Source organism: Indioceanicola profundi, from assembly GCF_003568845.1.
Taxonomy (GTDB): Bacteria; Pseudomonadota; Alphaproteobacteria; order Azospirillales; family Azospirillaceae; genus Indioceanicola; species Indioceanicola profundi.
On sequence record NZ_CP030127.1, the window covers coordinates 1,067,501 to 1,125,171 of the forward strand.

35 protein-coding genes, 2 tRNA genes, 2 rRNA genes and 2 pseudogenes (2 of these 41 running past the window's edge) are annotated in these 57,671 nt (G+C 65.0%); 14 read left to right on the plus strand and 27 right to left on the minus strand.

Going from position 1 to position 57,671, the window contains the following annotated elements; translation table 11 throughout:
* The 7 genes from DOL89_RS20835 to DOL89_RS20865 all read right to left on the minus strand — a co-directional run.
* A 23S ribosomal RNA gene (locus DOL89_RS20835) occupies positions 1-483 on the minus strand (it extends 2,266 nt beyond the left edge of the window).
* Between the two features lie 268 nt (positions 484-751).
* Positions 752-827 (minus strand) — tRNA-Ala (locus DOL89_RS20840).
* Between the two features lie 5 nt (positions 828-832).
* A tRNA-Ile gene (locus tag DOL89_RS20845) sits at positions 833-909 on the minus strand.
* 190 nt (positions 910-1,099) lie between these two features.
* A 16S ribosomal RNA gene (locus DOL89_RS20850) occupies positions 1,100-2,584 on the minus strand.
* The 16S and 23S rRNA genes sit together here with 2 tRNA genes alongside, the layout of an rRNA operon.
* Positions 2,585-3,393: 809 nt before the next feature.
* On the minus strand, positions 3,394-4,461 hold the full coding sequence (locus DOL89_RS20855; protein ID WP_119681249.1) for a multicopper oxidase domain-containing protein: 1,068 nt from the start codon (positions 4,459-4,461) through the stop codon (positions 3,394-3,396).
* Positions 4,462-4,483: 22 nt separating this feature from the next.
* The gene (locus tag DOL89_RS20860) at positions 4,484-5,638 is read right to left on the minus strand and encodes a cupredoxin domain-containing protein (RefSeq protein WP_119681250.1); all 1,155 of its coding nucleotides are present in this window, start codon (positions 5,636-5,638) and stop codon (positions 4,484-4,486) included.
* A 96-nt stretch (positions 5,639-5,734) separates the two neighbouring features.
* Positions 5,735-6,736 carry a hypothetical protein gene (locus DOL89_RS20865; protein WP_119681251.1) on the minus strand — a complete coding sequence of 334 codons (1,002 nt, stop codon included), beginning with the start codon at positions 6,734-6,736 and terminating at the stop codon, positions 5,735-5,737.
* A gap of 788 nt (positions 6,737-7,524) precedes the next feature.
* Here DOL89_RS20865 and DOL89_RS20870 point away from each other — a divergent pair.
* Complete coding sequence (locus tag DOL89_RS20870) at positions 7,525-10,782, plus strand: family 16 glycosylhydrolase (RefSeq protein ID WP_162937744.1); 3,258 nt, start codon at positions 7,525-7,527, stop codon at positions 10,780-10,782.
* Between the two features lie 55 nt (positions 10,783-10,837).
* Here the strand turns inward: DOL89_RS20870 and DOL89_RS20875 are convergent, their stop codons facing one another.
* From DOL89_RS20875 to DOL89_RS25115, 3 genes are read right to left on the minus strand one after another with little or no spacing between them, the layout of a single operon-like run.
* On the minus strand, positions 10,838-11,752 hold the full coding sequence (locus DOL89_RS20875) for a YsnF/AvaK domain-containing protein (protein ID WP_119681253.1): 915 nt from the start codon (positions 11,750-11,752) through the stop codon (positions 10,838-10,840).
* Between the two features lie 4 nt (positions 11,753-11,756).
* Positions 11,757-12,155 carry a YsnF/AvaK domain-containing protein gene (locus DOL89_RS20880; protein ID WP_119681254.1) on the minus strand — a complete coding sequence of 133 codons (399 nt, stop codon included), beginning with the start codon at positions 12,153-12,155 and terminating at the stop codon, positions 11,757-11,759.
* 13 nt (positions 12,156-12,168) lie between these two features.
* Entirely contained in the window at positions 12,169-12,336 is a 168-nt protein-coding gene (locus DOL89_RS25115) for a hypothetical protein (RefSeq protein ID WP_162937745.1), read from the minus strand.
* A 224-nt stretch (positions 12,337-12,560) separates the two neighbouring features.
* On the opposite strand from DOL89_RS25115, the gene DOL89_RS20885 reads away from it, so the two are divergent.
* The 4 genes from DOL89_RS20885 to DOL89_RS20900 all read left to right on the plus strand — a co-directional run bounded on the left by DOL89_RS20885 (position 12,561) and on the right by DOL89_RS20900 (position 15,613).
* On the plus strand, positions 12,561-13,340 hold the full coding sequence (locus tag DOL89_RS20885) for a tellurite resistance TerB family protein (protein ID WP_119681255.1): 780 nt from the start codon (positions 12,561-12,563) through the stop codon (positions 13,338-13,340).
* Positions 13,341-13,474: 134 nt separating this feature from the next.
* On the plus strand, positions 13,475-14,242 hold the full coding sequence (locus tag DOL89_RS20890; RefSeq protein WP_119681394.1) for a sulfite exporter TauE/SafE family protein: 768 nt from the start codon (positions 13,475-13,477) through the stop codon (positions 14,240-14,242).
* A gap of 59 nt (positions 14,243-14,301) precedes the next feature.
* Entirely contained in the window at positions 14,302-14,769 is a 468-nt protein-coding gene (locus DOL89_RS20895; protein ID WP_162937746.1) for an RNA polymerase sigma factor region1.1 domain-containing protein, read from the plus strand.
* Positions 14,770-14,860: 91 nt separating this feature from the next.
* Positions 14,861-15,613, plus strand: a complete 753-nt coding sequence (locus DOL89_RS20900; RefSeq protein ID WP_119681257.1) for a DUF3750 domain-containing protein — start codon at positions 14,861-14,863, stop codon at positions 15,611-15,613.
* A 161-nt stretch (positions 15,614-15,774) separates the two neighbouring features.
* Here DOL89_RS20900 and DOL89_RS25120 read toward each other — a convergent pair whose 3' ends face one another.
* Positions 15,775-16,815 carry a hypothetical protein gene (locus tag DOL89_RS25120; RefSeq protein WP_162937747.1) on the minus strand — a complete coding sequence of 347 codons (1,041 nt, stop codon included), beginning with the start codon at positions 16,813-16,815 and terminating at the stop codon, positions 15,775-15,777.
* Between the two features lie 67 nt (positions 16,816-16,882).
* Positions 16,883-17,212 (minus strand): hypothetical protein, encoded by a 330-nt coding sequence (locus DOL89_RS20910; RefSeq protein ID WP_119681259.1) that lies wholly within the window; start codon positions 17,210-17,212, stop codon positions 16,883-16,885.
* Between the two features lie 437 nt (positions 17,213-17,649).
* Between DOL89_RS20910 and DOL89_RS20915 the strand changes: the two genes are divergently transcribed.
* Entirely contained in the window at positions 17,650-18,570 is a 921-nt protein-coding gene (locus DOL89_RS20915) for a pirin family protein (protein ID WP_119681260.1), read from the plus strand.
* A 252-nt stretch (positions 18,571-18,822) separates the two neighbouring features.
* On the plus strand, positions 18,823-19,830 hold the full coding sequence (gene tehA / locus DOL89_RS20920) for a dicarboxylate transporter/tellurite-resistance protein TehA (RefSeq protein WP_225890003.1): 1,008 nt from the start codon (positions 18,823-18,825) through the stop codon (positions 19,828-19,830).
* Positions 19,831-19,914: 84 nt separating this feature from the next.
* Here tehA and DOL89_RS20925 read toward each other — a convergent pair whose 3' ends face one another.
* Together DOL89_RS20925 and DOL89_RS20930 are read right to left on the minus strand one after the other, a co-directional pair.
* On the minus strand, positions 19,915-20,697 hold the full coding sequence (locus DOL89_RS20925; protein ID WP_119681261.1) for a cysteine hydrolase: 783 nt from the start codon (positions 20,695-20,697) through the stop codon (positions 19,915-19,917).
* Between the two features lie 160 nt (positions 20,698-20,857).
* Positions 20,858-21,640, minus strand: a complete 783-nt coding sequence (locus DOL89_RS20930; RefSeq protein WP_162937748.1) for a sigma-70 family RNA polymerase sigma factor — start codon at positions 21,638-21,640, stop codon at positions 20,858-20,860.
* Positions 21,641-22,345: 705 nt separating this feature from the next.
* Here DOL89_RS20930 and DOL89_RS20935 point away from each other — a divergent pair.
* The 3 genes from DOL89_RS20935 to DOL89_RS20945 all read left to right on the plus strand — a co-directional run bounded on the left by DOL89_RS20935 (position 22,346) and on the right by DOL89_RS20945 (position 25,973).
* Positions 22,346-23,107 carry an SDR family oxidoreductase gene (locus DOL89_RS20935; RefSeq protein ID WP_119681263.1) on the plus strand — a complete coding sequence of 254 codons (762 nt, stop codon included), beginning with the start codon at positions 22,346-22,348 and terminating at the stop codon, positions 23,105-23,107.
* 165 nt (positions 23,108-23,272) lie between these two features.
* Complete coding sequence (locus tag DOL89_RS20940; protein WP_119681264.1) at positions 23,273-23,719, plus strand: (2Fe-2S)-binding protein; 447 nt, start codon at positions 23,273-23,275, stop codon at positions 23,717-23,719.
* Positions 23,720-23,729: 10 nt separating this feature from the next.
* Complete coding sequence (locus DOL89_RS20945) at positions 23,730-25,973, plus strand: xanthine dehydrogenase family protein molybdopterin-binding subunit (protein ID WP_119681265.1); 2,244 nt, start codon at positions 23,730-23,732, stop codon at positions 25,971-25,973.
* A gap of 63 nt (positions 25,974-26,036) precedes the next feature.
* Here DOL89_RS20945 and DOL89_RS20950 read toward each other — a convergent pair whose 3' ends face one another.
* The gene (locus DOL89_RS20950) at positions 26,037-26,621 is read right to left on the minus strand and encodes a TetR/AcrR family transcriptional regulator (protein WP_119681266.1); all 585 of its coding nucleotides are present in this window, start codon (positions 26,619-26,621) and stop codon (positions 26,037-26,039) included.
* Between the two features lie 153 nt (positions 26,622-26,774).
* Here DOL89_RS20950 and DOL89_RS20955 point away from each other — a divergent pair.
* Both DOL89_RS20955 and DOL89_RS20960 read left to right on the plus strand, forming a co-directional pair.
* A pseudogene (locus DOL89_RS20955) lies at positions 26,775-27,065 on the plus strand (thiolase family protein); the annotation flags it as partial.
* A gap of 26 nt (positions 27,066-27,091) precedes the next feature.
* On the plus strand, positions 27,092-28,390 hold the full coding sequence (locus tag DOL89_RS20960; RefSeq protein WP_119681268.1) for an MFS transporter: 1,299 nt from the start codon (positions 27,092-27,094) through the stop codon (positions 28,388-28,390).
* Positions 28,391-28,417: 27 nt separating this feature from the next.
* On the opposite strand, the gene DOL89_RS20965 is transcribed toward DOL89_RS20960, so the two are convergent.
* The gene (locus DOL89_RS20965) at positions 28,418-29,362 is read right to left on the minus strand and encodes a GlxA family transcriptional regulator (RefSeq protein ID WP_119681269.1); all 945 of its coding nucleotides are present in this window, start codon (positions 29,360-29,362) and stop codon (positions 28,418-28,420) included.
* 441 nt (positions 29,363-29,803) lie between these two features.
* Between DOL89_RS20965 and DOL89_RS20970 the strand changes: the two genes are divergently transcribed.
* A complete protein-coding gene (locus DOL89_RS20970; protein ID WP_119681270.1) occupies positions 29,804-31,384 on the plus strand; it encodes a sensor histidine kinase in 1,581 nt (526 codons plus the stop codon).
* Between the two features lie 30 nt (positions 31,385-31,414).
* Here DOL89_RS20970 and DOL89_RS20975 read toward each other — a convergent pair whose 3' ends face one another.
* From DOL89_RS20975 to DOL89_RS21010, 8 genes and pseudogenes are all read right to left on the minus strand, one after another.
* On the minus strand, positions 31,415-32,272 hold the full coding sequence (locus DOL89_RS20975; protein ID WP_119681271.1) for a hypothetical protein: 858 nt from the start codon (positions 32,270-32,272) through the stop codon (positions 31,415-31,417).
* A 285-nt stretch (positions 32,273-32,557) separates the two neighbouring features.
* Complete coding sequence (locus DOL89_RS20980) at positions 32,558-32,881, minus strand: immunity 53 family protein (protein WP_119681272.1); 324 nt, start codon at positions 32,879-32,881, stop codon at positions 32,558-32,560.
* A 156-nt stretch (positions 32,882-33,037) separates the two neighbouring features.
* A pseudogene (locus DOL89_RS20985) lies at positions 33,038-33,175 on the minus strand (IS5/IS1182 family transposase); the annotation flags it as partial.
* On the minus strand, positions 33,176-35,338 hold the full coding sequence (locus DOL89_RS20990) for an HlyD family efflux transporter periplasmic adaptor subunit (RefSeq protein ID WP_119681273.1): 2,163 nt from the start codon (positions 35,336-35,338) through the stop codon (positions 33,176-33,178). It abuts the pseudogene before it with no gap.
* A complete protein-coding gene (locus DOL89_RS20995; protein ID WP_162937749.1) occupies positions 35,323-36,651 on the minus strand; it encodes an efflux RND transporter periplasmic adaptor subunit in 1,329 nt (442 codons plus the stop codon). Before DOL89_RS20995 ends, DOL89_RS20990 begins: the two co-directional genes overlap by 16 nt.
* Before the next feature lie 28 nt (positions 36,652-36,679).
* Positions 36,680-37,486 (minus strand): efflux RND transporter periplasmic adaptor subunit, encoded by an 807-nt coding sequence (locus DOL89_RS21000; RefSeq protein ID WP_162937750.1) that lies wholly within the window; start codon positions 37,484-37,486, stop codon positions 36,680-36,682.
* Positions 37,487-37,544: 58 nt separating this feature from the next.
* Positions 37,545-39,143: a TolC family protein gene (locus DOL89_RS21005; protein ID WP_119681276.1), complete on the minus strand. Its 1,599-nt coding sequence runs from the start codon at positions 39,141-39,143 to the stop codon at positions 37,545-37,547.
* 59 nt (positions 39,144-39,202) lie between these two features.
* On the minus strand, positions 39,203-46,969 hold the full coding sequence (locus DOL89_RS21010) for a putative Ig domain-containing protein (protein WP_119681277.1): 7,767 nt from the start codon (positions 46,967-46,969) through the stop codon (positions 39,203-39,205).
* A 63-nt stretch (positions 46,970-47,032) separates the two neighbouring features.
* Between DOL89_RS21010 and DOL89_RS21015 the strand changes: the two genes are divergently transcribed.
* Positions 47,033-47,974 carry an IS1595 family transposase gene (locus DOL89_RS21015; protein ID WP_119679207.1) on the plus strand — a complete coding sequence of 314 codons (942 nt, stop codon included), beginning with the start codon at positions 47,033-47,035 and terminating at the stop codon, positions 47,972-47,974.
* A gap of 1 nt (position 47,975) precedes the next feature.
* Here DOL89_RS21015 and DOL89_RS21020 read toward each other — a convergent pair whose 3' ends face one another.
* From DOL89_RS21020 to DOL89_RS21025, 3 genes are all read right to left on the minus strand, one after another.
* Positions 47,976-48,386, minus strand: a complete 411-nt coding sequence (locus DOL89_RS21020; RefSeq protein WP_119679206.1) for a hypothetical protein — start codon at positions 48,384-48,386, stop codon at positions 47,976-47,978.
* Positions 48,387-48,481: 95 nt separating this feature from the next.
* Positions 48,482-48,751, minus strand: coding sequence for a hypothetical protein (locus DOL89_RS25125; RefSeq protein WP_162937465.1), 270 nt, complete (start codon positions 48,749-48,751; stop codon positions 48,482-48,484).
* 51 nt (positions 48,752-48,802) lie between these two features.
* On the minus strand, positions 48,803-57,671 hold the 3' portion of the coding sequence (locus tag DOL89_RS21025; RefSeq protein WP_162937751.1) for a cadherin-like domain-containing protein. It continues 4,634 nt past the right edge of the window; only the last 8,869 of its 13,503 coding nucleotides appear in the window; its start codon lies off the right edge, out of view — the gene reads right to left on this strand; the stop codon is at positions 48,803-48,805.

Sequence of the window (57,671 nt, forward strand, 5' to 3'; positions counted from 1 at the left end):
ACTCCCCTCGTCGGGGTGCTTTTCACCTTTCCCTCACGGTACTGGTTCACTATCGGTCACTGAGGAGTACTTAGGCTTGGAGGGTGGTCCCCCCATGTTCAGACAGGATGTCTCGTGTCCCGCCCTACTCAAGGATCTTCTCCGGTTTACCCGTACGGGGCTATCACCCGCTCTGGCCCGACTTTCCAGACGGTTCCGGTTATGTAGAGAAGACCACTGGCCTGGTCCGCGTTCGCTCGCCACTACTAGCGGAGTCTCGGTTGATGTCCTTTCCTCCGGGTACTTAGATGTTTCAGTTCCCCGGGTTCGCCTCCCAAACCTATGGATTCAGCTTGGGATACCGCTTGCGCGGTGGGTTGCCCCATTCGGAAATCCACGGATCATAGCCTGCTCGCGGCTCCCCATGGCTTATCGCAGCGTGCAACGTCCTTCATCGCCTCTCAGTGCCAAGGCATCCACCAGATGCCCTTATTACGCTTGATCCTCTCATGATGCCCCACGCGCAGGGGAAACCCCACACGCAAGCGCACCTGAAAGTGCAGTTCCCTGGAGATCCAAACCGGCCTTCCCAGGCCAGCGGACCTCCCTCGGTCACACTTGCATTTACCTTCTTCACAATGTCCCAAGAACCGGAGGCCGGTGCCTCCAATGCCCAGGGCCGGCGCCATGCGCCATGCCCACGGGCAATCTGCTGTCTTCTCATCGGATCACAAGGGGGCCGGGCTCTCCCCGCCCCTCGACACCAAGAACCTGGTGGAGGCGGACGGGATCGAACCGACGACCTCATGCTTGCAAAGCACGCGCTCTCCCAACTGAGCTACGCCCCCGGGTATGGTGGGCCAGGCAAGATTTGAACTTGCGACCTCACGCTTATCAAGCGCGCGCTCTAACCAGCTGAGCTACTAGCCCGAAGCTTCCGAGCCCCTGGGTCGGAGGCTTCGGCCCCGGACCCCGATCCGGGGCCCAGAGCCACAAGCCCGACTGCCGGGGGCAGGTTGCTCATGATCCGTTGAGAAGGGATGCGCCGGCGGCGGCCCCTTACCTGGAAACCCAGGGCCTGAACATCTCAGGCGGGGCGGCGGATGAGCCGGTTCCTTAGAAAGGAGGTGATCCAGCCGCAGGTTCCCCTACGGCTACCTTGTTACGACTTCACCCCAGTCGCTGACCGTACCGTGGTCGGCTGCCTCCCTTACGGGTTAGCGCACCGGCTTCGGGTAAAGCCAACTCCCATGGTGTGACGGGCGGTGTGTACAAGGCCCGGGAACGTATTCACCGCGGCGTGCTGATCCGCGATTACTAGCGATTCCAACTTCATGCACCCGAGTTGCAGAGTGCAATCCGAACTGAGATGGCTTTTGGAGATTCGCTTCCCTTCGCAGGGTCGCTGCCCACTGTCACCACCATTGTAGCACGTGTGTAGCCCAGCCCGTAAGGGCCATGAGGACTTGACGTCATCCCCGCCTTCCTCCGCCTTGTCAGCGGCAGTTTCGCCAGAGTGCCCAACCAAATGATGGCAACTGACGATGAGGGTTGCGCTCGTTGCGGGACTTAACCCAACATCTCACGACACGAGCTGACGACAGCCATGCAGCACCTGTGTCCCGGCCTCCGAAGAGGAAAGCGCATCTCTGCGCCGGTCCAGGCATGTCAAGGGCTGGTAAGGTTCTGCGCGTTGCTTCGAATTAAACCACATGCTCCACCGCTTGTGCGGGCCCCCGTCAATTCCTTTGAGTTTCAACCTTGCGGCCGTACTCCCCAGGCGGTCGGCTTAATGCGTTAGCTGCGACACCGAAGCTCTAAGAGCCCCAACGTCTAGCCGACATCGTTTACGGCGTGGACTACCAGGGTATCTAATCCTGTTTGCTCCCCACGCTTTCGCGCCTCAGCGTCAGTATCCGTCCAGTGGGCCGCCTTCGCCACCGGTGTTCTTCCCAATATCTACGAATTTCACCTCTACACTGGGAATTCCACCCACCTCTCCGGAACTCAAGCACTCCAGTCTCAAATGCTGTTCCCAGGTTGAGCCCGGGGCTTTCACATCTGACTTGAAGCGCCGCCTACGCGCCCTTTACGCCCAGTAATTCCGAACAACGCTAGCCCCCTTCGTATTACCGCGGCTGCTGGCACGAAGTTAGCCGGGGCTTCTTCTCACGCTACCGTCATCATCGTCGCGTGCGAAAGAGCTTTACAACCCGAAGGCCTTCATCACTCACGCGGCATGGCTGGATCAGGGTTGCCCCCATTGTCCAATATTCCCCACTGCTGCCTCCCGTAGGAGTCTGGGCCGTGTCTCAGTCCCAGTGTGGCTGATCATCCTCTCAGACCAGCTACTGATCGTCGCCTTGGTGGGCCATTACCCCACCAACAAGCTAATCAGACGCGGGCCGCTCCCTTGGCGATAAATCTTTCCCCCACAGGGCTCATCCGGTATTAGCGTCCGTTTCCAGACGTTATCCCAGACCAAAGGGCACGTTCCCACGCGTTACTCACCCGTGCGCCACTAAGGCCGAAGCCTTCGTTCGACTTGCATGTGTTAGGCCTGCCGCCAGCGTTCGTTCTGAGCCAGGATCAAACTCTCAGGTTTGAAGCGGATATCAGCCAAAGCCGACATCCTCATCGACGGAGCACCTCAACCGGTGCAAATCCTACCCGAATTGTCTCCTGAAGCACCCGCCCCGATGTCTCCATCAGAACAGGTCAGAGCATTCTTGGCGTGATGCACAAGCTATAAGGCACTCCAAACACCAGCTCCCGCCGGCACCCAGAGACCGCCGCCTGCGCATCCCTTCTCAAAACCATATGCAGTTGTTCAAGACCCGCTGCGGCCCGAAAGCCGCCAACACCCCGCGCCGCCCGCCTCGCGGCTGGCCGGCAAACCTCGTCAGAGGCTGGGGCGAAACCTGTATCTGGCCCCCGTCCGAGCCTTGGTCAAGACCGCGTCGCCGCCGTCCCGTCCCGCTCGCCGGGGCCGCGGTATCTACTCCCGTCCGGGCCGCGGTGCAAGGCCTTTTTCCAAGGCCCGCTCCGCTTTCCCTCTCCGGGCCGGCCGCGCCGTCCATAAGGACGGGACCGTCTTCGACACCACGCCGCCGCCAGACCCAACCCGCAGCACCGCCTCTCGGCAGCGCCGCCCGGTCCGTCCCGCGGCGGAGCGGCTATGTAGGGGGTTACACCGCACCGGTCAATGGGTTTTTTCTGCACAAGGCGGAAATTAGCCTCAGGCCAGGCCTGATGCCAGCTGGACTCCGCCCGCCAAGCTGCCGCACGTGGAGAGGCGGCCCCTCCCCCACGGCAACAGGCGTTTCCCTCAGATCGAACACAGCCACTTAGTTCTCTAATTCGAGTGAATATCGAAGAAGGCGGCTGTCTGGAAATCGAGACTGCCGTTGTCCGTTACCTCGCCACATTGACCTTGGTGAGAACCTGTCCTCCGCTGTGCGGCTGGTTGGTCACCCAGTGCAGGAAATCCGCCCGCACCGTATAGGAGGTGCTCGGCGTCAGGTCGGCGCCGCGGACGATGATTCCGCGCCGTTGCGCCGTGGTGAGAATGATGGACTCCCCGGCCTCGATAACCTTCGGCTGGGAATAGTCGCCCTGCGCTGGATTCCATCGCAGTGGGCGTCCGTCTGCTTCCGCGATGTAGCACCGGAACGGAAAAGTCACCTTCAGCGTGCTGTAGGATGCATTCAACACTCGCAGCAGCACATTCTTGTTCCGGGCGACATGGATGGACGTAACGGCGTTGGTCATGGTCTGGTTATGCGGCACGCCGCTGCACAGGAAGTATTTCGGCTCGAACCGGTCCAGCCCCACATCCTCGCCGCAGATGCCGGCCGAGTGGTCGAGAGTGTGCCAGCGCGGATCGACATCGTCATAAACCCAGATCGCCTCGGCCGCATAGGCCAGGTCGCGCGGCTCCAGCGGAAACAGGTTATCCGCTCCACGATGGGCATAGAGCCTGCCGGGACCGTTGGGCGGATCGACGATCAGCATGCCGTACATGCCCATCTCGAAGTGCAGCACCGTGTTCTTGTGGCAGTGATAGAAGTAGGTGCCGGCCTGCGAGGCATACCATTGGTAGGTATAATCGCTTTTGACCTCGAAGGAGGTGTGGCCGACCCCGTCATTCATCGGCGTCGGCTCGATCCCGTGCCAGTGGATCGTGTGGGTGTTCTTCGCCGGCTTCAGCTCGCAATGAACCACGCTGCCCTGGTTCACCCGGATGATCTTGGATGGCCAGATCCGGTCGCCGCCGCTTTCGTTGGGGTCCTTGAACCCCCAGAACGGAAGCACTTTTCCGTCCGCCATCGTGACGCTGAAATCAGCGACCTGCCGGTGGAACCTCACGGTCGGCGTCAGCCTGTCGGGCGTGGAGGGGCTGGCCTCGTAAACGCGGCAGCCGAACTCGTCGAATGCGCCCGGATCCACCGGAGGGCGCGCAACAATGATCTCATCGGACATGATGCTTCTCCTCTTCTGGATGTCAGGCGCTCTCGATGACCCAGTCGCAGACGAGCCCCATGGGATAGGAGCCGCCGCCGGAGGTCTGGGAGATCTCGTTGTGGCAGTGCATCGGATAGGCGAGCGGGAACCGCTCCTGCGTCATCGGCCATTTCGCAGCCGGAATATCCGGCGGCTTGCGGAAGGGAAGCAGGTAGTCGCCGATGCTGCCCGGCGGCATGGTCCAGGTGTCGATCTCCATCACATTGGAGAGCGGAACGGAGGGCCCCTCCTTGGCATAGTTGGAAGCGACTTCGAAAACATGGTTGCCGTGGATGTGGGGGGAGTGCCAGGCAAGGCCGGCATTGGCGCAGCGAAGCAGCAACGGGTCGCCGATCACCCCGGTCGGCACGCAGTCGGGGTCGTGCACGGCATCGTAGCCGCTGTGGCCGTTCATGGTGAAATAGCGGGGCCGGAAGTCGTTCATGAAGTCCGAGGCGGAGAAATCCTCGCCCGCCCGTGCCCGGGCGCACCAGCGCTCATCCACCTGGTTGAAGACCCAGACCTTCTCGCGGGCCGCCCCGTGCCGCCAGCGCTTGCCGGGGAACGGGTTCTGCGCCAGCCGGCCGAACAGCGCGTCCACCGCGCTCCCGGGCGGCGCGTCCGCGGCCGCGTAGGGCATGGGCTTGCCGTTGCTGGTGGCGTTCTCCGCCCCGTCGACCACGATGATGCCGTGCAGGCCGAGAACCCGGTTCACCGGCGTCTTCTCCGGGTCCACATACATGAAGGTCCCGGATCGCGAGGCCGTCAGGGTGACCTCGCCCCGCTCCCCCGGCGGGATTAGCCCCATGGACGGACCCATGCCCAGGATCTGGAAATCATGGGCGCGGCTGCTGTTGTTGAGCACCCGGAAACGGACATTCAGGCCGGGTTTGATCCGGATCACCGGGCCCGGCACGGTCGGCTGCTCATCCTTCAGGGAAAAGGCGTACATGAACACCTGTTTCCCGTCGATCAACTCCAGCAGAACATCGTGAATCTCAAGGACAACTGTCCGGTCGTGGTCCGGTTCTTCACCGATCTCGTCATCGCTCGCCAGCGCGCCGGCGCCGAGCGAAGTCATCATTGCGCCACTGAAAAGACCCGTCTTGACGAAGGTGCGCCTCCTGACCGGGGTGGCGAGAATGGCTTGTTTCATCGACGTCTCCTTCTCCATGCCCGCGCGAGCGGAATCAGGGGAGAAGGGGCAGTTACAGGCCGCCCCTTCCACGGTTGGGCAGGGTGATGCCGCCCGTCAGCGCACATCCACGCTGGTGATCTTGGAATTGAAGCCGCCGTTGAGCTGCGCCCTGAGCTGTGTCGGGCAGCCGGTCGTCGGATTGCCTCTCCGGTCCCGGGGCGGCGCAATGCGGACGTCGAAATCGTAGAGACCGAACTGACCGACATCGGCCACGGACGTGATGGTGCCGTAATCCACGGCCGGAACGGCGGGCAGGCCCAGTTCAGCGTTCGCCGCCCGGCCCGGGGCGAAAATCCTGATGGTTTGGCCATTGGCCATATAGGTGCCGCCGCGCACCTCCAGCTCGATCTCATTGGCGGCGCGGACACGGCATTGCGCGCGCAGGATGCTCACCTGGGGATTGGCGGCGTTGGCGATCTCGCCGCCGGTCACCTCCATCAGGAAGGCATAGAAGGTGCCGTCCTTGTAATAGCCCTCTGCGGAGACGGCCGAGCCCAGCGGGATCGTTCCCGGCCTGATACGGAACCCGTAATCATTCATCAGCGGCAATCCGGGCAGCCGCTCATCGTAATAGGCTAGACCCGCGGGAATGGAAGGGCCTTCGGATACCGACGGCAGCAGGACGACTTTAGTGCCCTCGACCCTGAATTCGCCCCGCCCCGGCCGGTTTTGGGTAAGCGTCCCGAGCAGGACATTCTCCTGAACTTCAACCCAGACATCGTCGGCGATCACGGTGCCGTTGACGTGCTGTCCGATAATGACAGCGGAGCCATTCTCGAACCCGCCGAAACCTTTATTCCCGTTGATGTCCTCATCAGACGTCAGCAGGTTCAGCATGCCAGTGAGGTCGGCCGTGGGCGTCGTGATCGGCGTCGTCCTCTCAATGATGACCGTCGTGCCCACCACTTTCATGGTGGCCCGGATGCAAGCGCCGGCCTGCTCCTCGGCGCAAGCGAGATGCTCGACCGGCCCTTCAAGCTCCACCTCCTGGGCAAGCGCCGCCCCGGACAAGGTCAGGAGCACCGCCAGCAGGGGTGATGACCTGGAAATAAGCATGTCACGTCTCCTTCTTTCCCGTTTTGAGAATTCGCCCCTGTTGTCCTGGGCTGAATGAATCGTTCTCTCCGGCTACGACGCTTTCCAAAGCATAGCGCTCACTTCTGTAAGTAACCGCCATGTTAACTTCATGAAATGCACAGCCGAGCAGGCCATTCGAGGATCGTTCCTGGCCGTCCCGACCTAGAGCAGACGATCCCGCCTGCGATTATTTCTGCAATCCGGTGGTGTTAATCCATTTTGCCAGGGAATGCGGGTTGGGCTGTGATCATGAGCAACCCATGATGCATGTGGCGGTCAGGGGATGCTCGCGGCGGCAATGCCTTTCCCGGCCTGACGACCCTGAAGACCTTTGCGCGAAAACCGCCAGGGGTTGCGCCCGGTCAGAAGGCCTGTCGCCTTACTGCGGGGGCACATAACAGCAGAATCCGTGCTGATAGCGATCCCACCGTGAGCTGCATGTGCGTCACGATCAGCGGAACGAGCGCCGGATTCCGTCGCACCTGCACAATCCTTGCGCGCGCACCAACCCACTTGCCGGTGATCAAAGTCGGACAGGCGGAATTTAGGAAGCCGACAGGACCCTTTCCCGCCCCACCCTGCCTCTATATCACCCTCCTACTTACCCCATTTTTGCCCTTGATCCTTTTTGGTCACAGCCGATGCCCCAGGTTTGAACGCTGCGTTAAAGAGCGAAGCCGATTCTGTAATCCTTTCGATATGAGTAGGTGCCGACCAGCCACAACCACCCGGTGTGGGGTCTACACCACCGATACAGGATGGGCACGATGAGCGACCGGATCGACATGTCGAACTACACGTTGGTTTTTGGTGAAGAGTTCGACAGCTTGCGCCTGCTCGGCCAAAGCGATGGCTTCTGGAAGACTTCCGGATATTGGGATGAGCGGACGCTCTCGGGGAATGCCGAGCAGCAGTTCTATGTTGATCCGAGTTATAAGAACCTTGGCCTGAACCCGTTCAGTGTCGAGGATGGTGTCCTGACGATCCGGGCTGAAGAGGCGTCGAGCGAGATAAAGCCGCAGATCGGGAATATGAACTACACGTCGGGCATGATCACGTCCGAGCGGTCCTTTTCCATGCAGTACGGCTATTTTGAAATCCGAGCCCAGATGCCGGAGGGCAAAGGCCTTTGGCCCGCCTTCTGGCTGCTGACCGTGGATGGGGAATGGCCGCCGGAACTGGATGTGGTGGAGGTTCTCGGCCACGAACCGGACAAGCTCTACGGCACCTCCCACTATATCGGCGCCGATGGCAAGAAGGTCGAAGATTATGCTGTGCGAAGCAAGGGCCTGTTCGACAGCTCGGACGGGTTCCACACCTATGGCATGGATTGGCAAGAAGACAAGGTCGTCTGGTACTACGACGGCATCAAAGTCGGCGAGACAGCCAATCACATCTTCGATCAGGCCGTCTATATGATCGCCAATCTGGCCGTCGGCGGTTACTGGCCCGGAAGTCCCGATGCCTCGACCCAGTTCCCGGCCGAGATGAAGATCGACTATATCCGCGCTTACCAGAGGGCCGTTGACCATGCCGTGGTCGGCGTGCCCGACGACTGGGCCCCGATGGGCCTTGAGGCGTTCACCCCGCTGACCCGCGACGGCGCGAAAACCACCTGGTCGTGGAAATACAATCTGACGAGTACCGATACCAATGTCGCCTTGTCCGGCGACTGGGCGCGCTACGTCAACGGCAATGACAGCAACAACTTCCTTATCGGTTCTGATGCGCCTTACAACGAGATCCTGGGCGGCAAGGGCAATGACACATTGCTTGGCGGCAAGGGCACGGATGTCTTCATCATCCGCGACGGCGACGGCAACGATACCATCCTGGACCTGTCCAACAGTGTCGGGAACACCGACAAGATCCAACTGGAAGGCTTCCACTTCACCCATTTCGACGATGTGAAGCCCTGGCTGAGCCAGGTCGGATCGGACGTGATCCTGCGGCTGGACATCGACCAAGCCTTGCTGCTGAAGAACACGACCATCGACAAGCTCAGCCCGGAGATGTTCATCTTCGCCAAGTCGGTGGCGGCTCCGGCCAATGCCCCGATCATCTCCCAGCCGGCCCCCGCCCCTCAACCGGCACCCGATCCCGTGCCCGAGCCGGAAGCGCTGCCGGAGCCGGAGCCGTTACCCGAAGAGCCAGCCCCCGCGCCTGCCCCCGCCCCGTCGCCGTCCCAGCCACAGCCGGGAAGCGGTTCGACCCTGGCCCACATCGGCGTCGGCACGATTGAAGCGGAAAAGCTGACTTTGAGCGGAGGCTACAAGGCCGAGGCGAACAAGGAAGCGTCCAGCGGGGCACAGATCAAGGTCGTCGGCAGCGGTGACGCGTCCGGCACCTTCACTGGCGAGGCCGGCACCTACAAGATGACCCTCCGCTATATGGACGAGTTCGACGGCGTCTCCACCTGGACGGTCAAGGTCAATGGGCAGGCCGTGAATTCGTGGACTGGGACCGCCACCAGCAGCGATATGTTCCTGACCCGCAGCTTCGACATCGCGCTGAACACTGGAGATGTCATCACCATCTCCGGCGCCCAAGGCGGGTGGGAACATTCCCGGGTCGACTGGCTGAAGGTCGAGAAGGCCGCCGTTGCCACGCCTGCTCCGGCTCCGGCTCCGGCTCCAGCCCCCGCTCCGGTTCCTGCCCCGACCACGCCGCAGCCCGACACAGGCCCGACCATTGCGAAGATCGGAGTCGGCACGACGGAAGCCGAGAAGCTGACCTTGAGCGGCGGCTACAAGGCGGAAGCGAACAAGGAGGCATCCAGCGGCGCCCAGATCAAGGTGGTCGGAACCGGAGAAGCGTCCGGCTGCTTCAGCGGCGAAGCCGGCAAGTACAAGATGACGGTGCGCTATGTGGACGAGTTCGACGGCGTCGCTACCTGGACGGTGAAGGTCAACGGCACTGCCGTCACCTCCTGGACCGGCACCGGCGCGGGAACAGCCGATGTCTTCGCAGACCGCAGTTTCGAGCTGGACCTCAAGGCCGGCGACAAGATCACCATCGTCGGCGCGCAGGGGGATTGGGAGCATGCCCGGGTCGACTGGCTGAAGGTCGAGAAGGTGGCTGCCCCTGCTCCTGCTCCTGCTCCTGCTCCTGTCCCTGCGCCGACGCCGGTTGGTCCGGGCATCGGCATCGGCATTACCGAGGCCGAGAAGCTGAGCCTGAGCGGCGGCTACAAGGTGGAGACGGAGAGCAAGGCTTCTGGAGGGTCACAGATCAAGGTCGTCGGCAGCGGCGAGGCTTCAGGCAGCTTCACCGGCGAGGCTGGCAAGTACAAGATGAGCATCGGCTATGTCGACGAGTTCGACGGCGTTTCCAGCTTCGCGGTGAAGGTCAACGGACAGGTCGTCAACTCCTGGACCGGAAGCAGCGCCGACGGCGTCGACCGCACCGAAATCCGCAGCTTTGAGCTGGATCTGAAGCCCGGCGACAAGATCACCATTGCCGGCGCCCAGGGCGAGTGGGAGCATGCCCGGGTCGACTGGCTGAAGCTGGAAAAGCAGATCGTGATCGATGGCCCGACCATCGGCGTCGGCCTCACCCAGGCGGACACTCTCAGCCTCAAGGGATACGTGAAGGAGCAGCACAGCGCCGCCGACGATGGAACGCTGATCATGGTCCGGGGCAGCGGAACGGCTCTGGGCACCTTCAACGGCACGGACGGCCATTACAATTTGGATGTCGGCTATCTGAACGAGAACGACGGGGCGGCGAACTGGCAGGTGCTGGTCAATGGCCAATCGGTAGGGTCATGGAAGGGGATCGGCGGCAATGGCGGCATCGAGACCCGTAGCTTCGAGCTGGATCTGAAGTTCGGGGACAAGATCACGCTCGCCGGCACCCAGGATGTCGGGGAATATGCGCGCATCGACTGGCTGAAGCTTACGGGCGCTCCGACGATGGCCGTCACGGAGGCATCCCCCCTCGTCCAGGACCCGTATGCCTCTACCCACCAGCTCCACCTTATAGGCGTTTCCTCCGCCGGTCCGATGGAAATGGTCAGCTACTGACGCGCGGAAGGGGACGGCGATCCGCGGATCGCCGTCCCCCTTTTCTATTGCTGGATCAGCGATCGGTGCGGCGGCCGGTGGTGCCGCGATTGTCGTCGACCTCGACCTCGGTGTGGCGAACACTGTCGGAAACAGTCTGTGCCCGTTCCTCGACATCCTTGCGGATAACAAGCTCCTCCTTCACGCGGGCCTGCTTGCTCACCACAGCCTCCTCATCCGTCTCCGTCACCTCCACGGTGCGCTCGCGGAAGGCATCGGCCGGAATGTCGGCGGAGGCGCCGGTGACCGCGCGACGTTCCACCGTGATGGTTTCGTCACGCAGTCGCACCTGCTCCTCGATCGGCGTCTCGACAATATAGCTGCGCACGCGAACGCTGCCCTGTTCGACGGCGCGCTTGCCGACCGAGACATCCTCTTCGACGATGGGGATGTGCTCCTCATTGCCCGTGGCGGTGCCGGCCGAGGTGCGGTCCGTATCGCGCAGGGACGCCGCCGCCCGGCTCAGGCCGGAGCCGTAACGGCTGCGCTCTTCCGTGGCGCGGGTGGCGTCATACTCTTCCGAGCTGGCGTCATAGCCGGACCAGCCGCTCTCCCGATAGGACCGCAGCCGGTCGTCGATATCCACCGGACCATGGCGCTGAACGATCTCGATCGCCGTGTCGCAATGGTTGCTGCTGACATGGCCGACCAGCAGCACCCCGCCGCGGCGCAGTCCCTCGGCATAGGCTTCCGCATCGGCCTGGGGAACGCCCAGGCGGGTCAGCGTGCCGACGCGCTTGCCCGGGCTGTCATAGTCGTGCCCGAAGCTGCTGAACACGCCGCGGTCATTCCCGAAGTCGGCGGCGGACTGGGCATGCGCCCCGCCCATCACCTGGAAGGACCGCCGGAGCCCTGCGGAATCGAGTTCGCTCAGGACCTGGTTCGCCGTGGTCACGTCGTCGTAAAGCGCAACAATGGTCTTGTCGCTCATGGGGTCACTCCTCGCTTGGTTGGTCGCTGCGCTCCAGCATCCCGTCGCGGGTCACGCTGGCCTCTTCGGTGCGCAGAGTTGCCGAAATCTGTTCGGTGCGGCGGCTGACCCGCCGCGTGATGTGGACTTCTTCTTTGAGGATCAGCCGCTTGGTGACGACCAGCTCCTCCTCGAGCACAGGCACGATCAGGACATCGCCGTCCTGGCGGACCTCGGGGGCAGTTTCGACCACCCGGCCCACGGGAACCCGGACGATGTCGACCGTCGTGCTGTCCAGTTCCTGCTCGACGGTCTGCTCCCGGGCATGCACATGGGTCTCGACGCGGACAGTCGAGGTTTCCACGGCCTTCTTCCCGACGGAGAGTACTTCCTCGTGCAGGGGAATAGTCCGACGGGAGTCCATGCGTTTGCTCCCGTCAGAATACGAGCAGGGCGACGATGACGGCCAGGATGATGAGACCGATGACCCACCACAGGGTCTTGCTGCCGCCCGTCTCCGTCCGCTCGACCTTCACATCCGTTTTCGGGGCCGTACTGGTGCCGTCGGTGTCATAGACACCCACCTTCCTCGGCTGATCCGCCATGTCGGGCGCTCCTTCTAAGCAATTGAAGGCCCAGCAACAGGAATAGCAAGCGCCTGTTACTGTGACTTTACTGAGATTTGGTAGTATGAGCATCAGCGTCCGGTTGAACATTACATGACGCTTATATGAAGCTGCCTCTGCTGTCGGCGTCATCCGCCACATGGGACTGAAACGGCCCTGAGGCTGCCCTGTTGGAATTGCTCCAAACAGCAGAGGAAACGATCATGGCGGATCTGACAGGTATCCTGGGCACCATGCTGGCCACCGGAATGGCGGGTCGAAGCCGCCGCGGGCAGGCCTTCTCGGCGTCCCCCTTCGGGATGGGCGGAGCCGGCGGCATGAGAATGGGCGGCGGCGCCATGGGCATGCAGGGCGGCGGCATGGATTTCAAGAAGGTGGCCGGGCTCGGCGCCCTGGGTTATCTGGCCTACAAGGCCTATCAGGATCGGCAGCAGAACAACCCCGGTCAGGGCGGCAGCGGTGCAGCCGGTTCCGGCGGCGGTCTCCTGGGCGGCATCTTCGGCGGGGGCTCGTCCGGGGCTACCAGCCAGCCGGGCGGCGCAGCCGGCGGAAGCGGCTCCCTGGGGGAGCGGTTGTCGGGCATGCTCCGCCCGCAGCAGCCGGACGCGCCCGATGCGTCCGCCATGCCTGACGTCCAGATGGAGGATCAGAAGGCCCTGCTGCTGATCCGCGCCATGATCGCCGCCGCGAATGCCGATGGCGAGATCACCCAGGAGGAGCGGCAGCGCATCGTCTCCAAGCTGGACGAAGCCGGCGCCGGGCCGGATGAACGCCGGGTCGTGGAGCATGAGCTGCGCAACCCGATCTCCACCGATGCCCTTGTCCGCGCCGCGCGGGAGGAGGACATGGCCGAGCAGGTTTATCTGGCCTCGGCCCTGTCCATGAATCCCGACAGCGATGCGGAGCGGTCTTACCTGCAGTACCTCGCGGCGCGCCTGAACCTGTCGCCGCAGCAGGTGCAGGCGCTACAGCAGGTCGCCTGACGCAATAGGCGGAGCCGCGCCCGCCCGACACGGGACCTGCGGCTCTTCCGGGATCGGGGCGGCCAAACAGCCGCCTCGGCACCGCCTCCGGATCGCCATTGCGCAGCAGGGCGCCGGTATGCTGTATGCCGCCGATGCTTACCGATCCGTACTTCTACGCGGCGGCCATCCCCGCGGTCATCATCCTCGGGCTCGCCAAGGGCGGCTTCGCCGGCATCGGCATTCTGGCGCTGCCCTTGATGGCGCTGGTGGCGCCGCCGGTCCAGGCGGCCTCGGTCCTTCTGCCGATCCTCATCGTCCAGGACGTCGTCAGCGTATGGGCGTTCCGTCGGAGTTGGGATGGAAGCCTGCTCGCACTTCTACTGCCCAGTGCCGCGGGGGGAATCGCCGCCGGCTTCGCTCTGGCGGCCTATGTCTCTTCCGCCGGGATTGAGCTTGCGGTCGGCGCGACCTCGATCGCCTTCGCCCTCCAGCGGCTCTGGAAGGAGCGTGGAGCGACCGTTGTTCCGCCTGCGGCTGCTGCCCCCTGGACCGGCGTCTTCTGGGGCGGTCTGGCGGGCTTCACCAGCCAGATCGCGCATGCCGGCGGTCCGCCCTTCCAGATCTATGTGCTGCCGAAACGGCTGCCCCGCGACACCTTCATCGGAACGAGCGCCATCTTCTTCGCCGTGGTGAACTGGCTGAAGGTGCCGGCCTACGTGGCGCTGGGACAATTGACGGAGCAGAACCTGACGACCTCGGCGGTGCTGGTTCCGATTGCGATCGCATCCACCTGGGCCGGCGTGGTGCTGGTGCGCCGCTTCCCGGCGGAGCGGTTCTATACGGTTATCTATGTGCTGCTGGTCTTCGTCGGCGCGAAGCTGGCATGGGATGGTATCTCCGGCTTTGCCGGAGCATCGTAAGCCGGGGCCGGGTTCCGGTTCCGGCCGTTGTCTCTCCTAGGAACCGATGGGGAGCGGGCATGCTGTACAACAAGGAGTTGGACGCGCTGATCGCGAAGGGGCGGCAGACCGGGAGCCTGAGCCTGGAGCAGCTCGCAGCTCGGCTACCGGTGGAGCAGATGGACATGCTCGCCCTGGCCCGGATCATCGAGCATCTGGAGGCGGCGGGAGTCGAGGTCGATATCGACCCGGACCTGTCCCGGCCCCGGCGCGATGCCCCACCGCCGCAGCCTGTCGCCGACCTTCTACCCGATACAGCCCCGCCGCCGCCTCCGCCGGAAAGGCGGCCCGATGCCGCCGAAGACGGGCCGGCTCCGCAGGGTTACAGCACCGCACCGCCGACGCAGGACAGGACAGACGGATCGGTGCGGACCGGCTCCTCCCGCACATGGCTGCTGTGGCTCGCCGCCGCGCTTCTGCTCGTGCTGTTGGCTGCTATCTTCTGGACAGGTGATGCTGCCGCCATGCCTCACTGGCTGGTAAGGTAAGCATCCGGACCAATGTTCAGGGCATCCGCCGGCCGCGCGGCAAACGCCAGCGGCCGGATTGCCGGAGCCATTTCTTCCAGCGGCGGGGTTCATGCGGGTTCTAAGACGTCTGCTGTTCAGCATCGTTCTACTGCTGCTGTTCCTCATCTCCGGTCCGACATGGATGATCGCGACCGGTCAGGCAGCCTTGGAAGCGGACCACCGCACCGCAAGCTGGGACAGAAGCAATCTGGCTCCGCCGCCGGAGGAAACGCCGGAAGCCGTGGTCCAGGTCTATGCGGCGCGAGCGTTCGAATGGCGCGGCGCATTCTCCGTCCATAGCTGGATCGCGGCAAAACCGAAGGGCGCCCACTCCTATACGCGATATGAGGTGATCGGTTTCCGGCTCTGGTCGACAGGGTCGGCCGTTGCAGTGGGGAACAGCCGACCGCCGGACGCCCAGTGGTTCGGCGCGGACCCGGAACTGATCTTCGAAGCCAGGGGCGAGAGGGCGCAGCAGATCATCGACCAGCTTGATCCGGCGGTGGCCCGCTATCCCTATCCCGACCGGTACGAAGCCTGGCCCGGCCCCAACAGCAACACCTTCATCGCCTGGATGATGGCCGAGGTCGAAGGCCTGGATGCGGTTCTGCCCTCCAACGCCGTCGGCAAGGGATGGCATGACGGATGGTGGCGTTCTGAAAAGGTCCGGACGGCTACCGGCGACGGCTGGATCGCCTCAGGCCCCTTCGGCCTTGTGGGGCTGACCACGCTTCCAGGCCGCTTCGAGGTCAGCATCCTCGGCATGTCATTCGGATACTCAGCCGGCGGCATTATCCTGCCGGGCATCGGCGTTCTTCGCTGACAGCACTTGGACACTGCTGCAACCCGCATTCATTCGGGCGGCAAAACCGTGAGCTACAGTCGGTACGATGCATCAGGGGTATCTAGCGAACAGAATGGGGCTGCCTCATGGCAGCCCCATGCCATTGGTCAATGTTGTTTCCTGGCCGGCGGCAAAGCAAATTAGTCGATGCGGAGATCCACATCAGCAGTCGCCGTTGCGTCAGTGACTGGCGTCCCGCTGTTCAACAGCGTCGCGGTGACCTTCGTCGGGCAGCCCCGGCGACCAGTCGGCGTCCCCTTGAAAGAGTAGCTGTACAGATAATACATTGCGTTCTCGCCATCAATCGTCAGGGCCGCACTGGGTGGCGTAGTTCCAGTCGCAGTGCTGTACCAAACGCCACCTTCAGCAGAAGTCAGCCGCACCCGGTGGGTATTGCCGAGCCCATTTTCAGCTGCTCCATGCGCAGCGCCGCTAACGGACAGTTCAATATTAGTATTTGAACGTTGTCGGCATTGAACTCTCAGAACGCTGACTTCTTTCTTGGTAGCGTTGGCCAATTTACCCGCATCGACTTCAATAAGAAAAGCCCTCATGACGCCGTCATCATCCATGTATCCCTCAACGGACGTCAGTGCACCGATAGGCAGATCTTCTTCGACCTTGAAACCATACTCATTTTGTATCGGGAGGCCGGGGTATCGGGAATCATATTCGTATTTGTCAGATTCATCCTTGCCAAGTGGAATCACCGGCATGTTCCCCACATACAAATTCGCCTTTGGGTTTTCGCTTGGCGCGTGAGTTACACCACCCAACAAAACATTCTCATGATAATCTGTGAAGAACGTTTCAGCGGTTATCTTTGCTGACTCGTCGGCAGAATAGGTTTGCGTTCCCGTCACGATCGCCGTGCCTCCAAGGAAGCCGACGGGACCTCCTGAGGGATACTGAGTTGCTTTAATACCAGGCAAGTTATCGCTGATGGCGAAAAAAACTGATGCCGGCATTGAGGCCGTAGGAGTCTGCACCGGAAGGTTACTTGGCACGAAAACAGTCGAGCCCATGACCTTCACATTGTATCCGCCATCCACTTTGTTTATACTGACCATCTCCCCCTCAAGCTCAACAGTTACTGGCGGAATCAACTGTTGAGCAGACGATGCTGAGGCAAGCAAAAGTACCACTGCGGCCGGAAGCAGAGAGGTGAGCTTCTTAGACATCTACTTTCTCCATTCTGGATTCTAGACATTGCTTGTGTCAGGAGAGCAAGCAATCGTTCTGCTGGATCTATTTTGACGATAGCCGGAGCGTGACAGTGTCCGGACATGCCGACGGCGAGACTGCACGGTCGATAGTGCGGCCGGTCCGGGCCTGAAGGACCCGCTTGTTCTTCAGCTTGACCCTGTCGGCCTTCCGAAGGCGTGGCGGCAGTTCCGCCCGCTTCTTGAGTTGACCCGGCGCCTGGGCGGAAGCGCCCGGCGCCAGTGTGGCGCAGCCGCGGTATTCCTTCGGCGCGGCGGATCGTTGGGTCGTCTCGTAACGCTGGGTCTGTGCCGCGGCGGGCACGGCCCAGCTTACGGCAAGACATGCCAGGATCATCAAAGTGGCCTGTCTCATCCTGAGCTCCTTCCAGGCGGTTTCGCGGATGTGAGTGGCTGGTCCGCTGCTACATGGACGAGGAATCTGGCCGATTACTTTTGAAGCGCGCAGGGGCTAGCTATTCTGTGCCGGGCAGAGCACCGGCTTTGACTATTCCCGTCCCAGAAGCATGAGCTTCTGAAGAAAAGGATTCGCCTTTTCCCTGGCATGCGCGCTGTAATTTCGTGGATTTATTATGGGCCGCCGGAGCCTCGGAAATCTCACCGCGACAGTTCCGGGAGAGCCGAAGGGAAGCCGGAGCTGCCCCGTTTCCATTTTCTCCTTCTGCGCATAGAGTGGCTGACGCCGGTGGCGGCGGATCATCGACTTGTCTGCCAAGGATGCCGCCTCTGCGGCAGGTCCCTGGACAGGTCCAGGAAGCCGTTCGCCTCTCCCTTCCAGCAGGAGTTCGCGCCATGACGCTAAGGTCCACCGACATCTCGGGTGTCGATCTCGTCATTCTTCCGCCGGTCCGTGACCTTGGTGACGGCTTTTCGGTACGCCGCGCCCTTCCTTCCGCCCATCGCCGCATGGTCGGACCCTTCATCTTCTTCGACCAGATGGGTCCTGCCGTCTTTTCCGACGGCGACGGGCTGGACGTGCGGCCGCATCCGCATATCGGTCTGGCCACAGTGACCTATCTGCTGGAGGGGGAAATATTCCATCGGGACAGCGTCGGCAGCATCCAGCCGATCCGGCCCGGCGAGGTCAACTGGATGACCGCGGGCTCCGGCATCGTCCATTCCGAGCGAACCGGTCCCGATGCCCGTGCGAATGGCGGGCCGCTATTCGGGTTGCAGACCTGGGTCGCCCTGCCGACCGCGCATGAAGAGACAGCGCCGGCTTTCGCCCACCATAAGGCTGCGGAGATTCCCTTTACCGAAGCCGACGGAGTGCGGCTGACGCTGATCGCGGGCACACTGGACGGGCTCCGCTCGCCCGTGCGGACCTTCTCCGACATGGTCTATGCCGATATCATTCTGGCCGACGAGGCCCGGTACCAGGTGCGTCCGGAACATGTCGAGCGCGCCGTCTATGTTGTCGAAGGAAATGTGGAAGTGGCAGGCCAGGCCGGCGGGTTTACGACCGGCGAGCTCGTCATCCTGAAGCCGGAGGCCGAGATCGTGCTGAAGGCAAAGGGCGGCGCGCGGATCATGCTCGTGGGCGGAGAGCCATTTCCCGAGAAGCGTCACATCTACTGGAACTTCGTCTCAAGCTCCCTCGAACGGATCGAGCAGGCGAAGCGCGACTGGCGTGATCGGAATTTCCCGCCGGTGCCGGAGGAGGACGAGTTCATTCCGCTGCCGGAGGAACCCAAACCGGTCCGCTATCCCTGACCGCACGCGGCCGGCGGCGCCGTTCCGCATAAAGATAATCAGACCTTGGTATGGTCATGACATCCCGAGTCTATATGACAGGCAACCTCAGGATGGTTGAGGGCGACTGCGGGAGCCTTGACACTTCAGGAAGTCAGCGCCGCGTTCCAACGGCTCCGCGCGTCGGACGGCATGACGCAACACCAGCGTTCCCGAGTTGCCGGATCGCGCGGCGACCGGAGCGTCGCCCGTCCCACTCCAAGATCAGAGCGCATGGCCATGCAATTGTCGTTTCCATCCATCCCTGCCCCGTTCTTCGGCATGGTCCTCGGTCTTGGCGGATTGAGCAGCGGCTGGCGCTTGGCGACCCGCGTCTGGGGCGCCCCGGCGCTGATCGCGGAAATCCTGGCCATCGCCGCCGGACTGATCTGGGGGTTGTGGATACTGTTCTTTGCCTGGAAGTGGGTGGATGACCGGGAGTCCGCGCTGACCGAGTTCCGGCATCCGATCCAGTCCTTCTTCATTGTCCTGGCCCCTGTCGCGACCATGGTTGCCGGCATCGCCCTGGCCCCGGATCTGCCGCGGCTGGCGCTGGTCATGATCCTGGCCGGCGGCGCCGGGCAGTTGGCCTTCAGCGCCTGGGCGACGGGAAGCCTCTGGCGCGGCAATCGGGACATGGAGAGCATAACGCCCGCTCTCTACCTGCCGACGGTTGGCGGCAGCTTCGTTGCCGCGAATGCCTGCGGGATGTACGGCTATCCCGATGCAGGCCTGCTCTATTTCGGAGCCGGGTTCCTGTCCTGGATCGTGCTGGAATCCGTAATCCTGCAGCGGCTTCTGACGCATTCCCTGCCCGTGGCATTGCGCGCCACCATGGGCGTCCATCTAGCCCCGCCTGCCGTTGGCTGCGTCGCTTATCTGGGCGTGACGCAGGGGGCGCCGGACCACCTCGCCCAGTTCCTCTTTGGCTATGCCATGTTGCAGGCCCTGGCGCTGATGCGGATCATTCCATGGCTGCGCGAGCAGGTCTTTTCACCCGCGGCCTGGGCCTACACCTTCGGCGTGTCCGCCCTGCCGGCTGCCGCCCTGCGCTTTGTCGAGCGCGGTCAGTCGGGCCCCATTTCGCACCTCGCTCTTCCCATTTTCGTCGCCGCCAATCTGATCATCGGCTGGATCGCCGTGCGTACATTGATCCTTGCCGTCAACGGCAAGCTGCTGCCCGGGAGGGCCGCCCCGCCCCAGGCCGCGCCGGCATCGGAACTGGCCCTCGGGTCGGATTGATCGGCTTCGGGCTTCCAAACGGGAGACCGGCTGGCGTTCTGGACGCCAGCCGGTCACGATCACCTCCGCCGGCCGGAGCGTCCGTTACTCCGCCGCCAAATCCGTCCTGCCCCGGGCCGCGCCGGTGAGCCGTGCAACCGCGGTATTCGTCGTCCAGAGCGCATTTGCCAGCCAGCGGAAGTTGGTCAGCGCCGCGAGATAGCCGTCCCCTTCCGGAACCTTGCTGGCCGCGGTGGCGTCCCGTACCACCGCGACTTCGAACCCGTGCTCGACGAAGTCGCGCAAATGGGATTCGACGCAGAAATTGGCCGCCATGCCGGCCAGGATGACTTGATCGACCTTCTTCTTGCGGAGCTGGAAGAGCACGTCGTTGGTCTGTGGTCCGGCGATCTTATGGGGCGAGCAGACAATGGTCCGGCCGTCCTGGATCAGATCCTTGTATTCCGGCATCCAGTCCGCGCCCGAATTGGCGAAGCCCTCCAGCGACAGGGGATCGCGCCGGTCGAACATCCGAAGCTTGTGCATCAGGGCCTCGCCTGGAGCGGCAAAGTCCCAGTCATGGTCGTGGGGATAGTAGTAGTGCGGGGATATCACCACCGGTATCTCCACCTGCTTCGCAGCCTGGAAGAGCCGCAGCAGGTTCGCCACCGTATTATGCTCGGTTATGCTCTCGCCGAATGCTCCCCAGCTTGCGCCGGCCGGGCTCAGGAAGTCGATCTGCGGATCGGTGACCACCAGGGCCGTTCGGGACAGATCGAGCGTCATGTCGAGCTGCGGCAGCACCGGATTCGCGGGATCGGCATAGGGATCGGTCCTGACCAGCAGCTGACCGGGATGATCGGTGGAAGCGTCGGAAGGCTTTGACATCGGAGCTCCTCTTGAGTGACTGGGCCCGCCGCGCGGGCGGGGCAGCAGGGGGGAATGGGCGTGCCTCGTGGGCACCGGTGTGGCGGCGGTTTCCCCAAGACGGGGTGCGCGCAGGGCCTATCGGGCCTGCTTCTGGCGGGACCGCGTGCGGCCCCAGGCGTCATGCTTCGACGTGTTCGGGCTGCATCATCTTGCGCAACTTCGCCAATGCCGCGGTTTCGATCTGCCGCACGCGCTCCCCGGAAATGCCGAGCTCCCGCCCGATCTCCGCCAAGCGCTTGGGCTGTTCGGTCAGATGGCGGGCCGCAATGATGCGGTGCTCACGGGGGTTCAGCGCGGCAAGCGCTGCCCACAGTCCCGTCTCCTCCCGCCGCTCCTGCCGTCGGCGAACCAGCATTTCTTCCGGGCTCTCACCCTCGTCGGCCAGCAGGTCCGCCATGGTGCCGGAGCCCTCTTCGGAAAGCGGCGCGTGGATTGACATGTCCCTGGGCAGCAGGATCTGCGCCTCGACGGCACTGCCGGCCTGGAAGAATGCACGCAGATGTCGGGCGGACATGCTTGGCCGGACGATGGAGGAGTTTCTGTAAACGGCATCCCTGACGGCCGACTTGACCCACCACGCCGCATAGGTGGCGAAGCGGGCCCCGGCATCGGGTCGGTACCGTTCAATGGCCCGCGACAGGCCGAGCACACCCTCCTGGACGAGATCCTCGTAGCCATGCCGCTGCCGGCGATAACGCGCCGCGATGGCGATCACCAGCCTCAGGTGGGAAACCAGCAGCGCGTCAAGGGCGCGCTTGTCCCTGCCCTTCTGCCAGCGGGCGATCAGGGCCTCCTCTTCCGCCTGGGTAAGCAGTGGCGCGACCTCAGCACTGACCGTGAGACGAAGGCCGGTGCGGCCGGTCGGCCGGATATTGTCGTCAGGTCCGGAAGCGGGCCGCATGGCATCCATCTCCATTGTCGGGAGAGAAGACCGGGCTGATGGAAACCGTGATTCCCACCAGCCCGCAAGGATATCCCCAGGATTGCGGAGAAGCGGCCCTGGGGAGGGCGGGCCTTCGTCCTGGAGAGGTGGGTGCCGGGCGTGGGGCGGGGAGCCGCCCCCCAGCTGCGTGATAAGGGACGATAACCATACCCGGCAGGACGGAAACCTAATCACCGGCGCCGCGCCGTACTTGTCCCGGAATGCTGTTTTGGGACGTCCCTGCAGGAAATTCCGGTAGATCGCCGCGGCGGCCATTGCCGCCTGCGGAGTTGCCCGGCAGCGCCAAGACAGGGCGGTGGGCTGACTAATCGGCGCCCTGCGCAACAAAGCGCACTTGTGACGGAAGGTGCAGCCTTTACCTCAAGTCCGCCCGGTGGAGAGAGCAGACGGTTCGTACGGACCGGACGTGTCGCAGCCGATGAGCCGCAAGGCGCGGCATCCCTGCCGGGCCATCGTGGCGGCGACCAAGTCGGCGGGTCCGCGCCGCTCCTCCAGAGCCGGCAAGGTTCCCCGCCAGGGGCATGTCTTAAAATGACGCATATACGTCATTTCCGCCATTCGACCGCGCGCTTATGAATCGACCATCGCGCTTCGCTCTGGAAGCCGAACCCTATCGGGGCCGGCGACCAAAGCCTTCGAACAACTTTGAAACCGGGGCAGAAAATGCAACTCACAGGCAATACAATCCTCATCACCGGCGGCGGTTCAGGAATCGGGCGCGGCCTTGCAGAGGCTTTCCATCGTCTCGGCAACAAGGTCATCATTGCGGGACGCCGCCGCAGCCATCTGGAAGCGGTCGCAACGGCCAATCCGGGAATTGAACTCCTTGAACTCGACATCACCGATCCGCACAGCATTGCCCAGGCCGCTGCTGCGCTGATCCGGGACTACCCGTCCCTGAACGTTCTCATCAACAATGCCGGAATCATGCCTTTCGACGATGCCGGCGGCGTGATGGACGACGCGCAGGCGCAGAAACTCGTCGCGACGAACCTTCTCGGTCCGATCCGCCTCACCTCCGCCCTGATCGAGCACCTGAAAAGGCAGGAGCGCGCGACCATCATTCACAACACGTCGGTGCTGGCCTACCTGCCGCTCGCCAATACTGCGCTTTATTCCGCGACCAAGGCGGCGCTGCATTCCTATGCCATGTCGCAGCGCTTCATGCTCCGCAACACGTCGGTATCCGTGCAGGAGATCGCGCCGCCCTGGGTCGACACGGATCTGATCCATAAGAGCGGCGATCCGCGCGCCATGCCGCTGGACGACTTTATCAGCGAGACCATGCGGGCCCTGGCGACCGACGCCGAGGAGGTGCTGGTGGAACGGGTCATACCGCTCCGCGATAACCCGGGGGCCGGAGAGCATGCCCTCTTCAAGCTCTTCAACGAATCCGTCGTCGAGAACCCGATCCCGGTGGCTTGAGGCAGACACAGGCACGGCCGGATGAGACGTCCCGATACCGGCCAGGATAAGGCGACCTATGCCAAGGCATAGGTCGCATCAACCTGCATATGGTCCTGCCCTGCCGCCGATAATGGCAGGCTTCCACTTGGACCAGGCATCCTGATTTCCGAAAAAGGGGGCACCATGCTCGAACTCAAAGTGAATGGCGAGGTTCGGCGCGTATCCGTGGAGGAGGACACGCCATTGCTGTGGGTCCTGCGGGACACGTTGGGCATGACCGGAACCAAGTATGGCTGCGGCATTGCCCAGTGCGGCGCCTGCACGGTGCTGGTCGATGGCGTTGCCACGCGGTCCTGCCAGATGCCCGTGGATAGTGTCGTGGGCGCGGAGATCACCACCATTGAGGCGGTCGAGCAGGACGATGTCGGCCGCAAGGTGGTCGATGCCTGGGTTTCCAACCAGGTGCCCCAGTGCGGGTACTGCCAGTCCGGTCAGGTCATGGCCGCCACCGCCCTGCTGAAGGAAAACCCGACGCCCACGGATGCGGACATCCAGTCCGCCATGACCAACCTGTGCCGGTGCGGCACCTACAACAAGATCGCTGCCGCCGTCCGGCTGGCCGCCGGCTGAGGAGGATGCCATGAACCGCTTCTTGCAAGCCCCCTTCCCCGGCTCCACGCCCGCCGCCCCCGATCACACCATCACGAACCTGTCCCGCCGCGGCTTCCTCGGCGCCAGCGCAGGCGCGCTGCTGCTCAGCGCCATGCTCCCGGTCGGCGGAGCAGCGGCGCAGGCGAAAGCTGCATCACCCAAGCCTGGAACCCGTGTTCCGGCCTTCCTGGAAATCCGGCCCGACGGCACGGTCAAGCTCTTCAGCCCCTTCGTCGAGGGCGGTCAGGGCATCAATACGGCCCTGGCCCAGATCGTGGGTGAGGAGCTGGATGTGGACCCCGCCCGTTTCGACGTGGAGTGCGCCCCGCCCGGACCGGACTATGCGCTCGTGAACGGGATGCGCATGACGGGCGGCAGCTTCTCCGTACGGTCCAGCTACGACACCATGCGCCGGCTCGGGGCCACGGCGCGCGACATGCTGATCCGCGCCGCCGCCGCCCAGCTCAAGGTCAAGGAGAGCCAGCTCTCCACCGAGAACGGGCGCATCCTGCACAAGGCTTCCGGCCGCTCCCTCGGCTACGGGGACGTAGCGGACAAGGCCCTCCGCCTGGAACCGCGGGCGAATGTGCCCCTGCGGGACCCGACCACGTTCCGCTATATCCGCCATCCGGTGGCCCGGCTGGATGTGCACGCCAAATCCACCGGGCGCGCCGAGTTCGCCATCGACCAGAAGGTTGAGGGCATGCTCTACGCCGCCGTCCAGCACGCGCCGCATGAGGGCACCCAGCCCACCGGTTTCGAGAACGAGGCTGAGGTGAAGGCCATGCCGGGCGTGCATTCGGTGCACAAGCTGCCGGGCGCAGTGGCGGTGTGCGCCGATAGCTGGTGGCGTGCCCGCAAGGCGGTCGAGGCGCTGAAAGCCGCGTGGACCCGGCCGGAGCCTGACGGGATAAAAAGCATCTCCGCCACCTTCTCCTCCAAGGGCATGCTCGCCGCCCTGAAATCCTCAACCGAAGCCGGGATCGTGGCGGAGCAGGCCGGCGATACCGCTGCCGCCTTCGCCTCCGCCGACCGGATCATCGAGGCGGAGTACGACGCGCCCTATCTCGCCCATGCCCAGCTGGAACCGCCCTCCGCCCTGGCGCGGTTCAACAACGACGGCACCCTGGACCTCTGGCTTCCGAACCAGGCGCCGGAGTTGTTCCAGGGCGTCGCAGCCCAGACGGCCGGGCTGGAACCGGACCGGGTGCGCATCCATTCGCCGATGCTCGGCGGGTTCTTCGGGCGGCATTTCATCTATGGGGCAGGCAACCCCTTCCCGCAGGCGATTCTGCTGGCCAAAGCCACCGGCCAGCCGGTGAAGGTGCTTTGGTCGCGGGAGGAGGAGTTTGCGTCGGATGCGTTGCGGCCGCTGAGCTTTACGCGCTTCCGCGCCGCCATCGGCAAGGACGGTTTTCCGACGGCGATCGAAGCCCGCATCGTGGGCGAAGGGCCGATCGGCCGCTGGTTCGGGGCCGTGTTCAAGAGCCCGGTCGACAGCTCCGCCGTGGAGGGGATCGTCGAGAAGCCCTATGCTATTGCGAACCGGAAGATGGAGTTCGTGAAAGTCGTTCATCCCGTGAACATCGCCTTCTGGCGGTCGGTCGGGCATTCCATGAACGACTTCTTCTACGAAGGCTTCCTGGATGAGGTGGCGGCGGCTGGCGGCCAGGATCCTTATGCCTTGCGCCTGAAGCTTCTCAAGGACAAGCCCCGGCATACGACCCTGTTGAAGGCAGTGGCGGAGCTGTCCGGCGGCTGGAAGCGCGGCCCCTATGAGGAGGCCGGGGAAAAGCGGGCGCGTGGCGTTTCCATGGCCTCTCCCTTCGGTTCCGAAACGGCCACCATCGCCGAGGTATCGGTCGCGGACGGACAGGTGAGGGTGCACAATCTCTGGATCGCCATCGATCCTGGCAGCATCGTCAACCCGGCCATCGTCAAGGCGCAGGTGGAATCGGCCGCCGCCCTGGGCCTGTCCTCTGCGCTGTTCGAGCAGGTCGTCTATGAGAACGGCGTCCGGCAGCAGCACAACTACGACACCTATCCGATCCTGTCGCGCGAGCACATGCCGACGGTGCATGTGCGCATCGTGGAGAGCGGAGCCCCCATGGGCGGCATCGGGGAGCCGGGCCTTCCGGGCGTTCCCCCCGCCGTGGCAAACGCCGTCGCGGCCCTTACCGGCCGACATGTCCGGAGCCTGCCCATGGCAAACGCAAAGCTCCTTGCAAGCTGAGCAGAAGGCAGGCTTTCTCGTCGCGGGGAAGCCTGCAGTCCCATTCCAGACTGCGGCGGCCGGTCAGGCTGGCCCGTCGCGCTCAAGGATCGATGCGCGCGCCGCTGCCAGGATTTTATCGGACAGTTCGGAATCGCCGACAGCGCGCGACAGAAGAAGTGAGCCGAACAGGGTGGACAGGGTGGCGAGCGCCCTGTCCCGCCCACGATCATCGGGTTGGTCGGCAATAGTTCGGGATATGACGTCGATCAAGGGCTCTAGCCCGTTGGCGAAGGCCTGCTTCAAGTCCGCATTCCCGCTGCGCGCCACGTCGGCCGCCAGCGCCGCATAGATGCAGCCGGACCCTGGCCGGTCGCGGTGCTGCGGCGACAGGTAGAAGGCAACCAGATTGGCCAGCGGCTCCTCCCCTCCCGCAGCGGCGACGGAATTCCAGGTCGCTGCCGTGCCGGTCAGGGCCGTCTCGCAAGCTTCCACCGCCAGATCGTCCTTCGATCGGAATTGCTTGTAAAAGCCGCCATGCGTCATGCCTGCGGCCTTCATCAGGTCGGCAACGCCGATCCCGTCGAAGCCGCGCTCACGGAACAAGCGGCTCGCCGTGTCGACGATGCGCTTACGGTTCTCTGTTGCCTGCTCCCTGCTGACTCTCACGCCGCACCTCTCCTGGAAGACCGTTGACACGATATATAATGAGCGTCATCTATGAACAACTATGATTACGATCATCATCTAAAATCCGGCATCCCATTCCGTCCGACCATGCACCCGACCAAGGCGTGCCGGGTACAACAAGCAGGAGCAGACATGTCCTCTGTAGATCCCGTCGTCAGTGTCGCCGTCCGCACGCCTCATGGGCGGTTCCAGGGCGAGTTGGCTGCCATAAGCGCTTCATCGCCTGGTGCGAGCGTCATCCGTGCGGCGCTTGAGCGGGCCGCTCGGCCGCCGGGCCGCATCGACGAGGTTTTCATGGGCTGCGTGCTGCCCGCCGGACAAGCCTCTGCCCGCCGGGCCATGCGCGTAGCGGGCCTGCTGGACGAGGTCGGGGCAACTAATGTCGACAAGGTCTGCGGCTCAGGAATGAAGGCCGTCATGATCGAGTGGCCGGTCTGAGGAGCATGGGAATGCTCTCCTCCTCCCTTGCCGGCTCGCTCCAACGCCGGGGCGTGCATTACGGCTGGATCGTCGTCGCTGTCACCTTTCTCACCATGCTGGTGACAGCCGGCGCGGTTGGCGCGCCGGGCGTCTTCATCGTCCCGCTCCAGCGCGAGTTCGGGTGGGATACGGGCGAGATTTCCTCGGCCCTGGCGATCCGGCTGGCGCTCTTCGGTCTGCTGGGTCCGTTCGCGGCGGCCTTCATGAACCGGTTCGGCGTCCGGCGCATGGTGCTGATCGCCCTTGGCATCGTCACGACCGGCCTGCTTGCCTCCCTCGGGATGAGCAAAATCTGGCATCTGGTTCTTCTCTGGGGCGTCGTCGTCGGCATCGGAACCGGCCTGACCGCGATGGTGCTGGGCGCCACGGTCGCGACCCGCTGGTTCTCGGAACGGCGAGGCCTCGTGGTCGGCCTTCTATCGGCCAGCTCCGCCACCGGGCAGCTCGTCTTCCTGCCGCTGCTGGCGACCTTGACCGAGCGGTTCGGCTGGCGGATGTCGCTCGGCCTCACCTGCGGCGGGCTTCTGCTCGCCGTGGCCGCCGTGCTATTGCTGATGCGGGACCGTCCGGCGGAACTCGGCCTGCCGCCCTACGGCGATAAGGACGTGGCCCCGGCTCCTGCCACGCCCGGCGGGTTGGGGGAACTGATAGTCGCACCCCTCCGCATCCTGGCGGAAGCGGCGCGTACCGGCACTTTCTGGGTCCTGTTCGGCACATTCTTTATCTGCGGGGCCAGCACCAACGGGCTGATCCAGACCCATTTCATCGCCCTATGCGGCGATTACAGCATGGCGGCCGTAGGCGCCGCCGGCATTCTGGCCATGATGGGATTGTTCGACCTGTTCGGGACCGTGGGCTCGGGATGGCTCTCCGACCGGTACGACAACAGGTGGCTGCTGTTCTGGTATTATGGTCTCAGGGGACTCTCTCTTCTTTATCTGCCCTTTTCCGACTTCACCTTCTACGGCCTGTCGCTCTTTGCTGTGTTCTATGGGCTTGACTGGCTCGCCACGGTTCCTCCCACGGTCAGGCTCGTGGCGGACCGTTTCGGGCGGGAGCGCGCCAATGTGGTCTTCGGCTGGATATTCGCCGGGCATCAGCTCGGCGCGGCGGCGGCGGCTTTTGGGGCCGGGCTGACCCGCAGCGCCTATTCAACTTACCTGCCCGCCTTCTTCGCGGCGGGGGTGCTCTGCCTCATTGCTGCCGCCCTGGCGCTCACCATCGGCAAGTCCGGCGCGCATCCGGAACCATCGCCCGCGTCCGCCTGAGCAACATTCCAGAAGAGGCTGGCCCATTCAGGAGACGAGTTCCTCCCTTGCATTCCGGCGGATCGCCTGGGGCGGCTGGCCGAACGCCCTCAGGAAGGCGCGGCGCATGCGGTCCCGGTCGGCGAACCCCGTCTGGTCGGCGATTTCGTCCAGGGAGTGCCGGCCCTGTTCCAGCATCAGCCGTGCCGCCTCGATACGCAGCTGCTCGATCGCCTTGGCCGGCGACTGCCCCGTCTCCGCCTGGAAGGCGCGGCTGAACTGCCTGGGGCTGAGGTGGGCGACCTCGGCCAGCCTGCCGACCGACAGAACGGAGTGTAGATTCCGCTTGGCATAGTCCAGCGCGGTCTGGATGCGGTCAGATTTGGGTTGGAGCTCCAGCAATGCCGAGAACTGCGACTGACCGCCTCCGCGTCGGTGATAGATGACCAGCGCCCTTGCAACCCTGCGGGCCACCTCGGCCCCCAGATCGCTTTCGATCATGGCCAGCGACAGATCGATGCCGGCCGTCATCCCAGCGGACGTCCAGACCGGCCCGTCATTGATGAAAATACGGTCCTCGTCGACCTTGATCTCTGGAAAGCGGGACTTCAGGTCGCGCGCGAAGAACCAATGCGTCGTCGCCCGCCGCCCGTTCAGCAGGCCGGCCTCGGCAAGTACGAAGGCGCCCGTGCAGAAGGCGGCAATGCGGCGGCAGCGGCCTGCCTCCCGCTGTAGAAATGCGATCAGGTCCGCGGGCGGTGTCGCGACCGCCGTTTCTCCCCCGACGATCAGGGTCTCGTAGCCGGTGTTGACGAGGCCGGTCGTCTCTACCGTCACCCCCACCGACGTACGGACGGCCCCGCCCTTCTCCGACAAGACAGACACTTCATAGATCTGGGCCCGGGCGACCAGGTTCGCCACTTCGAAGGCGGAAATGGCGGCGAAGGTCATCACCGAATAGCCGGGACACACGATGAAGCCGATGCGGTGCACGAGAAATCCTCACGCGGTGTCCTGTTCTGCCGAATTTATGACAATCCGGCCATCGCCGGGCAAGCCGAAACTCCGCTCATTGTCCCGTGTGGCCGGCAGTGCGGGACGCTCCGGGCTCGACATGCCCGCCCGTGTCCGAAAACATCGGATAAATGACCTGTAGGTCCTGCCGCCGCCCCGTTACTCTTCCCACAGCAGGTATCCAGGTCGCAATCCGCCTAAAAGCGACCGGTTCCGCAAGTACTAGGGAGAAGATCATGCCTGTCGTCAGGTCCAGCGCAGGGGGTTCGCGTGCCTCTGCTGAGGCGGACATGCCGTTCTTCCGGGGTCACCTGGGCCAGCCCTGCGCGCCATCTTCCTTGCGGCTTGTGGATTGAGCGCCGAACGGTGGAACGCCGCATGCCCACCCTGGCGCCGGATCGAGCATACGAAGCAACAGACATGATCCGCACCCTCTGCAATCGATCCGGCATGCACCGGCCCAGGACTTGGCACCGGGTATTGGCGTTTGGGCTGGCGGCGGGAGTTTTCAGCATCGACACCTTCACGGAGATCGAGGGTGCGATCGCGGTTCTCTACGTGCTGATCCTGCTGCTGGCCGCCCCGGCCCTGAGCCGTCCGGGCCTGCTGCGCCTGGGCGGCGCCTGCGCCGCACTGGCCCTGCTGTCCTACTTCCTGGCCCACCGCCTGGGCGAGGATGCCGACGCCGTCCTGCGCTGCCTGGTCTCGCTCGCCGCCATCCTGATCACCACCGGCCTGCTCCTGCGCAACCAAGCCGCCCGCGACCTCCTGATCCAGGCCAACGCCGCCCTGCACCGGAACGAGCGGCGCTACCGCCTCTTGTTCGAGCAGGCCCATTTCGCCCTGCTGGAGCGGGACTACACCCGCGTGCATGCCGAACTCGCCAGACTGCGCGCCGAGGGCGTGACCAGCCTGGCCGAGCATGCCCGCGCCCGCCCCGGCTTCGCCCGCCGGCTGATCGCCATGGTGGAGACCCGCAACGTCAACGACGCCGCGGTGCAGCTCCTGGGCGCCGCCTCGCGGGCCGACGTGCTCGGCTCCACCGAGCGCTTCCTGCCGGCCGACCATCCGGCCATGCTCCAGGTGCTCGAAGCCCTGTTCGCGGGCGAAAGCCACTATGAGGGCAGGACGCGCGTGCGCACCGCCGACGGGCGGGAGATCAGCGTGATCCTGGGCATCGGCTTTCCCGAGGACGAGGTCGGGCTGGACCAGGTGGTGGTGGGCATGGTCGACATCACCCGCCAGGAGCAGACCCAGGAGGCGCTGCTGGCGGCCCAGGCGGAACTGGCGCGGGCGGCGCGGGTGGCCACGGTGGGGGCGCTGTCCGCCTCCATCGCGCATGAGCTGAACCAGCCGCTGGGCGCGCTGGTGATGAATGCGCAGACCTGCCTGCGCTGGCTGCGGCGCGACCCGCCCGACATCGCCGCCGCGGTGCAGGCGGCCGAGCGCACGGTGCGGGACGGCAAGCGGGCGGGCGAAATCGTGCAGCGCACGCGCGGCCAGCTGGTGCGGGGCGGGCAGGCGGAGGAGCTGCTCAGCCTGGGCGAGCTGGCCGAGGAGGCGCTGTTGCTGCTGGAGCGCGAGCTGGGAGCGCAGCAGATCCGGGTCACCCTGGCCTTTCCGCCCGATCTGCCGCTGGTCCGGGGCAGCCGGGTGGAGATGCAGCAGGTGCTGCTGAACCTGATGGGCAACGGGGTGCAGGCGATGGGCCGGACCGATCCGGCCCGGCGCGAGCTGATGCTGACCGCGGACCGGCCGGAGGCGGGGCAGGTGCGCGTGTCGGTGCGCGACCAGGGCACGGGCATCGCGCCGGAGAACCTGGCCCGGCTCTTCGATCCCTTCTTCACCACCCGCAGCGAGGGCATGGGCATGGGGCTGGCGATCTGCCGCGCCGCCGTCGAGGCCCGCGGCGGACGCCTCTGCGCACGCAACCACCATGACGGCGGCGCCATTTTCGAATTCACTCTCCCAGCAGCTGAGGCGGACGTGGAGGCCCTCTGAGCCGGGAACTGCGCAGCCGCAGGCCAGCTCTCAGCGGGTGATACGGCCCAGCGCGATCTTGGCGCGGCTGGTCTCGGCAAGCAGCGAACCGGGCTCCACCGGCATGTCGGCCGGGCGCAGCGCCGTCGGATAGGCCTTGGACAGCAACTCGAGCGCCGCCGTGACCTGTTCGGCGCTTTCTGGATCGGTCTTAGCCAGTTGCGGCCGGATCGCGACGAACCGGTCCCGCGCCGCCAGCAAGAGCCCGTAGCCGTCCATATAAGGCTCCAACGCGTCGGTGCGCGTCGCGGCGAGATACTGCAGGGCCGCGCGGTCGATCATGTCGGCCAGGACGGAGGCCTCGACGGCGAGTGGCGTAGCTGCACCGTCCGGGGCCTTTCCGGCCGCCTTATGCAGAATGCCCAGCACCTTGTCGGCGGCGGCGGTCACCTCCTCCACCGGCCTTCCAGCCAGGGCGAGTTCGGATGCCCTGGACATCTCATCCAGGAAGGCCGGCACGCCCCGAGCCTGGAACACCGGCTCGAGATCCACATAAATTTCCCCGATGGGGTGCGCGAACATCTCCCCCGCTGCCTGCATCTCCCCCTCCCTGTAGGCATCGCGGCCGGCATAGTAGTGGGCGGCGATGACGTCCAGGGCGGTCAGGAAGGCGACGGGGTCCTTGGCGGCGTCGCTGGCGCTGACTCCGCCCTCCCCACCTTCACCTCCTTCGCCCCCCTCTCCTCCTTCACCGCCCTGGGCGACCTGGACCGGGTGCTGCGGCTGGGCGGCCTGCGGAAGACCGAAGCGGGCATCATCGTCTGTCCGCGGAATGTCCGCCGCAGCGGCAGCACCGCCGACCAGAAGCGAAGCGCCGACGCCGAGCCAGAGGCGGGTACGGATCTGCATGGACATACTCCTCAGCCGGAAAGGACCGGGGCGACCGTGCCACGGGCCGCGAGCCGCTGCAAGTCAGTCGCATTCGCCCGGCATCGCTCCAAATGGAGCATGACGCCTGGGAACCGGACTTAGAGCACGTAACAAAACCACTGTTGGGCGGTTGGACCAGGGTCGGATCGGGCTCAACAGAGCAGAGGACTTCAGCTCTGACCAGACACACGCTGGAGAGCAAGTCACATTAGATCCACTCTGCTCGGATTATTGCACCCAAGATTACCCTTGGCCATGATCTCATTAGGTTTCTGAAAGAGCCTCGCTCTCGAGTACTGGCTTAGACCACTCCATGAAAACTTCAAGAATTTCCATGAGGTTCGAAACTCCACCCGCGCCTATGAATTTGTCGTCCCTGACATCACACATGATCCAGTCGTCCTCAGTGCGGAGTCTATCGACACTCGGCATCGATCTATCTGCCAATATAGTCTCGTACAAATCTATTTTGACTATCCATCCTGGATTATCTATCGTCCTGATTGTAACTCCGTAAGTGTGCTCCCAGTCTCCATCACACTGGGAGCTAAAGAAATTTAGAAGCCACTGCAATGGATCGCTTTTCATCGAGCATCTCTTATCGGCATGTTTCTCCGGCAGCATCCTTACACACGTTTAGAGCGCCAAACAGAGCCATCTTTGGACGAAGCGCCAGCAGATGAGGCTGGCGGCGAGGCGGCGGTAGCGGCTGAATCAGGCAAGCGTTCGCTCCACTTAGAACCCTCAACATAACCGGTTCATCTGTCTGAAGGTGATGAGCGCGGCGGCGAGGGTTGTGAGGGCTTTGTGGATGTCGAGGCGACGCTCGTACCGGATGGTGAGGCGTCGGAAACCGTTGAACCAGGCCAGTGTTCTTTCCACTTAGAGGCCGCTTTCCCTGATCAGCACGCCGACCGCAATCCGCCAGAGGCGTGCGGCGATGCTTTCCCGCTCGCCGGAGATCAGGAGCCGGCCCCGCACGGCACGCATCGGCAACTCCTGGTCCGGCAAGGGCGAAAGGCGGACCCGGTAGACCGCATGGTCCGGAACCAACGTTCCGTCGGACAGGCTGCGGACACCGACCCCGCCCCCATGGATGGAGGCGAGCGGCGCCAGATCGAGGCTGGCCGCCGCCGTGTCCGCCAGCAGGTCGAGCCGCAGTCGTGCCGGCGGGATATCGGGGTCCTCCGGAATGAACCTGGCTTCGGCGCCGGGAGAGATGCGGGCGTGATCCTCCTCGGCGATGAAGCCTTCTACTCGCCGCGCGGTGTCATCGACCAGCAGCATAAGGGGCTCGCCCGCCGGAACCCAGGCGCCGGGCTTCAGCCCCTCCTCCATCTCGGCGATCCGGCCGGCGAAGGGACTGCGGATGGTGAGCTCCTCCTGCTCTGCCAGCAGGCTGTCCAGATTGGCGCTTTCCTGCTGGAGCTGCTGCCGCGCCACGATATTGCGCTGGGCCAGGGTGAGCCGGGTCGTCTGGCCGGACACCTGGGCCCGCAGGCTGGCTACTTTTCCCTGTGTGTCCACGATGCGCCATTCAAGGTCGGGCGAGGCGAGCCGGGCCACGACGGCGTCCGCATCCACCCGGTCCCCTTCCCTGACCGCCAGTTCCGTCACCCTGGCCGGCGCCGGGGCGTAGAGCGTGGCCTGGGCTGCCGGCTGGACCAGCGCGGGGGCGGCCACCTGTGTGCGCCAGGGCACGAACAGTCCCGCCAGGGCCAACGCGCCGGCCGCGAAAGTCACCGCGGTACGGCGGTTGAGGCGCAGGTCGCCGCGCCGTCCCGCCCAGCTCTTCAACTCCGTCACGACAGGTCTCAGGATGAACCACCAGATTTCAACAGCGAACAGGAAAAGCCCCAGCAGCTTGAAGAACATGTGATAGACGAGCAGGGCGATGCCGAGGAACAGGAACAGACGATAAACCCAGGTGCCCACGGCATAGAGGATCAGCCTGCGCCGCCGCCCGTCCGGCATCAGTTCCGGCGGCGGATCGCCGAAGCCGAAAAGCGCCTCCCGGATGCGCCAGCGGGCAAGCGCGAAGGACCGCTCCTGCAGGTTCGGCACGTCCCACAGGTCGGACAGCAGCATATAGCCGTCGAACCGCATGAAGGGATTCAGGTTGACGGCCAGGGTCAGCAGCCAGGTGCTGGTCGCCATCACGAAGGCGGCGCTGCGCAACGGGCCGTCCGGCAGGAAGCTCCAGACCAGGGTTGCCGCCGCGGCCAGCGACAGCTCGGCCGCCATCCCCGCCACGCCGATCGCCAGGCGCTGCCGACGGGAGCGGAGCTTCCACGCATCCGTCGTGTCGGTGTAGAGGACGGGCCAGAGCACCATGAAAGCCACGCCCATGGTCGGGACCTTGCAGCCGAACCGCTTGGCCGTCAGCCCGTGGCCCAACTCATGGGCAAGTTTGGAAAGCAGCAATACGGCCCCAATGGTCAGCGCGCCCTCCGGGGTGAAGAGATAGGGCAGGCTGTGCAGGAACTGGTCCCACTGCCGGGCGACCAGATGGAGGCCCAGCGCCGCGGCAGCCAGCACAGCCAATAGGAACCAGCGGCTGAACAGCCATTCGGCATGGGGCAGCAGCCGGGCCAGGGCGCGGTCGGGGCGCACCAGCGGCAGCCGGATGAAAAGGTAATTCTTCAACAGCCACATGGCGGGCGACAGCCGCCGGGCCCGCGCCTGCTCCAGAAGCGTCCTGGTCCGCGCCTCACCGGTCAGCCGCACCAGATTGCCGTGGAGGAGGAACTGGGCGAACCGCTCCACATCCTTGGCCTGGGGCTTCAGCGGCGTCTGCGCCGCCACCGCCGCTGCAATCGTCTGCGGCGTGCCGAGCGCCCAGCGCTGGAGCATCTCCATCTCCAGCCAACCGATCCGGAAGAAACGGTTTGCGGCCGGGTCGTGAAGGGTCCAGGTCGGCCCGCCATCGGCATTGGCCGGACCGGGGATCAGCTCCAGATCGTCGCGCAGGGGCGGAAGACGTGCCTGCCCCACGCCGGCCGCTCCCGCAGCCGCCGAAGGCTCCACGCTCAGAGCGCCAGCCATTGCCGCACCGTCGCGAAGGGCCGCCGGAACAGGAAGCGGGCCAGCGGGACGCGGTCGCCATAGACCTTGGCGGTTCCCTTCAGACCGATACGGGGACGCGCCTCCGCCGACGCGAACACGGCCTTCATCCTGTAAGCCAGCGTGCCGTCAGGCCGCGCCGTCGCCCGGAAGGCCACGCTGTCCAGCACGGCATCGACCGGACGCTCCGGCGCCGTGTTCAGGAAGAACAGCACCTCCGCGCCCGGCTCGAAGCCGATCGCGTCGCCGACTGGAAGGTGAATGTCGAGACGCACCGCCGCAGGATCGGCCAGCAGCATGATGCGCTCCCCGACGGCGACCGGCCGGCCCAGCCATTCATTGGCATCGTCAAACACGGCGATGCCGTCATGGGCCGCGCGGATCTCCGTCCGGCCGAGCAGGTCCTCCAGATAGGACAGCTCCGCCACCTGCTGCTCCAGGCGGCCCTGGAGCGCCACCAAGCTGGCCTTGACCTCCGGATCATAGACGGCCTGCTGCACGGCGGACCGGTATTCGGCTTCCGCCACGTCGCGGGCGCGCCGCGCGATCTCCACCCGGCTGCGCAGACGGGTCTGGTCCAGCACCAGCAGCAGGTCGCCCTTGCGCACCTGAGCGTTCGGCTGAACCACCACCCGCTCCACCACACCCTCGAAGGGGGAGCGGACAAGGGTCGGGTCGCTCGGAGTCACCTCCGCCGGGGCGAGCACGGATTGCCGAACCGGCATCACCATGAGCAGGGCCAGGGCGGCCGCCGCACCCAGCCAGACCAAGCGGGTCCGGCGGGCAGGCCAGATGCTGCGCCTCTTGTGGCGGAAGCGGTCGAGGGCATGGCCATAGGCCTCGCCCAGATAGGTGAAGATATGCTGATCGAAGCTGGACCAGGCTTCCGGCCGGGACAGCAGCAGCACGCCCAGCAGTTCCCCCCCGGGTCCCGGCAGCGGAACCCACAGGAGCTGGGCGGGCAGATGGTCGGTCCAGTCCCGCGCCGTTTCGGCATCCACATCCGCAGCCGTGACCACGCGGATGTCCCTGCCCGCTGGCTGTCCGGCCAGCCGGGCGGCCAGCCCGGTCAGCCACGCGGCGAAGGGTCCGTCGCGGTCGGGCACGGCAAGCCCGGAGATGGCGGCGATGCGCCCCCGCAGCGGACCCGGCTGCCAGAGCGCCGCCTGGGCGTAGGCGACCAGCGCATGGGTCTCGTTCACGATAGCGAAGCCCAGCTCCTCCGCCGTTTCGGCCCGCCGTGCCCGCTGCTCCAGCTGCAGCAGCGTCGTCATGCGCAGCAGCTGGCGGTTCATGCCGTCGTTCATGGGGCTGGTACCCGGTTCATGGTGCCTGCGGCGGCGCTTCGGCCATGGCGGGGTCCAGCAGGGCCCGCCCGCTCATCCCCGCCATCAGCTCCGGATGGTCGCCGGCAATCTCGCCATAGACGCGGATGGATTGGCTGACCGGGTCGACGCGGCCCGACAGGCGGGCGATGCGGGCGGGGTACAGCTTCCCCGTTTCCTCCAGCTCGACGCGGAACGCGGTGCCGGGCTGGACGCGGGCGATCCAGCGCGACGGCACGATCATTTCGACCTCCAGCTCACGGTCGTTGAGGATTTCGACAAGCGGCTCCCCTTCCGCCACGAACTGGTAGCGCTTGGCCAACACGCCGGAAACACGCCCGCCGAAGGGCGCGCGCAATACGCAGCGCTGGACCATCAGGTCCATATAGGCCAGCTCCGACTCCGCCTGCGCCAGCTCCGCCGCCGCCACATCCACGTCCAGCAGACCGATGGAACGCAGGCGGTTCAGCTCCACCTTCGTTTCATGCACCCGCTGCAGCTTGTCGCGGGTCGCCCGGATCTGATCCAGCCGGGTCCGGTTCAGGGCGCAGTCGATGACGGCGAGGATATCGCCCTTCTCGAACCTCTCCCCGTCCCGCAACGGCAGCTCGGCAAGCTTGCCGGCGATCTCGCTGGACAGCACGGTGCTCTGGCGCGGGCTCAACTGCGCCCGTATCTCCGGCCCGATGGCGGAAAGCGTCGTCTCGGCCCGGCCCGTGCCGGTTCCGGCCGGGAGCAGCGCGGCGGCGAGAACCAAGCCTGAAAGGACCGAGCGGGCGGAGAAACGGATGAGGGAACCGGGCACATGCATGATCGAAACGGCCGCGCAGGGCCCTCCTTGACGTTCGGTCGCCGGCGGGTGCTTACCCGCCCAACGAAACTTCCATGGCGGGACCGGCAGTGGCAGGCTCCTCGACTTCCACGGCCGGCACGGGTACCTCCGGTAGGGTGCCGTCGCGCCAGGCGCTGTTGACCTGCCGAAGCACGGCCGCGATGGAGTCCACATCCGTGCTCTCCACCGCATCCGGCAGCGGGTCCAGACCCAGCGACGCGAAGATGTTGCCGAATGCGATCTGCACCTCGGCGAAGCTGCGGTCCCGCTGAAGCTGGGCGGAAATGGACTGAACCGACCGGCGGATGCGGTCCATCACGCCTTCCGTGTCGGCGGAGGCGGCATTGGACACCTGTTCGAAGATGCGCCGCTCCACATCGTTCAGCTCAGCCGCCTGGCGGTACTGCTCCAGCGCCTGCTGATACTGGGCATAGGCGATGTTCACCTGGGTAATGACGGCGATGGAGAGCGCCATCTGGCGCGTTTCCGCCACGCTGATCTGGGCCTTCGCCAAGTCGATGGCGCGCGGCATGGACAGCAGGTTCACCAGATTGTAGCTGACCCGGACACCCGCATCGGCCCAGTAATTGTGAACCAGGAACCGGTTGGCGTCGGCGTTCAGGGAGGCGACCAGATTGACGCCGGGAAGCAGACGCAGCTTCGCCTTGCGCACCTCGTCGGCGCCGATGCGGAGCTGATAATCCTCCTCCCGCAGCTCGGGACGATGGGTCAGCGCCACCATTTCCAGCCGTTCCATGTCGACCTTGAACTCGGGCGGTTCGACCTGGGCCTCGTCCGGCATCACCAGCGTGAAGGACGTTCCCGGCGCCACATTCATCAGGGAGGCGAGCCGGGCCTTGGAGGTGATCACGTCCGACCGTAGCGCGCGGAGCTGGCGCACCACCTCGAGCAGAGCCTTCTGGTATTCCAGCGCCTGAAGCGGCGCGCCCACACGTGACCGCTCGATCTCGCGGGCTTGGTTCACGGCCTCCTCGGCGTCGGCCAGCACGGGCTCGATGAGGGACAGCAGCCGCTCACCTGTGGCGGCCTGCCAGAAGGCGCTGCGGATTTCCTGCACCACATTGTTGACGACACGCCGCCGGCGTTCCTGGGCGATCATCACCCGGTCGGCCTGCTGCTTGGCTTGGTAGTAGCTGAGGCCGAAATCCAGGATGTTCCAGCTAAACTGCAGGCTGGCGGTCTTCTGCTCCTTCTCGCTGGAGGTGGAGGGCTCGAGCGACTGCCGGCCGGAGAGGATGGAGTAGCTGGAGGAGGCCAGCGTGTTGGAGCGGACCATGTAACCGGCATCCGCCGCCAGCCGCGGCAGCATGTCGGTTTCCGTCAGGTCCAGCTGGGCGGTCTGGAGCGCCTGCTCCATCAGAGCCAGCCGCTGATCGAGATTGTACTTGAGGCCGCGGGCGATGGCCTCATACAGGGTGACCGGACCGTCCAGCGGCTCCTGCCCGTCGAACAGCATGTCGCGGATCAGGAAGGCCCGCGCGGCCTGCTCCTCGGGCGTCACCGGTTCCGGACGGACGGAACAGGCCGATGTCAACAGAACACCTGCCAAGGCGATGGCGACCTTGGAGACCGATGGCGGAAAACGGCGGGAACGGAGAGCGGAAATCATACCAGACCCTGACCCTTGAGCGCTGCGACGGTAGTCGTCGGATGGTTAAGAAAGTGCGGTCATGCCGCCCGGTCGGATGGCACGTCATCGCCATCGGAATCCGGCGGCTGGATGCCCGCAAGGCTGTCGAGAAGAGCACGCGCCTCGGCGAACATGCCGGCCAGCCCGGCCCCGCGGAGCTGCGCCGAGAAGGTTGGCTTGCCGGACGCATCCCCGCGAACCGCACCATCGTCCAGCAGGCCGAGTTCGGCCGCGGCCCGGATCGCCTGATCGTCCGTGCCGAGCGATGCATCCCGCTCGGGCGGCGGAGCACCATCGGCTGGAACGTCATCGGCCGGAGCCTCCGTGGCAGGCGGCTCTCCGCCCGCCGGCGCTTCAGGCGCGGGCGCCTGTTCCGGCTGCGGGACGCTCCGCCCCGTCTGGACGTCGACGCCCTTTCCGACCGTGACGCGGAAGGATGCGGTCGCGGAATTGCCGGCTGCGTCGCGGGCGGTGACCGCGATTTCCAGCGTCCCCTCCGCTCCCTCCGGCGGCGTGCCGGTGAAGGTGCGGGAGCTTGGATCGAAGCTCAGCCAGTCTGGCAGCGGCTCGCCATTGGCCTGACGGGCCTCGAACTGCAGCCGTTCTTCCGGATTGGTGTGCCGAAAGACGTTCGCCGGCACCTGGAACGACTTGCTGCTGTTCGTTTCGGCCACCTGATCGCTGACCGAGCCGGCAATGAACAATGTGACATTCCGGTCGGCCATGACGCCGCCGGCCCCGCCCACGATGGACCCGGTCAGACCGCCGGAGCCATTGGACGGAGGCATGAGGATACCGCCGCCCGGACCGTCGCCCCCATTGCCGCTGGTCGGAGGCGTGATCGGCGGATTGGTGATGAGCGGCGGCTGGACCGGCGGCGGAGGCGGCACGGTGATGACCGGCGGAGGCGGCGGTGGGGGCGGCGGTGCCGGAGGCTGGATCGGGGCAGGCACGTCGTTGATGCTGATGGTCAGCGGCACGCGGGCCGTTGCACCGGCCTGGTCGCGACCGATGACCACGATGGACAGTATGCCATCCGCCCCGTCCGGCGGCGTGCCGGTCAGGGTAAGGGTCGCTGGATCGAAGCTAAGCCAGGCCGGCAGAGGGCTGCCGTCGGCCAACTGCACCAGGAATGTGATGGTGTCGCCCTGGTCGATGTCCGCGAACAGCCCGGTCGGCAGCGTGACTGTCAGCGGCGCCCCTTCGTTACCGGTCAGCGACGGCAGGCTGCCGGTCGCGGTCGGGGCATCGTTGACCGGGCGCACGGTCAAAGGCACGTTCGCCACATCGGTCAGCGGCCCGCCGGTCCCGGTGTTGCCGAGATCGTTCGCCCGCACCGACAGGGCGGCCGGCCCGTTATAATCGGCCGGCGGAGTCCAGCTCAGCCCGGCCAGCGCAGCATTCAGCGCGCCGACGGTCCCGCGTAGGGTGATCGCACCGCTGCCATTCGCACCGCCCACGATGCTGACGCCCGCGGGCAGGACAATGTCCAGACGGCCCAGCTCGACGGAAAGGGCCAATTCCATCTGCCCGCCGCCCACATCGATGTCGGAAATGCGGATCGCCGCATCGCCGGTGAAGGCGAGGACGCCGTCCTCATCCACCGCCGGGTTCGACGGAAGGGTCAGGACCGGCGCATCGTTGACGGGCACGACCATGATGCTGGTCAGGACGGTTCCCGTGGCAGCGCCGGCTCCGGCAGCATCGGCGTCCGTTATCTCCACCGTCAGGCCGCGCGTGCTGCTGAGCGCGGTCGGATGGTCGGAGGTGGAGGCGAAGGTGACGCTGCGCAGCACCTCCTGGTACTGGGCGAGCGTCGCCGTGCCGGTCAGGGTCAGCGTGCCGGTCGCGGCGTCATAGGCCACCCCGATCCCGTGATTGCCGACCGCGCCCAGCACATCGCCGGTGGTCAGGCCGGAGTCGAGGATGACCCGTGCGCCGCTGATCCAGGTGTCGTCCGGGTCGGCGAGGGTGAGCTGGGCGAGAACCGGCACCGCGGCCCCATTCTCCCTGTAGGTTGCCGATGCGCCAGGATCGATGACCGGCGCATCGGCAAGGGCCGTGATCCGCCCGGCGATGAGTGCCGAAGCGGTGCCGGCGCCAGCCAGGTCGGAGTTGGCATCGCTGACCCGGATGACGAAGTCGCGGCCGGTGCGGCTGCCGCCCTGGGTCGGGTCCGCGCTGGCGCTGGCATAGGTGACCGAGCGAAGAACCGACTGGTACTCCGCAACCGTGGCCCTGCCGGACAGGGTCAGTGCGCCGGTCACGGCATTGTAGGCGACCGAGATGTTGGCCGTGCCGCTGGCCGCCAGCAGGTCCCCGGCGGTGAAGTTCGCACCGATCGTGACGGTGGCGCCGGACAGGTGCGTGTCGTCAATGTCCGCGAGGGTCAGCCCGCCATCCAGCACCACGGCCGTTCCATCTTCAACGTACCGGACCACGGTCGTGGTCGTGCCGATGACCGGGTTGTCGGTCTGCGGGGTGACAGCGATGGTGCGGCTGGCGCTGCCTATACCGGCGCCGGCCCCGTCGGAGTTGGCGTCCGTTACGGTGAAGCTGATGCTGCGCGCCGTTGCCGTGGCGTCGGCGGTGGGATCGTCACCGGTATTGGAGAAGGTGACCTGCCGCAACAGCGCCTGATACTCGGCCAGCGTCGCCGTGCCGGTCAGGGTGAGCGTACCGGTCGCGGCATCGAAGCTGGCGGTAATGCCGGCGGGCGTGGCGACGGACAGGACATCCCCCACCGCCCGGCCGCTGTCGATCCGCACGACGGCCCCGCTGATCCGGGTATCGTCGACATCGGCCAGGATAAGCCCGGCGTCGATGATCGCGGCTGCTCCATTCTCTGTCCAGGCGGCGTTGCCGGCGCTGACGGTGACAGTGGGAACGTCCGTGACAGCAGTGATCCGCACATCACGGGTTGCCGCCGCGCTGGTCAGCGCGCCGACGCCGTCGGCATTGCCGTCCGTCACCTGGAAGCTGACGGTGCGGGCCGGAGCCGTCCCGTTCACCGTCGGGTCCGCGCTCACAGAGCTGTAGGTCACGCTGCGGAGGACCGCCTCGTACTGGGCGCGGGTGGCGGTGCCGGTCAGGGTGAGCGTGCCGGTGGCGGCGTCGTAGTTTCCGGTGATGCCGTTTCCATCCGTGAAGCCCAGTATGTCGCCCGGCCTGAACCCGCCTGTGATCCGGACCACGGCCCCGGTCATGCTGGTATCGTCGCGATCTGCGAGCGACAGGCCGGGGTCGATGGCTATGCCGGCCGCATCCTCCGTATAGGCTGCCTCCCCTACGCTTGCGGTAAGGATCGGCGTGTCGTTGACGGGGACCACCCGCACCGTGCTGGCGACTTGGTTGCTGACGGCATTAGCAGCGCCGCCGTCATCGACCTGGACGATGACCGTCCGGTCGGCCGTGACAGGGTTTTCCGAGGTGTTGGCATAGGTCACCGCCCGTAGCGCAGCCTGCCACTGTGCAAGGGTTGCCGTGCCGCCGGCCGAGCTCAGGGACAGGACGCCGGTGGCAGCGTTGTAGCTGGCCTGGATGTTCCCGTAGGTCGCCGCATCGATGTTGCCGAAGGACAGTACATCCTGCCCCGGCTGGAAGTTGCCGGTGACAGCGACCGTGGCGCTGGTCAGCGTCGTGCTGTCGAGGTCGGAGACGGTGATCCCGCCATTCACCACCACCGGGGTCGGAGCGGCATTGTTGCTTTCGGTGAAGGTTACGATGTTGCCGCCGCCGCCAAGGACCGGAGAGTCATTGGTGGCGACCACCTGAACCGTGCGGGTGGCGATCAGGGAAAGGTTATCCTGCGCCCTCCCGTCATCCGCCTGGAAGCTGATGGTGCGGTCGCCGGTCGTCGGCGTGTGGGAGCTGTTGGAGTAGGTGACCGCCCGTAGCGCCGCCTGCCATTGGGCCAGCGTGGCCGTATCCCCAGCGGAAGTCAGGGTCATGATGCCCGTCACGGCATCGTAGGAGGCCTGGATGTTGCCGAACGCGTCGGCATCCGTGTTGGCGAAGGCCAGAATATCCTGGCCGGCCTGGAAACCGCCGGTGATGGCGACCGTGGCAGCCCGCAGGGTCGCGTTGTCGACATCCGTTACAGTCAGATCCTCGGCAACCGCCACCGGGGTGGAAGCGCCGACACCCTCCGTAAACACGGTCGGACCGGCGCCGACCGTCACCACTGGCCGGTCGTTGACGCCGTTGATGGTGATGGTCAACGTGGAGGTCTGCTCATCCCCCGCCGTGCCATCGGACAGGCGGTAGGTGAAAATCTCCGTCAGGGTCTGGCCGGGAGCCAGCGCCTGCACCGCTGCATTGCCATTGTCGAGGGCGTAGCTGTAGCTCCCGTCGCTGTTCACTGTCAGCGTGCCGTAGCTTCCCGCCGCCTGTGTGCCTGTGCCGACAGCAGCGAAAGTACCTCCAGCACCAGCCTGGATGCCGCTGACGGACAGAGCCCCGCCATTGGATGGCTCGTCCACATCCGTGTCGGCGGGTGCGTCGGTGATCAGGTTGCCGCTGGGGGTACCGGCGGCCCCATCCTCGTTCACGCTGCCGGTATTGGGCTTGGCAACAGGAGCATCCTCGGCACTGGCGACCATGACCGCCAGGGTACGGACCGTCTGGGCTGGCGCGGCCGCGCCATCCCTGCTGATAGCAGTGACTGTCAGATTGATCGGCTGCCCGCCATTGTCGCGGACGCTGTTCCAGTCCTGCGGGGACTGCAAGGTCAGGTTCGCAAGATCGGCTGTGCTCAGCGTGCCGGTGGCCCCGCCCGTCAGCGGCACCTCGACGCCGTTGTTGCGCAGCACCCAACCGGCCGGAATGCCGGAGATGACGATCCCCAGAGTCTCATCCGCGCCCAGCGTGTCCGTCTCCCCGACCGTGATGGTGAGCGGGATGGGCTGGTCCTCGGTCCCGTTGGCGGGGCTGGCGGTCAGCGTGGGCGCATCGGACACGCGGGTGATGGTGATCACGGCTGCGGTCGTGTCGGTTGTGCCCTGGGCCGTCGAACCGGAGCCACCGTTCCGGCCGTCGTCAACCGTGGCGGTCAGAACGACAGTGCCGCTGTCATCGGCGGCTGCGGCATAGACCAGACTGGCCAGGGCGGCATCGATCTGAGCCTTCGTCCCGGTCAGCACCAGCGTGGCCGTGCCGTTCCCGGTGAAGCCCGCCCCGCCCGCGTGCGTTCCCGTGCCTGCCGAGCCTGCGACGGACAAGCTGCCCGACGCATCCGACCTGCCGGTCATGTCCGCCGCATTGGGAGCGACGGTAAGCGTCACGGTGAAGCTGTCCGTGGCGCTGGCATAGGTCAGGTCTGCCAGATCGGCGATGGTGATGCGGCCAGCGGCCGTGCCGTCGAACGCCAGCGTGCCATCCTCCGCCAGAGTAGCGGCAGCGGGGCCGGTGATGGCAGGCGCATCGTTGGTGGGCATGACGGTGATCGCGACCGTGTCGCTGTCCGTTCTGGCCCCATCTGTCCCGGCATTCCCCAGGTCGGTGGTGGTGACAGTCAGCGCGTCGGGACCGTTGTAGTCGGCCAGGGCACGGTAGGTGAGCCCGTCCGCCAGCAAGGCATTGATGCTTGCCTGACTGCCCGTCAGCACGATGGTGCCGGTCCCGACACCGTCAATGTCGACGCCATCCAGCGTGCCGATCGTCAGCGCGCCCTTCCCGACCGAGAGGGTGACCCGGATGTCCGCCCCGCCCGCATCCGCATCGGCCACCGAGATGGCATTTCCGTTGGCGGCGGAGAGGACCAGATCCGCGTCCTCATCCACTGTCTGGGCGGCGGGCACCGAATTGATCGGGGCGTCGTTGGCCGCGGTGATCGTGATGGAACCGGTAAGTGTGGTTTCCAGCGGATTGGCGCCGCCGGCATTCCCGCCGGCCTGTGCATTCCCGCCCTCGCCGGCATTCAGCCCGTCCGTCAGCGTAACGGTGAAACCGCGGGTACCCGCGGGCGGAGTGTCGGAGGTGTTCTGGAAACGGATGGCCTGGAGCAGCCCATCCACCTCGGCGCGGGTCGTGTCCGCATCCAGCGTGATGACAAGCTCCGCCCCGTTCGCCCCGCCGGTTACGGCCACGCCTGCCGGCAGCACGCCACCGGTCAGCGCTGCCGCGTCCACGGTAAGCTGGTCGGAAGCCAGGGTCCCGGCGATGGCGACGGTGATCCGCCCCTCGCCGAACACGGCCGGGTCGAGGATCGCGCTTCCGCCCGTCCGGGTCGTGGTGAGATCGATGTCGTCCACGGCGGAGGTGAGAACCAGCTTCTGCGGCGCGGTGCCGACGCCTGTCGCACCGCTCTCCGCCACCGTTCCGGTGAAGGCGGATGCACCGGTCCCGAAGGACGGGGCGTCGTTGCGCGCCGCCACCTGGAAGGTGATGCTGTCCGTGTCGCTCAACGCCCCCGGCGCGCCGGTATTGCCATTGTCGTTGGTCGTGATGGTGATGCTGTCGGTACCGGTGAAATTCGCATTGCCGCGATAGGTTACGCTGGCCAGCAACGCCTGCAGGTTCGCCAGCGTGCCGGTCACGGTCACCGTGCCGTCGGCCACACCGTCGCCTGCATCAAAGTCGACGGCGGCTCGGCTGTCCGAATCGCCCAGGGTCAGCACGCCGTTTCCGGCCGAAAGGGTGAGGGTCAGCTTGCCGTTCGCCGTCTCGGTCACATCCACATCGGCAATGTTGAAGCGGTTGGCGCCGCTGAAGGTGAAATCCGTATCTTCCACGATGCCGGTGAGCGTGCCCGGAACGGTATTCACGGGCGCGTCGTTGGCGGGGACGATGTTGGCGGACAGGGTCAGGCTGTTGGCACTGAACTGGTCGTTGTTGCCGAGGTTGCGGTCGCCGTCGGTGGTGACGCCGTCATCCGTGTTCGTATCCGCATCGGAACTGGTCCTGTCCCACAGCTTCAGGGTCAGCGTGGCGCCCGGATCGCCATTGGCATTCGCCGCCGGGGCGAAGCGGATGCGGTCGGTCGGTTGCAGCAGAAGGGCGCTGTCGGCAGACACTCCCGCGATATCGGTCCAGGTGGAGCCGCCATCGGTGGAGACCTGCCATACGCCGTTGGCGTTGGCGACCGCACCGGTGACAGCAAGCCCCAGGCCGTCGGTGGGCGTTCCGATGCCGCCAGCGCGGTTATCGACGTCGCTGGCATTGCCGCCCAGGGCGGCGATCAGGCTGGCCACCGTTTCCCCAGCATTGGCGTAAGCGCCGACGCCGTTCCATTCCGGCGTACTGCGCGCCGGGAGCGTAGCGCCGCCGGTCAGAACCGGGGCATCGTTCTCCACCGTCACCAGGATCGTGTTCGTGAAAAGGGCTGTCGCGGTCTGGGTCGTTACGCTCTCCGCCAGCCCGTTGCGCACATCGATGGCGACGGCGCGGACGGCGTCAACGCCGCCTGCCGGATCATGGCTGTCGTTGACATAAGCGATCTGGCGGACCAGCGCCTGTACCGCGGCCGGGGTCGCATTTCCGTTCAGGGCGACCTGCAGCGGGGTCCCGGCATCCGTGCCGCCGGACGCCGTGCCGATCAGCACCGCACTCCCGGCGCCCGCCCCGTCGGCGTCGTACCAGACCTCCGTTCCGTTGCGGACCTCGATCCAGTTGCTGCCGGCCGTACCGTCGCCAATGACGGTGAGCCGGTCGCCGGCGCTGCCGTTGGCGGTGAAGCGGGCCGTGACCTGTCCGCCGCCGAAGGGAATATTGTCGTTGTCGGTGATGGTGACGCCCGCATCGTCGAACAGCTTCACCGGCTCGGCATTCTCGAAAAGGCTTATCCCGTTCCTTCCGGTGCCCACCATCCCTAGTCGGATGACCTCGGCAGGCTGATTGACTCTCCGCGCCGGGAATTGCAGGCTTTGGCTATGCCAGCCCGTTGGAACAGCACGAACCGGCCGCCATCGCTCCAATCCTTCAAGGACCGGTTCCCGGATGACGACGCTTGCGCCGCCTATCTGGAGCAGCGCCGCTGGCCTGATGGCTTCATCTGCCCGGAGTGCGCCTCCGTTTGCGGGTGGAAGCTCCAGACCAAGCGATGGACCTGGGAATGCCGAGATTGCGGGCAGCAAACTTCCGTGACGGCCGGAACCTTCATGCACGGCACCAAGGTGCCGCTGCGCACATGGTTTCTGGCGGCACACCTGATGGCGACGCACTCGAACGGGATGTCCGCCCTCCAGCTACAGGCAAAGCTGGATCTCGGCTCCTATAAGACGGCCTGGCTGCTGCTGCACAAGCTGCGCCGGGCCATGATCGATCCTGACCGCACGATGTTGTCCGGCGATGTCGAGGTCGATGAGACGACACTGCCCTTCCGCACGCTCGACGACCCCATCGGCGGCGGCCAGGGCCGGAGCCCCATCGGCAAGATCGCCGTCGTCGGTGCTGTCGAACTGGAGGCGGGCAACAAGCCCGGCCGCATCAGGCTGAAGGTCATCCCGGACTATCGAGGCGAGACCTTGAAAGGCTTCATTCAAGACCACATCGAGGGCGGTAGCCACATCTGGACCGATGACAACAAGAGCTACTACGGGCTGAACGGCTTCGATCACACGCCGCGCGTCATCGGCAAGATGGCTGCACACATCATCATGCCGTGGATTCATCGCGTCTTCTCGAACCTGAAACGCTGGGGTATCGGCGTCTTCCATGGCTTCCGGCGGAAGTATCTGGACGCCTATCTGAACGAGTTCGTGTTTCGCTGGAACCGGCGTCACAGCTACCGCTCGGCCTTCGAGCGACTGATTGGGATTGGCGTGGCGGTTGGACCAGCGACCTACGACGACATCAGGGCCAGAGTGGCTTGAGCTAGAACATGCCAGATGGACCCGACGGACCACTATCCTCATCTCGTTGAGAGCGTGAGGGGCGACGTGCCATTCCCGGTACATCAGGCCCGAGCTTGATGATAAGTTCCGGGCGTTTTGCCAATTCCATCAGCGTGTTCTCTACGAGCGTATGAAACTTCAGCGACGCCGTGTGAACGATACCCTTGTCCGGGTTCTTCAAACGAGGGAAGAACCCGTTGTTCACGGGAATGAAAGCAACTCGCCGCGCGTCCATGACGAACCCCTTCTGGTTCATCTTCGCGGCCAATGCGGGATCGACGGGGATTACGCCGAGAGGAAGCCGCACACCAGGTTCCCATTTGGTGGTCGTCGTGTAGAGAGACATGACCGTTAAGTGGGCGTTGCCGTCGATCCGCCGGATGTCGGCCACATATCCAACATGCTCATCGGGTCCCGGCCGAAGGGGTTCTTCAGAGTAGGGGAACTGACACCAGACGAATTGACGAGGCTCAAAGGGCGGCTGCATCAGTAGCCGCCAGCATCGAGCACCGCATGGAAGATCGCGTCACGGCGCTGACGTTCTTCTTCGGTCTCGCCCGGCAATGGAACAGCAACGGCCCGGCGGATGTCGGGCGGCGCGATAACTTCGATTGAAGGCTCATCGGGTCGCATCTGAAGGTCTTTCCGCATGAGCGTTTCTACGTAATTCGTGAGGCTGCGGTTATCGTGCGTTGCCTTGTTGCGGGCCGCACTCAACACGCTGGGATCAAGCCGCATGGTGACTGACTGACGCATGGAACACCTCCGTGTTGGCGTAACCCAATGTATGTACAATGCAATCGAATGTCAAGCGATTCTATGGGTTGGGTTCACCGGACGGAACGGGATAAGCCTTTTCTCGAAATAATCGGCCCGGCTCAGGGTCGGCGGAGCGCCGGTGCGGATGGGCTCGTTCACCGGGATGATGGCGACGCTGGTTTGCGCCGCCATAGACCGGGCGGCCCCGCTGCCCTGGGCGGCGCTGGTGCTGCCGGCTGCATCGTTCACCGTCAGCCGGATCGACACCGGCCCGACACTGACGCCGTTCACATTCTCGTTGGTGTTGCGGTAGGTGACCGACTGCGCGACCAGACTTGCGGTGGCCTGGGTCACCGCTGCCGTACCGGCAAAGGTAATCTGCAACCGCCCAGCGGTGCCGGTGTCGATGGTGCCGATCTGTGGGTCGTCGGCGCTGCTGGCCGTGCCGTTGGACAGCCGCAGGATCGAACCGTCGGCATAGATGGTACCGGGCTCCGTGGCGCTGCCGCTGAAGCCGAACACATCCTCGCCATTGGCGCCGGACGAGCGTTCGAAGGTCAGGCGGACGCCGCGGTAGTCGTTCGGGCCGCCCGACGCCGTGCCCAGGTCCGGGTCGCCGATCTGGACATTGGCATCCAGCACGATGGCAGGGCCGTCCTCCGTATAGGCCGGGGCGGTCGGGCCGAAATCCTGGATTACGGGCGTGTCGTTGTTGGCGTTGACGGTGACCTGGATGGTCTCCGCCTGGGTGCTGCCGCCGGCGATGTTGTCATCCAGGGTGAGCGAAAGAGTCCGGGTGGCGGTCGGCCGGTCGGAGCTGTTGGCGTAGGTCAACGCCTCCATCACGTCCGCGACGCGGTCCTGGGTAGCACTTGCATTGAAGGTGACGACGAAGTCCGTCCCGTTTCCGCCTGTTGCAGCGCCGACCTGGACCCAGGCGCTACCGTCATGGACATGCACTGAGCCGTCGCCATTGCGCAGGAATACCTGGCCCAGGCTGCCCGTGCCGGGTAGCTCGGCGCCGGAGGGCAGCGACACCACATCCTGACCAGCGATCAGGCCGGAGACGGTCAGCGTGGCCCCGCTCAGTATGGAAGTATCCTTGTCCGTGATGACCATACTGCCGTCGCTGATCAGCGGCTGGGCCTCGGTGTTGACGGTATTCTCCTCGAAGGTCACGTCCGCCTCGGCGGACAGGCGAGGCTTGTCGTTGACCGCCACCAGCGTGATCGTGGATTGCGGGCGGTTGCTGTCCGCGGCGCCTGTCGTATCGGTGTTGCTTGTACCGGCATCAGTCACCTGGACCTGAACCGTCCGGGGCTGGACCGTCGGGCTGTCCGATTCATTGGCATAGGTGATGCCCCGGAGCAGCGCCTGCACATCCGTGAGGGCGTAGACCGCCCCTGTCAGCGGCGTGATTGTGATGGTGGATGAGGTGGCGGTCGTATTCACATCCACCGTGAAAGAGCCCACCGTCAATGTGCTGGTTCCAGGGGCCAGCGTCACCCTGGTCCCGCCGATGGTCAGCACCTCGTCCCCTTCGTCGGCAAGGCCGTCGATGGTGAGGACCAGCTGGGTGAGGTTTGTATTGTCCCGATCGCTGATCACCGCATTGGCGGCGATGGCTACCGGGATGCCGGCAGTATTCGCGCCTTCCGTAAAGGTCACGGCTTCATTGACGGCCGGGTTCGCGTCGGTGTTGTCCAGATCCACGACCGGTGCATCGTTGACAGCAGCGACAATCACCGTCGCGACCGCCACCGGGCTGCTGGTCAGTGAATTGTTGCCGCCATTTCCCGTCGCATCGTTGCTGCCGGCATCGCGGACCGCCACGCTGAAGGTCCGGTCGGCGGCCGTGCTGGGCGTGTCGCTGGCGTTGCGGTAGGCGATGCCCTGGAGCAGCGCTTCGAACTGCGCCTTGGTGGCAGTCCCGCCGCCCTGCACAGTGACGATGATGGTGGGCGCCGTCCCCGGATTCGTCAGCGCGATGGTAAAGGTCGCGCCGCCAACGGTGATCGTCGCGCTCTTGCTTGAGCCCAGCGCGAAGTCGGTCCCGCCGATGGTCAGGATCTCGGCATTCCCGTCGGCGATGTTGGCCGCGGTGATCGTCAGCCGGCTCAGCTTGGCGCTGTCCGCGTCTGTCAGGGTGCCGGGACCGAAGGGCTGGACGGCTGTGGCGCCGGTATCCGCCCCCTGCTGCTCGGAGAAGGTGACCGTGCGGTCGATGCCGGACGTGCCGCTACCGTTCAAATCCACCGCCGGCGCATCGTCGGCGCCGTTGATGGTGATGGTCAGTGTAGCGGCTGCCTCGTCTCCCGCAGTCCCGTCGGAGAGCTGATAAGTGAACACATCCGCCAGGCTCTGCCCGGCACGCAAGCCCTGCACGGCGGGAAGGCTGTTGTTCAGCGTATAGGTATAGGTTCCGTCATTGGCGACGTGCAGCGTTCCATAGTTTCCGTCAATACTGTATCCGCCGCCCGGCACCACGGTAAAGCCGCTGGAGCCGGTCCCGGTGCGGATGCCGATGATGCTGAGCGTGTGGCCTGGGCCGGAGCCGCCTGCACTGTCGACATCATGGTCGGCTGTAGCATCGGTGATCAGGTTGCCGGTGCTGGTGGTCGTGCCGTCTTCCGTGACGCTGCCGGTATTGGGGTTGGCGACCGGCGCATCCTCCGTCGGGCTCACCGTCACCTGGAAGGTGCGGGTGACCTGAAGATCGGCCAGGGTCGGACCGGCATAGTCGATGTCGCCGGGATTCTCCGCGGCGTCATTCGTGTCGCCGATCAGGCTGCGCGGACGCTCGCCCGAATTGCCACCGTCATTGACGACCAGCGTAACGGTCAGGGTACCGTTCCAATCGGCCGCGGTCGCCGGGCCGGCGCCGTCCGGATCGGGCAGTCGGATGGTGAGCGCGTTCAGCCGGCTGGTCAGCTCAGCCGCCGTGGCCCCGGTAATGGTAAGGCTGCTCCCGTTCAGCTCCCCGAGCGTGCCTCCGGCCCCACCCACGGCGGTGATCGTTCCATGGGAAAGGGTGACGGTGACGCTCAGCAGGCCGGTCAGCGCATCGACGTCGCCGATGACGATGTTCCAGTTGGACGTGTCCAGCGTGACCGTTCCCCCGGCCTCAGGCACCGTCAGTCCCGGAATCGCCGTGTTGGCGGTCGGCGCATCATTCTCACGAACCACGTCCACGGTCATCGCCCCCGTGACCGCGGTGCCGCCTGGCTCCTTGACCGACAGGGTCAGGGTGCGCGTCGCGTCGGGATGCTGGGAGTCGGTCTGGATGGTGAGGCTTTCCACCACCCGCTCGATCATGGCGAGGCTGGCCGTGCCGTTGAAGGTGACGGTGAAGTCCGCTCCCGCCGTGCCGCCCGCAGCCGTGCCGATGGTCAGCCATCCGGTGCCGTTGTGATACTGGATATTGTTCCCGTCGCGCTGCACCGCGCCCGATCCGGCCGTAACGGCCGCAGGGAGCAGGACCGAGATGTTGTCCTGCGCCGCGATCCCGGTCACCCTCAGAACCGTGCCGTCATAGCTTCCGCTGTCGATGTCGGTGAGCTTAATATTGCTGTCCAGCAGCACCGGGCCTGCGTTCAGGTCGTTCTCATAGAACTGAACCGATCCGGCCAGGTCCGAGATGGTCGGCTGGTCGTTCGCCGGCGCGACCGTGATGGTGCTGGTGGTGACAATGCTGGTCAGCTGCCCGGCGCCGCCGGCATCGTTGCTGCCGGCGTCCGTAACTTCGACCTTGATGGTTCGGTCCCCGGCCGTGGGATTATCGCTTTCGTGCAGATACTGGATGCCCTGCAGTAAGGTCTGGAAATCGGTCTTCGTCCGCGTGGCTTCATTGTCAGGCGTTATGGTGAAGATGCCGGTTCCTGGATCGTAGCTGACCAGGAAACTGCCGATATCCACGTTGCTGCGGGCCTCATTCAGCGCGAACCTGATGCCGCCGATCAGCAGGAATTCGGCACCCTCGTTGACGGCTCCGGCCACCGTCAGGGTCATGCCGACCAGATTGCTGTTATCCGCATCCGTGATGGTTGCGGTGTTCGTGGTGATGTTGACGGCCGTATGCGTCGCGTTCACCGGTTCGTTCCAGGTGAAGCTGTGCCCAGTGCCGCCACCGCTGCCGTTCAGATCGGTTTCTGGCCGGTCGTTGGTTGGCTCGATGGTGATGCTGCCGGCGAGTTGCGCCGTGAGCGCGCCGGGACCGCCGGCATTCACACCGCCGCCGCGCGTGTTGTTGCCGTCGCTGAGCGTGACCGTGTAGGCCCGCGTACCTGAAGGCGGCGTGTCCGTGGTATGCTGGTACCGGATGGCCTCCAGGATCGCCTTCACCTGGTCCAGCGTCACCGTGTTTGCCAAGGTGATCGTCAGGGTAGTTCCGTTCGTACCGCCGCTGGCGACCCCGGCCATTCCGGCCAGCATTCCGCCGGCAACGGTCAGCATGTCGCCGGTGCTGCCGCCTGTCAGGGTTACGGTGATGCTGCCGCCGCCGAACTGCGTGGAATCACCTGACAGGCCGCCGGTGGTCCCCAGGTCGATATCCGTCACCGACACGTCCGACAGCAGTTGATGCGCTGTCGGTGTCCCTTCACCAGTGGTGCCGCTTTCCGTCAGTGTTCCGGTATAGACCGTGCCGCCCAGGACCGGTGCGTCGTTCCGCGGCGTGACGTTGAAGGTCAGGGTATTGGGGGCGGTGTCGTAAGCCCCGCCATTATCCTGGACCGAGAAGGTCAGGGACGTATAGCCCGTCCCATTGGCGTCCTGGGCCGGGCGGAAGCGCAGACTGGCGATCTGCGCCTTTGTGAGCGTCTGCCCGGCAGTAACCAGCGTATCGGTGCCGCTGTCATAGGTATCGGACGCCCCGCCCCCTTCCAGCCACAGCGTGCCGCCGACCGGGAGCGTGTCGATCTGCACGCCGCCCAGCGTGTCAGCAACATCCGGGTCGGTGAAGCCGAAATCAGCTTCGACAAAGCTGTAGGCCGTATCCTCGTCGATGGTGCGGGTGGCGTCGGCCCCAGACGGAGGGTCGTTGGACTGGACAATGCTGATGGAGCCGGTCAGCGCCGTGGAAGAGAGGCTGCCGCCAGTACCTGCGTTGGTGCTGTCTCCCCGCGTGTTGCTGCCGTCCTGCAGCACGACGGAATAGGCGCGCGCCCCGGCCGGCGGGTTGTCGGTGGTGTGCTGGAACTGGATGGATTCCAGGATCGCCTTCACCTGATCCAGCGTCGCGGTATTGGCGAGGTTGATGGTGAGGGCAGCGCCGTTCGTGCCGCCGGTCGCAGCTCCGCTCATCCCGGCCAACGTCCCGCCTGCAACGGTCAGCATGTCGCCGGCGACGCCGCCCGTCAGGGTGATGATGATCCTGCCACCGCCGAAGCGGTTCGGGTCCGCCGACAGGGCGGGCGTGGTGGAGAGGTCGATGTCGGCGACGGTAACGTTGCTCAGCAGGCGTTGGGGAGCGGTACCGACGCCAACCACCGAACTTTCATTGAGCGAGCCGTTGAACGCCGTTCCATCCAGCGCCGGCACATCGTTGAGCGCAGTGACGTTGATGGTCATTGTACTGGGAGCGGCGCTGAACGCATTCTGACCATCCCGGACTGAGAAGGTCAGGCTGGCGTAGCCGGTGCCGCTTTCATTCAGGGCGGCTTGGTACCGCAACTTCCCCAGATCCGCCTGAAGTATGACATCGTTGGCGTTAACTGAGACATCGGTGCCGCCAAAGCCCTCAATCCCGTCATTCTCGATCCACAACCTGCCCTTGGTCGGCACGGTATCGAAGCGGATTGCCGAGCGGGCATCGCCAGCATCCTCATCCGAGAACGGGAAGTCGCCAGCGGTCAGGCTAAGAACCGTATCCTCGTTCACCGTCTTGGTGAAATTGCTGGATGTCGGCGTGTCGTTGGTGCCGGTGATGGTGACGACCACGTCGGCCGAGGCGGCTTTGGCACCGCCGGAGCCCTGGTCCGCGGCGCCGTTGCCATTCTGGTCGGAGAAGGTGAAGCGGATCGTCGCGTCGACCGTGGCGCCGGCCCCCAGCGCATCCATCACTGTCGCGAAGCGCACCGCCCGCATGACTTCCGCGATGCTGGCCTGGGTGGCCGCATTGTTGAAGGTGACAACAAGCTGCCCATTGCTGATCGTCACCGTGCCCACTGTCACGGAGGAGACAACCACGTTCGATCCGTCCATCGAAACGGCCGGATTGCCGCCGAGATCGAACCGGTCGGTGGTCACCACGCCGTCCCTGCGGGCGACGGTCAGCGTTGTCTTGTCGAAGCCGAGATTCTCGGTCAGCAGCTCCCGCTCCGCCGTCAGGACGGCGGTATTGCTGAGCTGGACCCAGTCGCTGATGGCATCGTTGCCGATGCCTTCCGTCACGCCCGTAACGGTGTCGGGCACGGAAATGACGGGCGCGTCGTTGACCGGGCTGACGGTGATGGTGGCCTGCGCCTCGACGGAGCTATAGGGGGAAGTGCCGCCGGTCGCCAGACCCGACAGCGGAACTGTTGTGCGGGCATCGGAGTCAGCAATATTGCTCTGATCCCAGGCACGGAACTGGAAGCCGCCGGTGGTGCTGCCGTGGTAATCCTCGGCCGGCATGAAGCGGACACGGTCATCATGGGCCAGCAGGAGGCCATCGGTGCCATTGACCTTGCCGGACAGGTCGGCCCAGGCTGACCCGTCCCAGTATTGCCATTTGCCGTTGGTATCGGTCACGGATGTGACCAGAATGCCGATATTGGTGTTGTCCGGGTCGGAAGCGGTTCCGCTGCTGTAGCCTAAGATTTCTGTGACAGTGCGGCCGGTGTTGGGCCCGCTGGCGATATCTTCCGCAATCGAAGGCAGAATCCGGGTCTGGTTCCCCAGCGTGGGGGCGTCGTTCTCACCCTCCAGCGTGATGACGCCGGTGATCGGCGTAGCGCTCCGCGCGCCGCCGGCGCCGACATTGCCGCGATCATTCAGCGTGACGGTATAGGTGCGCTCGGCGTCAGTGCCCTTTACTGTCGGGTCGTCACCAGTATTATCGAAACGGATCGCATTCAGGACCGCCCGAACCTGGGCCGCGGTCGTGGCGCCGGTGAAATCGATGACCAGCGCAACGCCGTTGCCGCCGCTGGAAGTAAAACCGGAGAATCCGCCCGTGACGCTGCCGTCGATCATCAGAAGGTCGCCCGGTCGGTACTGGTCGAGCGTCACCGTGATGCGGAAGCCGTTGAAGTCGGTGACGTCCACATCCGAGATGTCGGCGTCATTGGCAATGTCGACCAGCGCGACCGGTGTTCCGGAGCTTTCCTGGAAAGTCGGGTTGGTGTCGGCTTGATCGGCGTTGGTGATGACCGGCGCATCGTTAAGCGGCCTTACTGTAATCACCAGCGTGTCTGTCGCGGTCTGATCCCCGGTTCCGCCCGTATTCGGCGTATTCAGCGTCTCGTTCTGCACTTCATCCAGCAGAACGGCGCTCGGATCGGTGCCGTTCCGGCCAAGGTCGTTGACGGTGACCGTCAGGTTGACGGTACCGCTGACGTTGTTGCCGGCGAAGAAAGTCACGCCGCTGGCATGGGCCAGGGTGGCATTGATCTGGGCGACGGTGCCCGTCAGAATGACAGTGCCCGTGTTATTGCCTGCCACGGCAGTGACGCCGCCCGGCACCCCGGCATTCACCGTCAGGATTCCGGACGGAACCTGCAGCCGAACCTCGATCTGGTCGTCACCGGCGTCAATGTCGGAGACCTTCAGCCCGGTCAAGACAAGCGTCGCGTCCTCATCCACCACATAGCTCTTGGGGCGGGTCAGCACCGGGCTGTCATTGACCGGCTTTACGTCGATCGCGACCGTTCCGGCGGCCGGGGCATTGGACGTGCCATCGGACAGGCTGACGGAGAAGCCGTCGGTTGTCGTTTCGCTGCCGGAATGGATATAGACAATGCGCCCGGCCAGCACGTCCGCCATGCTGAAAACCGACCCTGTGCCCAGCGGAATGCGGCTTGTTCCATCGACCAGCAGCAGACGGCCATTGGACACGGCGCCCGTGATCCGGAACTGGATCAGCTCCGCATCGCCGGTCAGCGACGTATCGTCGGGATTGTAGGTCTCCGGATCAGTGCCCAGCAGGTGCTCCTGGGTCAGGATTACCTGCTGTCCTTCATACACCACGGCCTCACCGGTGGAGATGTCCGGGGCCTCGTTGGCCGGCGTAATGCGTAGGTTGACGGTAGCGTCGCTGCTCTCCAGCGTGGTGGCCCCGGTTTCCTTTACCTTGAAGGTGAAGCTGGCAGCGAAGACTTCTTTCCCGGAATGGGTGAAGCGGACAAGTCCGGCCTCGCGTTGCGCGTCGGTGAAGGTGTCCCCGACCGTAAGCTCCTCGCCTGAATCCTGCTGATTATTTCCATTCTCGTCGAGCCAGAGTGTGCCCGCATCGGCCGCAGGCAGAGTCCGAATCTCATAGACAAGGTTCTCGACAGGCGTGTCGCTGTCGCTGGCGGAAATGCCGGTGAGGATGATGGTGCCACCCTCGTTCAGACTCACCGTTGCGCCATTGGCGTTGGGGGCATCATTGACGTTGGTGACATCGATGCTCACCGTCAGCGGGGCGCTGTGCATCTCCTTCCCGGCATTCTCGCCGCTGGTGAAGGTGGCGCCGTCGGCCAGGACCACAGTAAATTTGTCGGTCGGCGCGCTCGGCTCGCTGCCTGCGGCGTGGAAATAGGCCACCCTGTTGGCGCGCACGTCATTGGCGGAGAACCGGCCCCCCTCGGCCACGCCCGTCCAGTTGGCGCCGTCCCAGACCCGGATTTCGCCGCCATTCGGCGCGTCGGTCAGGATATAGATGAGCTGGTCGAAGGTGGTGCCGGCATCCACATCCGTGGCGCCGACAGCTCCTCCAGCTCCAAGCACATCGATCGTC

Excerpts from the sequence above, each read along its gene's own strand:
- DOL89_RS20855 (WP_119681249.1), bottom strand. The coding sequence starts at position 4,461 with ATGTCCGATGAGATCATTGTTGCGCGCCCTCCGGTGGATCCGGGCGCA.
- DOL89_RS20860 (WP_119681250.1), bottom strand. The coding sequence starts at position 5,638 with ATGAAACAAGCCATTCTCGCCACCCCGGTCAGGAGGCGCACCTTCGTC.
- DOL89_RS20865 (WP_119681251.1), bottom strand. The coding sequence starts at position 6,736 with ATGCTTATTTCCAGGTCATCACCCCTGCTGGCGGTGCTCCTGACCTTG.
- DOL89_RS20870 (WP_162937744.1), top strand. The coding sequence starts at position 7,525 with ATGAGCGACCGGATCGACATGTCGAACTACACGTTGGTTTTTGGTGAA.
- DOL89_RS20875 (WP_119681253.1), bottom strand. The coding sequence starts at position 11,752 with ATGAGCGACAAGACCATTGTTGCGCTTTACGACGACGTGACCACGGCG.
- DOL89_RS20880 (WP_119681254.1), bottom strand. The coding sequence starts at position 12,155 with ATGGACTCCCGTCGGACTATTCCCCTGCACGAGGAAGTACTCTCCGTC.
- DOL89_RS25115 (WP_162937745.1), bottom strand. The coding sequence starts at position 12,336 with ATGGCGGATCAGCCGAGGAAGGTGGGTGTCTATGACACCGACGGCACC.
- DOL89_RS20885 (WP_119681255.1), top strand. The coding sequence starts at position 12,561 with ATGGCGGATCTGACAGGTATCCTGGGCACCATGCTGGCCACCGGAATG.
- DOL89_RS20890 (WP_119681394.1), top strand. The coding sequence starts at position 13,475 with ATGCTTACCGATCCGTACTTCTACGCGGCGGCCATCCCCGCGGTCATC.
- DOL89_RS20895 (WP_162937746.1), top strand. The coding sequence starts at position 14,302 with ATGCTGTACAACAAGGAGTTGGACGCGCTGATCGCGAAGGGGCGGCAG.
- DOL89_RS20900 (WP_119681257.1), top strand. The coding sequence starts at position 14,861 with ATGCGGGTTCTAAGACGTCTGCTGTTCAGCATCGTTCTACTGCTGCTG.
- DOL89_RS25120 (WP_162937747.1), bottom strand. The coding sequence starts at position 16,815 with ATGTCTAAGAAGCTCACCTCTCTGCTTCCGGCCGCAGTGGTACTTTTG.
- DOL89_RS20910 (WP_119681259.1), bottom strand. The coding sequence starts at position 17,212 with ATGAGACAGGCCACTTTGATGATCCTGGCATGTCTTGCCGTAAGCTGG.
- DOL89_RS20915 (WP_119681260.1), top strand. The coding sequence starts at position 17,650 with ATGACGCTAAGGTCCACCGACATCTCGGGTGTCGATCTCGTCATTCTT.
- tehA (WP_225890003.1), top strand. The coding sequence starts at position 18,823 with ATGGCCATGCAATTGTCGTTTCCATCCATCCCTGCCCCGTTCTTCGGC.
- DOL89_RS20925 (WP_119681261.1), bottom strand. The coding sequence starts at position 20,697 with ATGTCAAAGCCTTCCGACGCTTCCACCGATCATCCCGGTCAGCTGCTG.
- DOL89_RS20930 (WP_162937748.1), bottom strand. The coding sequence starts at position 21,640 with ATGCGGCCCGCTTCCGGACCTGACGACAATATCCGGCCGACCGGCCGC.
- DOL89_RS20935 (WP_119681263.1), top strand. The coding sequence starts at position 22,346 with ATGCAACTCACAGGCAATACAATCCTCATCACCGGCGGCGGTTCAGGA.
- DOL89_RS20940 (WP_119681264.1), top strand. The coding sequence starts at position 23,273 with ATGCTCGAACTCAAAGTGAATGGCGAGGTTCGGCGCGTATCCGTGGAG.
- DOL89_RS20945 (WP_119681265.1), top strand. The coding sequence starts at position 23,730 with ATGAACCGCTTCTTGCAAGCCCCCTTCCCCGGCTCCACGCCCGCCGCC.
- DOL89_RS20960 (WP_119681268.1), top strand. The coding sequence starts at position 27,092 with ATGCTCTCCTCCTCCCTTGCCGGCTCGCTCCAACGCCGGGGCGTGCAT.
- DOL89_RS20970 (WP_119681270.1), top strand. The coding sequence starts at position 29,804 with ATGATCCGCACCCTCTGCAATCGATCCGGCATGCACCGGCCCAGGACT.
- DOL89_RS20975 (WP_119681271.1), bottom strand. The coding sequence starts at position 32,272 with ATGCAGATCCGTACCCGCCTCTGGCTCGGCGTCGGCGCTTCGCTTCTG.
- DOL89_RS20980 (WP_119681272.1), bottom strand. The coding sequence starts at position 32,881 with ATGAAAAGCGATCCATTGCAGTGGCTTCTAAATTTCTTTAGCTCCCAG.
- DOL89_RS20990 (WP_119681273.1), bottom strand. The coding sequence starts at position 35,338 with ATGGCTGGCGCTCTGAGCGTGGAGCCTTCGGCGGCTGCGGGAGCGGCC.
- DOL89_RS20995 (WP_162937749.1), bottom strand. The coding sequence starts at position 36,651 with ATGAACCGCCAGCTGCTGCGCATGACGACGCTGCTGCAGCTGGAGCAG.
- DOL89_RS21005 (WP_119681276.1), bottom strand. The coding sequence starts at position 39,143 with ATGATTTCCGCTCTCCGTTCCCGCCGTTTTCCGCCATCGGTCTCCAAG.
- DOL89_RS21010 (WP_119681277.1), bottom strand. The coding sequence starts at position 46,969 with ATGGTGGGCACCGGAAGGAACGGGATAAGCCTTTTCGAGAATGCCGAG.
- DOL89_RS21015 (WP_119679207.1), top strand. The coding sequence starts at position 47,033 with ATGCCAGCCCGTTGGAACAGCACGAACCGGCCGCCATCGCTCCAATCC.
- DOL89_RS25125 (WP_162937465.1), bottom strand. The coding sequence starts at position 48,751 with ATGCGTCAGTCAGTCACCATGCGGCTTGATCCCAGCGTGTTGAGTGCG.